This is a genomic window from Paenibacillus plantarum, assembly GCF_013141695.1.
GTDB classification, from domain to species: Bacteria; Bacillota; Bacilli; order Paenibacillales; family NBRC-103111; genus Paenibacillus_E; species Paenibacillus_E plantarum.
The window spans coordinates 1-57,671 of sequence record NZ_WHNY01000091.1; the positions used below are offsets into that span (position 1 = coordinate 1).

Annotated in this window: 35 protein-coding genes (1 of these 35 running past the window's edge); 9 read left to right on the plus strand and 26 right to left on the minus strand. The window is 45.0% G+C overall.

Annotated features, from left to right (window positions below):
• Position 1: 1 nt before the first annotated feature.
• The 6 genes from GC096_RS35875 to GC096_RS35900 all read right to left on the minus strand — a co-directional run bounded on the left by GC096_RS35875 (position 2) and on the right by GC096_RS35900 (position 10,897).
• Positions 2-5,002: a polysaccharide lyase family 8 super-sandwich domain-containing protein gene (locus GC096_RS35875; RefSeq protein ID WP_171637642.1), complete on the minus strand. Its 5,001-nt coding sequence runs from the start codon at positions 5,000-5,002 to the stop codon at positions 2-4.
• A 97-nt stretch (positions 5,003-5,099) separates the two neighbouring features.
• Positions 5,100-6,230, minus strand: coding sequence for a glycoside hydrolase family 88 protein (locus GC096_RS35880; protein ID WP_171637645.1), 1,131 nt, complete (start codon positions 6,228-6,230; stop codon positions 5,100-5,102).
• A gap of 48 nt (positions 6,231-6,278) precedes the next feature.
• On the minus strand, positions 6,279-7,691 hold the full coding sequence (locus GC096_RS35885; RefSeq protein WP_171637647.1) for a sulfatase family protein: 1,413 nt from the start codon (positions 7,689-7,691) through the stop codon (positions 6,279-6,281).
• A gap of 7 nt (positions 7,692-7,698) precedes the next feature.
• Entirely contained in the window at positions 7,699-8,577 is an 879-nt protein-coding gene (locus GC096_RS35890) for a carbohydrate ABC transporter permease (RefSeq protein WP_171637649.1), read from the minus strand.
• A gap of 36 nt (positions 8,578-8,613) precedes the next feature.
• The gene (locus GC096_RS35895; RefSeq protein ID WP_171637651.1) at positions 8,614-9,504 is read right to left on the minus strand and encodes a carbohydrate ABC transporter permease; all 891 of its coding nucleotides are present in this window, start codon (positions 9,502-9,504) and stop codon (positions 8,614-8,616) included.
• Positions 9,505-9,577: 73 nt separating this feature from the next.
• On the minus strand, positions 9,578-10,897 hold the full coding sequence (locus GC096_RS35900) for an ABC transporter substrate-binding protein (protein WP_246303227.1): 1,320 nt from the start codon (positions 10,895-10,897) through the stop codon (positions 9,578-9,580).
• A gap of 128 nt (positions 10,898-11,025) precedes the next feature.
• Here GC096_RS35900 and GC096_RS35905 point away from each other — a divergent pair, with 128 nt between their 5' ends.
• Entirely contained in the window at positions 11,026-12,501 is a 1,476-nt protein-coding gene (locus GC096_RS35905) for a sensor histidine kinase (RefSeq protein WP_171637653.1), read from the plus strand.
• 36 nt (positions 12,502-12,537) lie between these two features.
• Positions 12,538-13,224 (plus strand): response regulator transcription factor, encoded by a 687-nt coding sequence (locus GC096_RS35910; RefSeq protein ID WP_171637655.1) that lies wholly within the window; start codon positions 12,538-12,540, stop codon positions 13,222-13,224.
• 407 nt (positions 13,225-13,631) lie between these two features.
• Here the strand turns inward: GC096_RS35910 and GC096_RS35915 are convergent, their stop codons facing one another.
• Together GC096_RS35915 and GC096_RS35920 are read right to left on the minus strand one after the other, a co-directional pair.
• Complete coding sequence (locus GC096_RS35915) at positions 13,632-14,795, minus strand: serine hydrolase domain-containing protein (protein ID WP_171637656.1); 1,164 nt, start codon at positions 14,793-14,795, stop codon at positions 13,632-13,634.
• 833 nt (positions 14,796-15,628) lie between these two features.
• A complete protein-coding gene (locus tag GC096_RS35920) occupies positions 15,629-16,453 on the minus strand; it encodes a phytanoyl-CoA dioxygenase family protein (protein ID WP_171637658.1) in 825 nt (274 codons plus the stop codon).
• A gap of 129 nt (positions 16,454-16,582) precedes the next feature.
• On the opposite strand from GC096_RS35920, the gene GC096_RS35925 reads away from it, so the two are divergent.
• Positions 16,583-17,407 carry an AraC family transcriptional regulator gene (locus GC096_RS35925; protein ID WP_171637660.1) on the plus strand — a complete coding sequence of 275 codons (825 nt, stop codon included), beginning with the start codon at positions 16,583-16,585 and terminating at the stop codon, positions 17,405-17,407.
• Between the two features lie 14 nt (positions 17,408-17,421).
• On the opposite strand, the gene GC096_RS35930 is transcribed toward GC096_RS35925, so the two are convergent.
• The 9 genes from GC096_RS35930 to GC096_RS35970 all read right to left on the minus strand — a co-directional run bounded on the left by GC096_RS35930 (position 17,422) and on the right by GC096_RS35970 (position 32,131).
• Positions 17,422-19,083 (minus strand): helix-turn-helix domain-containing protein, encoded by a 1,662-nt coding sequence (locus GC096_RS35930; RefSeq protein WP_246303237.1) that lies wholly within the window; start codon positions 19,081-19,083, stop codon positions 17,422-17,424.
• Between the two features lie 48 nt (positions 19,084-19,131).
• Positions 19,132-20,028, minus strand: coding sequence for a carbohydrate ABC transporter permease (locus GC096_RS35935; protein ID WP_246303229.1), 897 nt, complete (start codon positions 20,026-20,028; stop codon positions 19,132-19,134).
• Position 20,029: 1 nt separating this feature from the next.
• Positions 20,030-20,911 (minus strand): carbohydrate ABC transporter permease, encoded by an 882-nt coding sequence (locus GC096_RS35940; RefSeq protein WP_171637664.1) that lies wholly within the window; start codon positions 20,909-20,911, stop codon positions 20,030-20,032.
• A gap of 68 nt (positions 20,912-20,979) precedes the next feature.
• The gene (locus tag GC096_RS35945; RefSeq protein WP_171637672.1) at positions 20,980-22,296 is read right to left on the minus strand and encodes an ABC transporter substrate-binding protein; all 1,317 of its coding nucleotides are present in this window, start codon (positions 22,294-22,296) and stop codon (positions 20,980-20,982) included.
• Positions 22,297-22,423: 127 nt separating this feature from the next.
• Positions 22,424-24,217: a sensor histidine kinase gene (locus GC096_RS35950; RefSeq protein WP_171637674.1), complete on the minus strand. Its 1,794-nt coding sequence runs from the start codon at positions 24,215-24,217 to the stop codon at positions 22,424-22,426.
• Positions 24,218-24,435: 218 nt separating this feature from the next.
• Positions 24,436-28,464 carry an endo-1,4-beta-xylanase gene (locus tag GC096_RS35955; RefSeq protein ID WP_171637676.1) on the minus strand — a complete coding sequence of 1,343 codons (4,029 nt, stop codon included), beginning with the start codon at positions 28,462-28,464 and terminating at the stop codon, positions 24,436-24,438.
• A 40-nt stretch (positions 28,465-28,504) separates the two neighbouring features.
• On the minus strand, positions 28,505-29,416 hold the full coding sequence (locus GC096_RS35960) for a carbohydrate ABC transporter permease (protein ID WP_171637678.1): 912 nt from the start codon (positions 29,414-29,416) through the stop codon (positions 28,505-28,507).
• Positions 29,417-29,430: 14 nt separating this feature from the next.
• Positions 29,431-30,231: an ABC transporter permease gene (locus GC096_RS35965; protein ID WP_246303231.1), complete on the minus strand. Its 801-nt coding sequence runs from the start codon at positions 30,229-30,231 to the stop codon at positions 29,431-29,433.
• Positions 30,232-30,460: 229 nt separating this feature from the next.
• Positions 30,461-32,131, minus strand: coding sequence for an extracellular solute-binding protein (locus GC096_RS35970; RefSeq protein WP_171637682.1), 1,671 nt, complete (start codon positions 32,129-32,131; stop codon positions 30,461-30,463).
• A 202-nt stretch (positions 32,132-32,333) separates the two neighbouring features.
• Between GC096_RS35970 and GC096_RS35975 the strand changes: the two genes are divergently transcribed.
• From GC096_RS35975 to GC096_RS35995, 5 genes are all read left to right on the plus strand, one after another.
• Positions 32,334-34,124 (plus strand): sensor histidine kinase, encoded by a 1,791-nt coding sequence (locus GC096_RS35975; protein WP_171637684.1) that lies wholly within the window; start codon positions 32,334-32,336, stop codon positions 34,122-34,124.
• 15 nt (positions 34,125-34,139) lie between these two features.
• Entirely contained in the window at positions 34,140-35,702 is a 1,563-nt protein-coding gene (locus GC096_RS35980; protein WP_171637685.1) for a response regulator transcription factor, read from the plus strand.
• Between the two features lie 241 nt (positions 35,703-35,943).
• The gene (katG, locus tag GC096_RS35985; RefSeq protein WP_171637686.1) at positions 35,944-38,136 is read left to right on the plus strand and encodes a catalase/peroxidase HPI; all 2,193 of its coding nucleotides are present in this window, start codon (positions 35,944-35,946) and stop codon (positions 38,134-38,136) included.
• A gap of 290 nt (positions 38,137-38,426) precedes the next feature.
• Positions 38,427-43,460 carry an S-layer homology domain-containing protein gene (locus tag GC096_RS35990; protein WP_171637688.1) on the plus strand — a complete coding sequence of 1,678 codons (5,034 nt, stop codon included), beginning with the start codon at positions 38,427-38,429 and terminating at the stop codon, positions 43,458-43,460.
• 98 nt (positions 43,461-43,558) lie between these two features.
• Entirely contained in the window at positions 43,559-44,644 is a 1,086-nt protein-coding gene (locus tag GC096_RS35995; RefSeq protein WP_171637690.1) for a HupE/UreJ family protein, read from the plus strand.
• Positions 44,645-44,716: 72 nt separating this feature from the next.
• On the opposite strand, the gene GC096_RS36000 is transcribed toward GC096_RS35995, so the two are convergent.
• The 9 genes from GC096_RS36000 to pbfA form a co-directional block, all read right to left on the minus strand.
• Positions 44,717-45,622 (minus strand): TIGR03943 family putative permease subunit, encoded by a 906-nt coding sequence (locus GC096_RS36000; RefSeq protein ID WP_171637692.1) that lies wholly within the window; start codon positions 45,620-45,622, stop codon positions 44,717-44,719.
• A gap of 20 nt (positions 45,623-45,642) precedes the next feature.
• Entirely contained in the window at positions 45,643-46,581 is a 939-nt protein-coding gene (locus GC096_RS36005) for a permease (protein ID WP_171637694.1), read from the minus strand.
• A gap of 1,924 nt (positions 46,582-48,505) precedes the next feature.
• Positions 48,506-49,291 (minus strand): DeoR/GlpR family DNA-binding transcription regulator, encoded by a 786-nt coding sequence (locus tag GC096_RS36010; RefSeq protein ID WP_171637696.1) that lies wholly within the window; start codon positions 49,289-49,291, stop codon positions 48,506-48,508.
• Between the two features lie 51 nt (positions 49,292-49,342).
• Complete coding sequence (locus GC096_RS36015) at positions 49,343-51,043, minus strand: putative 2-aminoethylphosphonate ABC transporter permease subunit (protein ID WP_246303239.1); 1,701 nt, start codon at positions 51,041-51,043, stop codon at positions 49,343-49,345.
• Between the two features lie 20 nt (positions 51,044-51,063).
• Positions 51,064-52,086, minus strand: a complete 1,023-nt coding sequence (locus GC096_RS36020) for an ATP-binding cassette domain-containing protein (protein WP_171637707.1) — start codon at positions 52,084-52,086, stop codon at positions 51,064-51,066.
• A 220-nt stretch (positions 52,087-52,306) separates the two neighbouring features.
• Positions 52,307-53,416, minus strand: a complete 1,110-nt coding sequence (locus tag GC096_RS36025; protein ID WP_171637709.1) for a putative 2-aminoethylphosphonate ABC transporter substrate-binding protein — start codon at positions 53,414-53,416, stop codon at positions 52,307-52,309.
• A gap of 134 nt (positions 53,417-53,550) precedes the next feature.
• A complete protein-coding gene (gene phnW / locus GC096_RS36030; protein ID WP_171637759.1) occupies positions 53,551-54,690 on the minus strand; it encodes a 2-aminoethylphosphonate--pyruvate transaminase in 1,140 nt (379 codons plus the stop codon).
• Positions 54,691-54,692: 2 nt separating this feature from the next.
• On the minus strand, positions 54,693-55,490 hold the full coding sequence (phnX, locus tag GC096_RS36035) for a phosphonoacetaldehyde hydrolase (RefSeq protein WP_171637711.1): 798 nt from the start codon (positions 55,488-55,490) through the stop codon (positions 54,693-54,695).
• A 12-nt stretch (positions 55,491-55,502) separates the two neighbouring features.
• Positions 55,503-56,876, minus strand: coding sequence for a (R)-1-hydroxy-2-aminoethylphosphonate ammonia-lyase (gene pbfA / locus GC096_RS36040; RefSeq protein ID WP_171637713.1), 1,374 nt, complete (start codon positions 56,874-56,876; stop codon positions 55,503-55,505).
• Between the two features lie 436 nt (positions 56,877-57,312).
• Here pbfA and GC096_RS36045 point away from each other — a divergent pair, with 436 nt between their 5' ends.
• Positions 57,313-57,671: the start of an HAD family hydrolase gene (locus GC096_RS36045; protein ID WP_171637715.1), read on the plus strand. 460 nt of this gene lie beyond the right edge of the window; the window shows 359 of its 819 coding nt (coding positions 1-359); its start codon is at positions 57,313-57,315; its stop codon lies off the right edge, out of view.

Consider the following 57,671-nt stretch of genomic DNA (forward strand, 5'->3'; position numbering starts at 1 on the left):
TTTATTTCTTCCCAAGAAACTTGTATAACGCTTCAGCCGTTTCCATACGTAAAGCTGTGGATGTAGGAGAGAAGCGCTCATTCGAGATGCCTGAAAGAATGCTCAGCTCGATCGCCTTATTCACATCTTCTAATGCCCATGCGGAAATTTCGCCTTGATCTGTATAGTCATCAAGTTTACGATTGATTGACGTATAGTTGCCATTCCTATACTCATAAGCTCTGACTAATAAGATCGCCATCTGCTCACGAGTCATCTCCGCATTCGGATCGAATGTTTGTTCAGTGACTCCCGAGACCAAACCGGCTCGACTTGCTGCAACAACATCTTGGGCATACCAGGCATCTGACTGCACATCTTCGAATTCCGAAGTCATTGTTGCCTGCGTCTTTAAATGCAAAGCACGAACCAATAAGGCAGTAAATTGTGCTCTCGTCGTTTTCCCATTGGGGTTAAATTCACCCAACGTTACGCCTTCAATGATATGTTTCGCTGACAATACCTGCACAGCTCGTGAAGCCCAATGTGATTCAGGCAGATCATCAAACTTCTTATCATACGCCAGTACAGCGTAAATGCCCGGCTGGTCCGGCGTGAAAGTAGCTGATATAGAGGATAGATCAATTGTACCACCTACATATTCCCATTTCCCGCTCGATTTATCATACCTATACACACCAAGCAGCGCTGGATCCTTACCTATAGGATCAAAAGGCAAAACAATGTCTACTCCGGATTGGAGCTCATTCGCTGACCACGTTTCACCATCCACAGACCGGATGCGTAGTGCAAATTCAATCGCTTGACTTGCTAGATTTATACGAACGGCAGGATCTGCTGCACCTGCCTGCAAAATGGAAGGCTCTAAGATGGGCCGCGCCGTAATATCTAGAATTGTTTGACTACCATCGCCATTTACTCTCTCCTTGAGCGCTTTAACTACTTCAGGCTGAACTGTAATCTGAGCTGTGACGCCATGAACTTGTAGAGGAACATTCGGAATCTGCTTCGTTGGTACGGAGACTGTATCCTTGTCACGTCCCATTTCTACAGTAGCTTTATCATCTTTCACAATGACGTTAACTGGTTTTTCCGTTTGTTCTGGCCCCGTTGGTTTAGAATCTGTTGATTCAGGCTCTGTTGGCTCCGGATCCGTTGTGCCAGATCCCGTTTCTTCTTCAGGTTCAGGTACCACTTGCAAGGAGATATGCTGAGATTTCCCCATCGTATCCAGTACATTTACTTTGAATTTCAAAGTAGGGCTTAGCGTTTGAATCTCGATGCGATTATCCTTGCTAATCACGTGCTGAGCAGGCTTATCTAACTCAATTTCAATGAATCCATTATTCTCCAGCGTTGGATCAGCAACTGAAATCTCATATACACCAGTAATTTTGTTTCCATGCATCATGACGGATGCTTGGCTATTTGACGTTAAACCGTCAACGGAAGTGACTTTATCCTTCCAGAAATTGAAGCCAGTCATGCCCAGCTTGTTTTCACGGACCGCTTGAACGTCCTGTGAATTAGCCAGAACCGTGTAATCCGGAGACGAAGCATACGCTGAGGTTTCGCTCTTGCTCGCATTAGGCAGGATAGCATATTGATAGCTATCATTCGTTGGATTCGATTCATGATCAAACCACATGGTCAAATAATTATTTTTTAACAGTTCCGTAGGTACCGTTGCTTCTGGCGGATTACTCAGGCTGGTATCGGAATAACGGCCTTCTTGTTCCGCACGCATCAGTTTAAGTGATTGTGTACCCGGGAAGACGTAGCCAATATCGGCACCAGCCACATTTCCTTGCAAATGAACCCATTCGGGATGCTCAAGCGTTTCTTCCCCAAAGAATCCATTCTTTAGCTCCCCATTCACATAAAGTTCATTCGTATTATTTCCTATAAGCTTGCGCTGTTCTACGATCGACTCTACGCGCTTATTATCTGTACTTGTAATATCCGAACCTAAGGCAATAATTTCGTTGTCAAAAGTAAACCACGACTTATTCGCTTTCAGCTGTGTGCCATTCTGAATTAAATTCATGCCCGTTACACCATATTTACCTAATACCGCGCCACCCGCCCAAGCGTTCGCAGGAGATGATTCCCCATCGCCATATTGGTACTGGTCTGACGTTCTAGGTCTAACAACGACGGTTGTACCTGGTAAACGATACCAATTAAGCGTTGCCCAATAATTATCCGTGTATTGCGATAAATCATTGTTGTACAGATAGGTCATGCCATCACCGGTATACCAGCCTTTCGCATTTTCACCATTCGTTAATTCGTAAGTTGCGATTCGCTTCGAACTCTTACTTACGCCAAATAGATAGCCATCCCCTACTTGTATGCTGCGAGCCATCGCGTTCATTTCAAAATGTTCTGGGAGTTCAGCTATAGGTTGAATAGCCGGGTTTTCCATCCATTCTTTAATCGTATCCGCCAAATCAAAAGGAAGTTGACTGTATGTCAGCCCTCTAGCCAAAAGAAACTGGAAGTGAAATTTAATGAAGCTTTTTAAATAGGCCGCCCTGTCTTCTGAAGCCGTTTGCGCGATACGGGACATACCGATCAAAATATTTTGGCCTGATCCATAGGCATCTAAGCCTTTCCTAACGATTGCACGTCCACGTGTCATATCCAAGATCTGACCTTTGTACATAACTGGAGCATATCCTTCTTGAATCCAGCGATAAACATGCTCTACCTCAGGAACGACAGGCTGCCAAGTGCTCCCATTCAATAACAGCAACAAATTGCCCATCCCATTAATAAGCACTTCACCATAACTACCTGTATAAGCGATTTTGCTATGCTGAATAAATGAACCATCCTCATAGAAGCCATCGCCCGTTGTCACATAATCAAAAAGAGGCGTCAATCCATCACGCGCATGAATAAGTCGATCATAGTTTTTCTCAACAAGACCCAATCTCGTTTCAATCAACATAATATCTGAACGATTGGCCCCAACCTGTGTAAATGTAGGTAAACTTACATCTCCAATGTAATGATCAATGCTTGCTGTATTTCTGGCAATTTGCTCTGGTGTCAAATCGTTATACATGAGGATGAGAATATCCGCTAAGCGAGTTGGTGTACCGATATCCCAGTTCCACCAATTCCCAAACTCCACCCCTGTGTTCGTGTATAGATGATCTAACATCCAATCCATAGCTTGAAGAATATCTGTCTTTAACGCAGGGTTGTTCGTGAGCTGTGTTCCCTTCGTTGCATATGACTGTGCCATCGCTTTCAATCGTGTATAGTGATCGAGTACGAACGTTGAATCCGAAGCGGAAGGCACTAAATCTGACCATAGTGTCGTACTGGCACCATTCAATTGCAGGCTATCCCAATACAATTGTGCTTTCGCTGCATTGTCATTAATTCTGCTTTTGATCTCACTATTAGTAACGTCTAGAGAGTCTTTCCCAGTTATCGTTTCCTTCCAGCGAATTCTAAGCTTATCGTATTCTTGCGGATCCTTCAGCACGGGAGCCTTAACTTCAATCGTAGCCGATGCTTGCTTACCATTGGACGAAGTTGCTGTGAGGGTTGCCGTGCCTACTTTCAATGCCCTTGCAAGTCCATTCTCATCAACACGAATAATACTTGAATTAGTAGATTGCCATGTCAGCAGCTTATCGGTTGCGTTAGCTGGCACAACGACAGCTTCCAACTGCAAGGTATCATAGTTGGTCATTTGTAATGGCGCATTCGTAAAACTTACACTTGTAAGGGGAATAAAAGGTGTTACGGTTACCGATGTATGGCTTGTAAGCGCATTGTTTAATTCCGATGTAGCTGTAATCGTTGCATGGCCTTCACCAATTCCGGTTACGATTCCATTCGTATCTACGGTTGCAATATTCGTATCAGATGATTGCCAAATCAGCTTTTTATTCGTCGCGTTATCAGGTTGGAAAGTAACCTGTAGCGGAAGGCTTTTCCCTTCAACCAAGGAAGCTTGGTTAGGTAAGGAAATGTTGGTCAATAGGACTGGTTTGGTGACGGTTATCGGAATCGTTTTCGTGAATGCGCCTCCATAAGTGCTTACCGTAACGGTCGTGTTGCCCTCCTTTACTGCGCTAACCAAGCCATAAGTGACGGTAGCAACGGTTGGATCGTCCACATGCCATAAGAAACGTTGATCAGATGCATCTGCGGGTAGGGTAGTTGCCGTGATGGCGGAGCTGGTTGTCTCTGCTAATTCAAGTGCATCAAGCGAGGTTGTTAGACCTGACACGGGTACATAATCCGAGAGTTTTAAATCGTCCACATACCACTCACCGAGAACTCCACTTTTAAAATATTGATACAAATAGATATGTCTGATATTCAACCATGCCGCTGGAAGGGAGGCTTCACCTAGAAGTTGATCATTAGCAAAGTAACTAATTTTTCTGGAAGCGTTATCAATAAATAGTTTCAAACGGTACCACGTATTGGCTTCATAGTTGGCCAACGCTAGATTATTCGCATCCCTTATTTTCCCTGTGTTATCAAACGAAATGACAGAGACATTCGTCGTTGCCGAGGCAGGAACGGGCGCATTTAAACTTCTGAATTGAATATCCCTGCGATGCTGGGTACTATTCATATAGACGGAAGCTTCGAACACAAGATTACCCGAAATCCCGGTATTTCCTGCTACGGATCCGCCTAAGTTGTTTCTTCCCGTATTGATGTTTGTTGCATTGGAAACCATCTTGAGACTGTAATCCGTACGTAATGGAGCTTGTGTCATCATGACATAATCTGTATTAGCAGCAGAATTATAAGTCCCCCAGGCGCCTCCAATCGTGCCATTGTACGTTGTTCCATTGTATATCTTCGTGTCTTTCGCAGTTGTACTTTCATCATAATTCACACTAACATGCACGGTAGCAGCAGCCATAGACCTTGGCAACCCACCGCCCCCTGGGAACCCAATTGAGAAACATATCGCAACAACCATGACACTAGCTAACCATTTCTTGAATGATAGAACCATACATGACCTCCAGGATCGATGAATTTAGTAACTCTTTGATCAAAAAAGAAGAACGTACATTATATAAACTGTGCGCCCTTCTAGTTGTCTTCGCCTATTACTTCGTCTTCCGTTCGTACCAGTAACCTGGGATTCCGCGTTCCATACGCATCAAGGCTTCCAAATAGTAATAATCGCCCCAAATCATATAGTCGTCCAAGCCGTTATTACCTCTTACATGATAGGAACCGTGCTTCAGCAAGCCTTCCGCTTCTTCGCCAATGGTTGCATACTGGTTCACAAGGGAATTCATGGTTTGATTCAGTCCCTGCTGGATCCAGCTGCGATCCGCATCTTCTTCCGGAATAAGGTCTAGCAGTTCCAGCATTCCGCAAGCCGTGATGGCCGATGCCGAGCTGTCGCGACTCGTATTCGCCTCAATCGGCACGTTGAAATCCCAATAAGCAACATGATCTTCTGGTAAATGTTCAAGGAAATATGTTAACAACCGTTTAGCCGTTTGCAAGAAAGCAGGATCTTTCGTATATCGGTACGAAAGTGCGAATCCGTAGATCCCCCACGCCTGACCGCGCGTCCAAGTCGAGCCATCCGTATAGCCTTGATGGGTGCCTCCACCCAGTGGATCTCCGGTTTCCTTATTAAAATAAAACGTATGATACGAAGAATCATCGCCCCGTACCAGATATCTTCTGGACAGCTCCGCCTGTTTGTAGGCGATTTCGGCATATTTCGGTTGCCCCGTCACTTCGGATGCCCAGTATAGCAACGGCAAATTCAGTAAGCAATCAATAATGATGCGTCCGCCATTTTTCTCATCGTTTTCCGAACCCCATGCTTGCAAAAATCCTCCTTGCTCACGCCATCTACCTAACAAATGATCCGCCGCTTGCAGAGCCAGATCACGAGCACTCTCGTCCTTCTCCACGATCCATCCAGCTAATGCCGATAGTCCGTACAAGAAGCCGATATCGTGATGCTCTAAGCATATTTTCGCTTCCAGCCGCTGTTTAAAATCTGCAATATGCTGCTTCGCTTGATCTTGGAAGAATGTATCTTGACTGTACTCATAGCTCAGCCAAGTAAGACCTGTATGAAACCCTTCAATCCAATCTTCATTCGCAGACCAGGCATACCGCTTTTCATTGGTAATATGCGGAAAAGTGCCTGGATGCTGCTCCAAGTTCCGGCGAATTTTGCCGATTGCATCTTCAATTGCTTCACGCCACATCCCTGTCATCCTCTCTGTTTGTCCGTTTCCTCTTCGTTATGTCAACCCTCATGTCAGTTCAAACTTATCATTCGTACGATCTAACCAGCTTCGCAGTTCTTCCTCTAGTGACATCAGAAGCTCCGTCTGTGGCCGCTCGCTAAATACAACAGGATTGAGTTGATAAGGGTCCATTTCATGTTCATAAAATAAACGCTGCACTTCTGCGCCAGGGGCATACCCTTTATGCACGACATAGGTGTACTTGTTTGTGCGGATTCCCCGCCAGCCAAATCTCCGATTGTCTAGGCCCGCGGAAGCGAAGAGTTCAATCGCATCCTTCCTTCCGGGGAAGGCACAGATGAAGGCAGAAGAAATGTCAGAATGGCTCGTTCCAAGCAGATCACCGGACAGATCGAGTCCTTCAACTGACGCAGGCACCGGTACCCCAGCAAGACCGAGTAACGTAGGCATAATATCCACACTGTTAAAAAGCATATCCGTGCTGCCCTGCCCAATCGTGCCTCTCCAGCTCATCAAACAAGGGATCGCAATGGATTCCTCATGCCAGGAATGCTTGGCCATCAGGCCGTGCGAGCCCATAAGTTCACCATGATCCGACGAGAGCACGATCAGCGTGTTCTCGGCAAGTCCAAGATCTTGAATTTCCCTGTAAATTCGGCCGAACTGCTCATCCATCCCAGACACTGCTGCGAAGTAGTCACGTGTATACCGCATTAAGGCCTCATCGCCGCTCTCAAAAGGCTCGCCTGTATGCGCTGCAAGCTGCTGTGAGCTCACATTCGGACGCAAGCTCAATTCCCGTCCACGATAGAGCTCCTTGTAGCGTTCAGGTACAAGCTCAAATGGACTATGCGGCGGATTCCATGAGACAAATAATGCAAACGGCTCTACGTTTTTTCCCATGCCTTTGGCCCGAATAAAATCCAGCGCCACATCGGTCTCATGCTCCAATGACCATTGGTCGACTTGAATCATCTCCGGCGTGTCTTTCCAATAATGTGGCTTCAAATGATGATCATACGCACCGTATGAATACCAGAAATCAAAGCCGTGTCGTTTGGGACCTGGCGGTGTATACGCATCCCACTCACGCGCACCAGATTCAGGCTCTGGACACCCATTCTGCTCAGGTAAATCCAAATGCCATTTACCGATATAACCCGTTTGATACCCCGCAGCCTTCAGCGCATCTCCGACACCTACCTCATCGGGACTCAGCATGACGTCCGCACCGATTTTACAGTTCGTATAGACACCCGTCGATTGCGGATACTTGCCAGTCATGAGCGCTGCCCTGTGCGGCGAGCATAATGGCGTACAAGAGAGCGCATGGTTAAATACCAGACTCTCCTGTGCGAACTTGTCGATATTCGGTGTGATTACCGGATCTTCGCCAGTAAAACCAACCGCTTGCTTTCGCCATTGATCTGCAAAAATATAAATGATATTAGGCTTCATGTAGGGCTCACCCTTTAACCGCGCCTGCGGAAATCCCTTCGACGAAATGGTCTTGGGCCAAAAAGTAAATCAGAATGGTTGGAATAATGGCGCAAACCGCTGCTGCCATCAAGGGCCCATACTCTGTCGCATGCTCCGATTGGAAATGCTGCATGCCGAGCTGGAGCGTAAATAAGCTATCTGAATTCAAGTAGATTAAAGGACCGAGGAAATCGTTCCACGCATGCATGAACGTAAAAATCGTTAAGCTGGCAATCGCCGGTCGAATCAAGGGTAGAATGACCCGCGAATAAATGCCGAACTCGCTTAGTCCGTCAATTCTGGCCGCTTCTGAGAGTTCCTCCGGAATAGCCATGAAGAACTGTCTGAACAAGAACACACCGAATGGACTAAAAGCTCCTAATAGAATCAACGCCCAATGCGAATCAATGAGTCCGATTTTCTTCATTAACATGAATTGAGGAATCATCATGACCTGATATGGCACCATCATCGTGGCCACATATAAGAAGAACAATTTATCCCGTTCAGGAAATTTCACTTTAGCAAACGCATACGCGGCTGTGGAACATGTGATAATTTGCAGCAACGTGGTAAGCACGGCTATTTTGATCGTATTCAAGTAATAAGTAAAGAAAGGAAGTTCCGTCCATACCTTGCTATAATTCGACCAGTAAAAGTGGCTCGGTATCCACTGAATCGGGAAGCTGAATATTTCTGCCTCCGACTTCACGGATGCGGAAAGCATCCAAAGGAAAGGAACAACCATGGACAAGGCAACAGCGATAACAACGAGATATAACACTGTTTTTCTCACTACTGCGCCAAGCTGTGGACGCTTCGACAGCCTCATGGTTAACTGACTTGATTCTAATTGCATACTCATGCTGGCTTCTCCTTTCTCTCTAAAGCAATCCGCTCGTTAGGAATAGTTCACCCAACGTTTTTGTCCTCTAAATTGAATCAACGTAATAATGAGAATAATCGTGAATAACACGTAAGCCATCGCCGAGGCATAGCCGTATTCAAAGCGTTGGAAGGCCGTGTAGTAAATGTCGTAAACCAGCATGTGCGTTGAACGACCTGGTCCTCCTTTGGTCAAGACGAACACAAGATCGAACACTTTGAATGAATTGATAATGCCCATAATCACCGTGAAGAAAATAACAGGCGACAGCATCGGCACGGTAATTTTGCGGAATTGTGCAACTTTGCCCGCACCATCGATTTCAGCTGCTTCATACAGATCCTTAGGAATTCCCTGCAAGCCTGCCAAGTAAAGTACCATGTAGTAACCGATGGAATGCCAGATACTTACGATAATCACGGAGACAAGTGCCCATTGTGTTGAAGCCAGCCACATAGGCGGATTATCGATCCCAATGCTTCTGAGTATCCCGTTAATAGGACCCATGGTCGGGTTATAAAGCAGCTGCCACACGACGGCTACAGCAATCGTTGCTGTAATGTGCGGCAGGAAAATCGCCGTTCGGAATATTTTAACGCCTCTCAATCCTTTATTGAGGGCGACTGCTGCCAAAATTGCAAGGAACAATGTCACCGGTACAGATACAGCTGTCATGATTAAACTATTGAACAGTGAGATACGAAACGTTTCGTCACGCCATAAATGCGTATAATTCGATATGCCAGCCCATTTAATTTCCCCAAACCCATTCCATTCGGTAAAACTCATAAGGAAGGAAGCACACACCGGCAAGCAAATGAAAATTAAAAATCCAAGTATATTGGGAAGCAAAAATGTATACCCTGTCAACCGATTACGTCGTAATGCTTTGCTTTTAACTTTCATAGTACTTCACCCCTATTGAAGCAATCGAGCTCCACCTTCATTTGGCGAAGCCCGACTGTTTCTGTTCTATGACTTATTTCTTGCCTGCTTTGTAATCCTTGGCATACTTATCTGCCCATTCAGAAGCAACACGCTGACCGATCTTTTGAATAGCTTGATCAACGGTTTGAGCGCCCGTTAATGCCATTTCACCCTCTTGCTTGTAGACGTTACCCACCAAGATGTTTTTCACACCAGGAAGCAGCGGATATTCCGGATATTCCTTCTGTTCAACGAAGTAATGGATGTTTTTAGGCTTCAAGCTGCCGTCGCCAATATAGGTCTTGCGAATTTCATCATTGATAAAGCCTGTTAGGAAGCCTTTTGCTGCAAATTGCTTTGCACCCTTTACTCCGGTCATGAATTGAACCACTTTAAACGCTTCTTCTTTGTGCTTAGAGTTTTTATTCACCATCAAGGATACTGGCGTGGCCAAGCTTGTATTGGCAGCAACGCCATCCGGATGCGGAACCGGAACAACGTCCCAATCAAAGCTGATTTTCTTCTCAGCTTCTGCTTGTCTGAGCTGCGCCACATGCCAATCGCCGATCAGATTCATTGCTACATTGCCCTTCTGGAATGCGGAATTATAATGAGCAGATGTTGTAATTTGCTCTGCCCAGCTCATGATGGAGCCGTCTTTTTCCATATCCATCCGGAATTGAAGACCTTTCTTGAACGCCGATAAGTCTTTATCGATGATCGAAGCACCCGTTTGAACGCCTTGCATGTACCACGTTTGTGCCCATGGATGTAAAAATGCGCCATAAATTTTGTTAGCGCCCTCACCTTTCGTCATTTTCTTCGCCAATTCACGGAATTCATTCCATGTCATATCTGCTTTCGGATAGGCGACGCCTGCTTGGTCGAATAACGTTTTGTTATAGAACAACATCCAGTTGGATTTACGGTAAGGAAGTCCGAATACCTTATCGTTTACTTTTAACGAATCGTAGAGCGGACCATAGCCAGAAACGTCAATACCTGCTTTCTTTACATAATCGTCTAACGGTTCTAAAATTCCTGTGTCCAAGAAAACATCCATGTTACCGCCGAACACATCGATATCCTCCCCGGTGGAGAGCTGCATGCGAAGCTTTTCGTAATACTGCGCTTGTGGAATCGTTTCGAATTGCACTTGAATATTCGGATTCTCTTTGCTAAAGTCGGCATAAGCCGTTTTAAACGTTTCCAAATCATCCGTAAGTACAGTTGCTTTCAAATTGACTTGTGCCGCTTTGGCATCTGGGGAAGTTGTATTTTTATCTCCCGCCGTTGTCCCTGCGGAGCCGCATCCTGCCAACAATCCCATCAACAATGTGCCAGTCACACCAAGCTTCAAACTTTTTTTCATTGGACACTCACCCTTTTTTTGATATGATTTGTTTGCGTTTTCTTAATTTGAATTATACGTAGATGCCAAGGAGTCTGACAGGTGAATGTTTTATTCCCCCCTTTGGCTGCTGAGAAGGAAGTGATCCGATGCTATTCGTTACCTTAGTCCTGCTTATTTTCACCATTTTATTCACATACAAAAAGCTGAACCATGCGTCAACCCGCTTCATGTACGGCATTATTATCGGTTGGGTACTTTCATTCGTATCGTTCACGTTATACCTTAGTAAATTTAATTACTACTTCAATGTCATTCACAGTTTCTTTGATTTCAGCCCTGGCACATGGAATTACTTGGTTCTGACCAAATTTAACCCCAATTGGCTCATTCGCATGCTGAACGTCGGCGTAGGACTGTTCTACTGCTCGCTGCTTGGCTTTGCCATCGCCTTCACCCGCAGTCTTAGCCTTTCAAAGCAGCGGTTCGTTTATGGCGGCATCTCTCTCTTTTTTATCATCGAGACGGCTTATTATGATCCCGCTTTTCACATTGTACTCAGCCATTGGATCAACAGCCTGCTGGTCTTGAACACGATCGAAAATGTCTTAATGAGCCTTCGTTACCTCATACTTTTTGTTGCTTTTGGTGTGCTCATCAACTATTATTTGAATTATCCGAAAATTAGGTTTATCAAAAACTTAACATTGTATCATGTTCTACTCTTTATTCCGCTCGTTGTGATCCATTTATTTATTTTCTCATGGGCCCCGAAAGTATTGGTCAAGGAAACGTATTTGAAAGGATATTTCAACTATCTGCAGCCACCCCTTGGCTATCAGTCGATCTTACTACCTGTATTTCCTTTTGCCATTTATTTAACACTAATCTTGATGATTTACCTGGTGTACAAATTTAACTCGATTGAGAATTACCGCAAAAACCGCGATATTCAAATCAATAAAAGCATCGACACGGCTACGCTCGGAACGCGTGCTTTTACACATGCCCTCAAAAATCATCTGATCGGCATACAGTCCGAAGCAACCTATCTGAAAGAACGCCATCAGGCGGACAGCGAATCCGTATATAGTCTTGACTTGATTTTACAATCGTCGCAGTCGGCACTCACCAGTATTAACGAAGCCGCAGATAAGTTGAAAAATATGAACCTGAATCTCCAGCCGATGTCCATCGATCTTCCGGTTGGGCAGGCTATTGCTCGGTTAAGCGAACAAGCTATTGGTTGCCAAATCGACTATGTGCCTGACACATTGCCCGCTACTAGCTATATTGACTCCAGCCATTTGACTGAAGCTATCTATAATCTGCTCCTCAATGCCAGCGAATCCCTGCAGTTCCGGGATGATGGCCGCATTGTAGTCGAACGGAGTCAGCAGAACGGCTGGGCGCTTATCCGGATTGCCGATAATGGCCCTGGCGTTCCCGAGGAGCATTTGGAGGCGATTTTTGATCCTTTTTTTACTACGAAAGCATCGGTAAACAACTGGGGGATCGGCTTGTCCTACTGTCATAAAATCATCCTTGGCCACGATGGCAAGATTGTCGTAGAAAGCAAGAAAGACGTTGGAACGACCTTTACGGTGTTCCTGCCGATTATCTAAAGAATTAGACAGCTGACGAAAGGGGAGGACTGCACAATGACACAACAACCTATCCGTATTCTCATCGCCGATGACATGGAAGCCCACCTCAGAAGGCTGGAAAGGACATTCGCCAAACATGCTGATTTTGCCTGTGTGGCGCGTGCTTCATCGGGACATGATGCCGTCATTCAAGCAGCACTGCATCAACCAGATGTGATTCTCATGGATATCGAGATGGAATCCCAGTTTGCAGGTATTCAAGCGGCGAAATTAATTAACGAAAAATACCCTCGGATGAAAATTATCGTACTCACCGTTCACAAGGATGAGAACTTTATTTTCGCGGCCTTCCAGACGGGCATCACCGACTATTTGCTCAAAAATGCTGCTGATGTCGAGATCATGGAAGCCGTGCGCTCCGCCTTCGTGAATGCTTCGCCTATCCGCCCGATGATCGCCGAGAAGATACGCGAAGAATTTGTTCGTGTGAAGCGAGTTGAGAGCTCCCTGCTGAATGTTATTCATATCATTTCGGAGCTTACACCCAGTGAATTGCAGGTGCTAAGGCTGTTATGCGAAGGCAAGAAGCGAAAGCAAATTGCCGAAGAACGCTGCGTCGAGTATGAAACGATCAAGAAGCAGATCAATTCCATTCTGAAGAAATTCCAAATGCCCGATTCGACGATGGTTATCCAAACGATTAACGATTTGCGCATTTTCGAGGTCATGAAGAAGCTTTAGGGGTACCCGCGCGCCTACTGAAGCGTGATATCTCTTCAAATCTCCGGACCTTGCCGAAGATACGGAACGTGGTTCCCTTTCACAGCACTTTAGTCCTCGCAAGCGCGAATCGAGTAAGATGGGACGGCTAGTCCCTTACCGCGCTTACCCATCCAGCACAATGTTGGGTAACAACTTACTTGATGGGCCGACTTATGGCGTTCCTTCCAAAGTTGGCTTAACCAAACCCTCCTTTATTACACCTGACTGTAAATTCTTGCGTTTGAGTAGCAGCAATTTCTTGTCATGTACCTTATGGAAATTTCCATCATAAGTCGGTCGTTCTCCCGATATTAGGTTTTAATCTAAAAAAGAACCCAGCCAATGAGGCTGGGTCCACAGTTTAAATGATTACTAGAAACTTCGCCTTAGCCCAATGCCCCATAAATTGCTGCGCGCAATCGGGGATGTATGTAGGGCTCCAGGCTCGGAATCATCTGCTGCATGTACACGACTGACAGTTCTTCCTTCGGATCAATCAACAAGTACGACCCAGCAAGGCCCGCCCAGCCGAATTCACCAATGGATCCGTTGATGCCACCGGCTGCAGGATCGTTCATGACACGGACGCCTAAACCATACCCGTACCCCCGCAACTGCTGCCAGTTATAATCCTTAAGCTGCTGCGGACTTAAATGATTAGTCGCCATCAATTGAATCGTCTTCGGACTAAGAATCCGCACCCCTTCAAGCTCCCCGCCTTTCGCAAGCAGCTGAGCAAACCGGCTGTAATCTCCAATCGTCGAAAGCAGGCCAGCTCCGCCGCTTTCATTACGGCATCCGGCTTGATAACGTGAGTCCATCCTTGTCGTCGGCGTAAGCGTGCCGTCTTCTGCACGATCGTAGATGGCGCAGAGACGATCCCGCTTGTCCTCCGATATTCGGAATAATGTGTCTGTCATCCCTAGCGGATCAAAAATTTCCTTCTGCAGAAACTCTCCGAGTGTTTGTCCAGACAGAACTTCGATCAATGCGGCTAAGACATCGTGGCTCGAACCATACTTCCAGCGTGTGCCAGGATCGAAATCCAGCGGAACGGACGCCAATGCTTTGGACAAAGACCGCATATCCTCTGTCGCATTCTCGTTCTCCATGATGATGCGGGTTTTCCGTTCGGTTTCCGTACCGTCTCCACCGTAGGTAAGTCCTGAGGTCATCGTGAATAGATCCTTGATTAGGATCGGACCCGCCGCAGGAGAGATAGACTTGGTGCCATATTCGTTATCACGGTGCACCTGCTCATTTTTGAACTCTGTCAGGTATTCCTCCAATGGATCGTTAAGCAGATAAAGCCCTTTCTCATACAGCATCAGTGCCGCTACGCAAGTGATGACCTTCGTCATCGAATAGATCCGGTAGATCGAGTCTGGCGTAATCGCTTTCTTATTCTCCAAATCCGCATAACCTAAGGTTTCGTTGTAGATGACTTCTCCTCGCTGCACAACGGTACAGGCGCAGCCCACCGGTCCCTTTTCCATAATACTTTTAAGAAGTGGCGTCAATCGTTCTTCAAGTCGTTTACTTGTGTTCATTTTTGCTATTCCCTCCTAGGAACGTTTTTCCACCAAAATCAACTTACTTCGACCACAACAAAATCTCCTCAGCTGTTAATGCTTTATTACCATCGCTATATACTTTCGATAATTGCCATATTTTTTATTCTAGCTTTTTTTGGTTATGACTACAATTCTAAGTTGAGGCTAGTGTATTAGATAGTTGTACTAACTGGAAAAAATACAGCTATTTACGAGAAATTTCCTCATAAATTCGATTTAACTGGAAAATATGTAGGTAAAACTACCTCTTTTGTTCATATCGGGTGAAATGGTTACGATTAACTGCAGGTTTTCCATCTATTGTGCTTTTACTCGGAAAATCCCATTATTTAACTGGAGAAAATCCATCTATTCATCTGGCGCACAGGGGAATTACGAAATTTTCATCCAATTAAATCATAATTCAGCCCTCCATACTTCTACTTCTACTTCTACTTCTACTTCTACTTCTACTTCTACTTCTCCTAATCTCATTCACTACATTTCCTTTTCCAACTTCTACAACTACGCCCTCTTCTCTTCCCCACTCTCCTTACTACCAGCATGTCATACATACTCACACACAATTACAGAAGGGTTAAGCTTCGCTTCCCCAAACCCATGACGGTATTCGCCCTGGCACATCAAAAAAAAAGAAAGGTCCGCCTCATGGGAGGAACCCTTCTATTTCACACGCATGTCTCACGCAACCGATTAGCCATCCATAGACACGTCGTCCACAAATCACTCACTGGCTCATTCGGAAAGGGATTGTCGGCATATAGCCTGGCGGACCAAACTAATGTGGACTTGAGGGCGCTGCAATCCCCTTATTTGGAATGGCCCTTCGGTTTCTTACCGCTCCATCTTTCGTCTACCTTCTCGTTCATCGACTGATACCTCGCATCTACACTGATCCGGTATTGATTCGTCGTATTTTCGAGAGAACAGTGCATCAAGAACATACCGAAAATGAGCACATCCCCTGCCTGAAATTCCGTTGTTGCCCATTTACCACCAAATTTCTCCGTTATGAACAACGGATCATCCGTATAGTGATTAACCCCGTCACGATCAGAATCCTTGGAGCCATAGGACGCCTTCAATTTCTCGAAACGATGCGAGCCGAGGCAAATGGCTAGCCCGCCCATCTCATAAGATACGTCTCCCAGCGGGGACCATACCGTATAGACATTCTGGGTTCCTCTCCCCATATAAACAATATCATAGTGCGCCCCTGTAAAATCACCTTTCCCAACGGCTCGCAGCCACTTATAGTGATAGGTTAACGATTTGTCCCCAAGAAACTCATCAAAGAAGCGCATAATATGGTCGCCATTCAAGACGTTCAAGAGAGCAGGCAAATCTTCATTCGTGCCCCCCATGAAAATGGTTTTGCTGCCATCGGCCATCACGCCCTCTTCAAGCTGTGTGTCGCGATCTAGTTTCCCCATCTGAGCCATCTTCTCCAAGATACTCTTACGAGCCTCCAACACTTTGTCCCGATCATGGAATCCGCGAATGAGTAAGTACCCGTCCTCCTCCATTCGCTCACGCAAAGCTCTTATATCATGAAAAATATCATTGGAACTTCTTAGTTCAGTTAAATGCTCTCCATGCAATTCTAATTCGCGGCTGCCTACCTTCACTAACATGTGGATCCACGCTCCTCGTCATTTCTTACTTATAGTCTAAGTATAGGAGGAAAAGATGGTTTGAACCATGGATTTACGTTATTATTTCATGTATAATCGTACAACATCAATCAAATGGAGGTCACGACCATGACTTTTATCAACATCCCCTACGAGTTAGAAAAGAACGACGTTCCTACACCCGTACTTCACTCCATCTGGAAGGTTCATGCCGATAATAGCTATGAAGTATTTCAACGAGAGGGCTTTCAGTTCCCCGGTTTATTTATCACCTATGATGGAAATGGCAGCATACGAATAGCCAATCAGACGTATGAGCTGGAGAAAAACACCTTTTTCTTCGTGGAGAGCGGCATTCCTTCCATGTACAAATGTGTGAATAATGATTGGAAGTTTTATTTTATAGATTTCAGCCAACTGAATATGACCCGAAATCTAAAACTTCCGATAAGGGAAGTTATCTCTACCGGCAAAATGGCAGAAGCCATACAATTATGCGAACGGATGATTGACAGTTTAATTGTTCAACCTCTTGGCCACGCGTATGCTTCCAACATCCTCTTGCAAGAAATTATGTTGCTGTTTACGAGAGAACATTCCGTGGTTGGACTTTCCTATCATACGGAGCTCAATAAGATCCTCATCTACATTCATCGGAATTTGGACAAACAAATTCGAATTGAAGACCTGCTCCAACTTAGCGGATGGTCACGGACGACCTTTTTCACCCGCTTCCGTACGCTGACAGGCCTGTCGCCTACCGATTATCTACTAAAACTAAAGCTAGCGTCTGCGAGAGTTGCTCTCGAAACCACTAGCTTATCGTTGAAAGAAATTGCAGCCAAGCTGCAATTTTATGATGAGTTTCACTTTTCCAAGCTATTTAAGAAAGCATTCGGACAATCTCCCAGCACGTACCGTAAGCTGAGAACAATGCGTACTGAAAACTCATGATGCTTCACAGTCCACTACCCGTTCATCAAACTCTCCCGATACAGCTTCGGGCTGTATCCCGTCGTTTTCTTGAACATTCTGCTGAAATGCTCGACATTCAAATACCCGACCGTTTCAGCAATATCCGTAATTTTACTGCCCTTCTTTTTCATTAACCGTTTCGATTCCTCAATGCGTAAATTGGTTAAGTAGTGGATAAAATTACAACCGACCTCTTTGGTAAATTGCTTGCTTAAATAGCCTTCGCTAACCCCAACCATTTCGCTGATCAACGTGAGATTAACGTCCTCCGTATAATGGAGATCCAGAAATTGCTTGGCTAGTGTGACAACACTGCTATAATTAACCTCTATTGTCATGCCGTGAATGTGTTGGAATAACTGACTGCACAGGCGCTGCAACCAGGTTTTCGTTTCATCTAATGTCTCCAAACTCTTCATATATTCAAAAGGATGCTGGAGTTCTTCGTCGAGGTCATCCCAACGAATCCCTTTGCGATACAGCAGCCCGCCAAGCTCCCAAAGCAAATCCTCAAACGTGGTGTGGACATCTTGCGGTCTCCATCCCCATGTTTGCCCAAGCAGCAGCTCCATCTGCTCAAATTCCTTCGACCATAACTGAGCATTACTTTGCTCTAGCAGCTGTGCAATGCCTGCTCCTGTTGATTTCAACGTAACCTGCAACTTACGGGCATGTTCAATTCCGCTCTCCGTACCGTACTTCCCCAGCTCCATACAGCTTTCAGGATAGAACATTTTATTAAATCCGGCAAAATAACTCATGGAGGCCAAATGGGCTGCTTGCTGATACAACCGGTACCATGCCTTTATGCCGTTTGCTAGATCGCTAATCCCGATCGACACGGACACATTGACATATTGATGGAGTCGCGTTTGAATCATCGAGAAGGCAGCCTGCACTTTTTCTCGAATTATACTTTCACTTCGAAATGCTGCGAACGAACAGAATAGTACATATTCGGACTGGCTTTTCCCATATAAGACATGCTTCATTGACGTGGCGTCCAGAACAGTTTGCACAGACTGCATGATAAACCGCTGCGTCAGACCATCTTTTAAGCTTCTCCCCGTCCTTTCCCCCTCAGATGAGCCTTGCGAAATGGTAATCACGGCAACCAACTGATTCGATTCTTCGAGCCACTCTGTGATACCAGCCCCTGCAGCAGCATAGGCTGATTCATCTTGCTGTGGATTGATGGATATGAGCTGCCGAATGGTTTCACTCTTCCGATCGATCTCTTCATCCATACGTTCAACAATAGACGTTGGCGTCTCCTGCGTTCGAAGCTCATTGAGTGCCTTCAAAACAACAGGAACTAGATGTTCCTCATCCATATCCGACTTTACGATGAAATCAATGGCGCCAAGCACGAAGGCTTCTCTGACATAACTATACTCGCTGTAGGCGCTCAGCATGATGGCGACAGGTCTTCGCTTTTGTACAATTGCCGGATGCGCTCGCAGCAGCTCAATGCCGCCCAGTCTGGGCATCTCAATATCAAGCAGCATCAGATCGATATCGCCATGCTCCTCCAGAATAGCCAGAGCTTCCATACCATCGCCCGCTTCAATAACCACCTGGATGCCCATGCTATCCCAATCGATCATATGTTGAAGCGCTAGACGAACAAGCGGTTCATCGTCGACAATCATCATTTTAAACAACCTGTCCATCCCCCATCTGTGAAGTTGATTCCTTCGTCTTTATCCTTTCACCGCGCCATCCATAAGTCCTTTAAAAATATACCGCTGAAAAACGATATAGAAGATGGCACTCGGCAATAAAACGATAATAATACCTGCACAGAGCATGGACAAGTCTGAGCTGCGTGTACTCACGAATGAAGTTAAGGAAGTAGCCAGCGTCGCCAGTTTCTTGTCAGGCATATATAACTGCTGAACGAAGATATCATTCATGATCGTTACACTTTTTAGAATCGCCAGTGTTGCCGTTGCAGGCAGCAGCAGCGGGAAAATGATCGAGCGGAAGATTCGAACATAAGAAGCACCATCCAGCATAGCACTCTCATCAAGCTGTACCGAAATCTTTTCGAGAAATTGCATGTAAATGTAAATCTGCATAATATCCGTACCAATATAAATAAGAAGCGGTGCCCCGAGCGTATTATAAACGCCGAGTGTATGCAAGAGCTGAAAGCGGGCAATTTCTGTCGTGTAAGCCGGAATAATCATCGCCATCATAAAAAGGAGGAGAATCCACTTTTTCATGCGGAATTGAAAACGATTGAGTACAAACGCGGTCATCGTCCCGAGCAGCATATTGCCAAGCATACTCAACACGACAAGCAGGAACGAGTTACCAAGCCCGCGAATCATGTTGCCTTCTTTCAAAGCACTCACGTAATTGTCGATATGAAGAAAGCTCTTCGGAAGCGAAAACGGCGACGTTTCGGCAAGCTCCAAATTCGTTTTAAATGAACCAAATACAACGAGTAAAATGGGTACGAAAATCAGGATAGCCATAAGCGTAAAAAGCATATAGTACACGATATTAGCAACTACACGCTGTTTGCTCATCGATCCTGTACGGCTTGGCAGCGGCTGCTTTCTCATTGGTTCAAACGATAGTGCACGTTCCATGCTAAGCCTCACTCCTGTCTTTCACGATCCATGCTTGCAACGATGAGAAAATAATTATCATAAGTAAGAGAATAACTGCCATCGCTGAGGCTAGACCGTAATTGTTGTAAGTAAATGCCGTTTGGAGTGAAAAGAGTCCAAATGTGCTGCTTGCACTGCCTGGACCGCCGTTCGTCATAACAAGCGGAATATCATACTGCAGAAGGGCTCCAGATACATTCATGAACAAAATAATTTCGATCACGCGTCGGATGCCTGGGAGCGTTACATACCTCTGCTGCTGCCAAAAATTAGCCCCATCAATTTCTGCCGCTTCATACAGATCTTTCGGAATCGATTGCAGTCCTGCTAGAAACAACACGATATGCACGCCGCTGTAACGCCATAAAGAAACAACGACCAATGAATAATTCACGATCTTCGCATCGCTTAGCCAGCTTTGAATCCATGATTCAAGCCCCATCGCTTTCAAAAGCTCATTCAATGGACCATTGATCGGATTATAAATATAGCTGAACATATAAGCTACCGCGATACCATTGATAATGTAAGGCATTAACACCGAGAAACGGAAAAACGCGCTCCCACGCAGTGCTCTTGTTAAGAGAACAGCCATGATGATTTCAAGCGGGATGGCAATGGCATGTAAAATAAAATACGTGACATTGTTTCGAATGGCATGCCAAGCTTCAGGGAAATCAAACAGCATTTGCTTATAATTGTTCAAGCCAATGTACTTAAAACTTGGGCTATACCCATCCCAACTCGTGAAGCTGTAGCGAAACAACTGCAAAGTCGGATAGATCAGAAACAAAAGCAAAAGCGCAACAGGTACGAATAGAAACGAAACGATGACGACTTTCTGCTGCATGCGATAATTCATATAATCACTCCTGTATACAAGAGAGGGCACTATTCCAATCGCTCAGATAGTACCCTCTATGTAATTACCTATTTGTTCGATTCAACCGCTTTCTTCCACTTGTTGTTCAATTCTTTTTCCAAGGTGTCAATCGGTTTACCAGAGTATATTTCTTGTGCAGCTTTTTTGAAATCAAATTGTGCCGCACCGCTCACTTTGGCAAAGCCTTCATCCGTTGCTGAGTAGATAAATGGTTTAAACGGATACTTTTCTGTCCATTTGTTAAAGAAAGGAAGGTCCGTACTCACACCATTGATCGTCGAGAACTGTTGCGCCGTATTAATGAAGGATTGGTACACATCTTTACTGAACATCCAGTCGAAGAATGCTTTCGCCTCTTCTACATTTTTACTGTTTTTGTTAATCCCGATATTCATATCGGATACGGTCATGGATGTTAGTGGCTCGCTTTCTGTGCTGCGGAAAGGAAGAGGGAATACGCCAAGATCTTCATCCGTTTTTACTTTTGTCGCGTAGTCTCCGTAATACCATTGACCTGCTGCGATCATTGCTGCTTTTTTAGATTCAAATAACTGTGTGGATTGATCAAAGGATATGGATAGGGCATCAGGTCCTGCCAACTTCTTCGTGGACATTTCTTTGATGATCTTCCCAGCTTTATCAAATGTACTGCCCTCACCGAACGGCTCCGGCGTCTTGGCCAAATTCGCTAAGTAGTTCTCATCCCCAGACAGAATGTGAGGGCCGAACTCCATGAATGGATAGAACGTCCAGTCTTCCTTGCCGCCAATTGCGATAGGTGTATATTTACCATTCGTTTTAATTTTCTCCATCGTGGACAAGAACTCAGGCATCGTTTTCGGCACGTCCAAGTTCAACTCTTTGAAGATACTTGGGTGGAAGTAGACAAATTCCGAGAAAGAAACAAGCGGTGCACCTAATATTTTCCCATCAATTTTCGCTGGAAACTTATTATTCTTCGCCCCTGCTAAGTCATCGAGTGGAAGAAGGGATTGTTTGTAAATTTGCATATGCGCAGGTTTGAGGTAGAACAGATCTGGCAAATCATTGGCAGCTAATCGTACCTTCAAGTATTGACCGCCATTATCCGGCACCATCTCAATATCTACGGTCACGTTCGGCTTCAACTTCGTGTATTCCTTCACTTTATCTGTCCAGAACTTCAGGTCGCCTTTGGCATCCCACATCGCAAGCTTCAACTTAACGGGATCCGCTGGTTTTGGCGTCGCTGCCGCCGCTTTGCTTTCGGCTGGTTTGACTGAAGCAGCTGCGGGTGCTGCCGTATCCTTGGAGCATCCTGTTAATGCACTCAGCATAACAAGTCCGCCCACTAGCATCGTGCTTACTAATTTACTTTTCCCCATTCTTGAAACCCCTCCAATGAATGTTGCGTTATTTCGGTTAGTTGTTTAACCTGTCTTTATCATACACGGGATGAAAACGCATCCAAATGATCTTTTCGGCTATGAAGTTGATCTTTTATGAACTGCATTATGCTTCCAACTTAAGCGGACGCTCTTCTTCCTGATCACGATGAATAATCGGAATTTTCATCGACACCTTCGTTCCTTTGGGCTCATTCACAGTCAAAATAATGCCGTAATCCTCGCCATGGTGCAGCTGAATCCGGTGATGGACATTCGCAACGCCCATGCCTGAAAACGTATGTGGACTGCGCCTTGTACGGAACGCCTCGAGCTGCTCATCTGTCATCCCCTCGCCATTATCGGAGATCACAATGTGCAGGCTTCCTTCATGAATAGAGGCTTGGATCACGATTTTACCACTCGTTTCTTTGCCAGCCATACCGTGTACGATGCTATTTTCCAGAATCGGTTGAATGAGCAGCTTGAGTAAATACTTCGATTCTGCCCGTGGATCGATATGCCATTCAACTTCAAATTTGTTACCGTAACGAATTTCCATGATGTAGAGGTAATGCTTTAAATTTGCGATTTCATCGGAAAAACGGATAAGCACGCCACCTCGGTTAAAAGAAGAGGATACCAGACGCATCAGAGCATTGGTCATGTTACGGATGTTGTCCGCCTTGCTGATCAGCGCCATTAACTTGATGGCATTCAATGTATTTATTAGAAAGTGCGGATTAATTTGCGACTGCAAGGCAGCAAACTCTGCTTTGCGCTTCGCTTGCTCTTGTTCCTCTCGCTGCCGTAGAAGCAGCTTAATTTGATCAAGCATATGATTAAACGTTCTGCCCAGCGCTGCCATTTCGGCAATTTTAGAAGTCCCAATCTTGGCGTTCAGCTCCCCTGACATCACAAGGGACATTTTACGGACTAATACGTGAATAGGCCTAGTTAAACTATGAACTAAATAAAAGGAAATCAACAGAAATACAACGATAACCGCGATGGTTGCGAATAGAACAAACTTAAAAATACGTTCATAATTGGCCGTTACCTTACTGTAAGGTATCTCTTGAATCGCTTTCCAACCTGTATCTCCAACGCTTGCATAAGTTACTAACATCTGACGATCACTAACCTGATCGATAAAATGTCCTTCTCGCGCTCCTCTGATTTGTTCCAGCTTTGCCGACGTTAAGCTCGCTTGGTCCCAATTGTAGCTGGCTGTGACCACTTGGCCTTCCTTGCTGACAATGACATAGGTGGAATCGTCGTTGGGCTGCTGTCGCAAGATTTTATCAAACGCTTCCTCATTCAGTGAAAAATAAATCATTTCGACGTTACTTAGCGTATGGTAGTCACTGGGGGCAATAGCCGCTGCTACAGCTAAAGGTACAGTCACACCATATAAGAGGGTTTGCTGAAGACTAAGAAATTGAACATTATCTTTTTGCTGTAGTAATTTCCGATACCATGCCTCTGAACGCAGCTCCCGCTCGTCCTTGGTCAAGTTCTGCTTAAATGAATACACACCGCCATCTTTATAGAAAAAGTGGATCGCCAGTACCTGGCTGGACATCGAGTAGGTGTATCTGCTTAGCGCAAGTGTCAACTCGTTAATATACTTGAACCGATCACTCTCATCTGATTGAGATAAAGCGGTTGCAGTTGATAAAACATCTCGATCCACACCGACTGCAGCAGCAGCGTATTCAATTTTACTGATCTCCTGCTGGGCTGAATAGGTGACCGCATGGAGGGTTTGCAGGGTTCGCTCCGTTGTTTGCTGCAGTAAATCACGTTTGTATACTTGGAGAATCATGGTACTGATTGTCACAATCGGAAAGACAACCATGACGACTAACAAGATATGGAGAGTCACTGAAAACGACCATGGTTTAGCAAATAGCTTCAACACTTTCACCCCGTAATTTCAAATAGGAAATAGGACTTCGTAGACATAAATTCGGTCTAAATAGAGCGATGTCCTTTAATTGTATCTAAGTCGTTTTAGAACAACAACGGCTTCTGCTCGGTTTGCTAGTGCCAATGGTGCAAAGTTTTCAAGTTTACAAATAAAAAAAAGGACAAGCCGATTCATTCGACTGTCCTCACTGTAGTATAACGCCTCGCTTACACTAATCTTCTTGCCACAAAAGTTAGATCGTAAATATCAATAACGCCATTCCTATCGATATCGGCTTTGCTTACTTCAGTCCAGTTGGCACTTGTTGAAGTTGTGCCAAAATGATAAGACACAAATCCTAAATCAGCGACGCTAATTTTGCCATCAGGAAGTCCGCCTATTCCAGCGATATCTCCTGTGCTAGCCGTAATCAGCTTACTTGTGAACAAAGCGACTGCCTGATTAAGTTGCACCACGGCCTGATCCAATTCTTCTTGTGTAACATCCGGCTTGACCAAAGCAGCTTCGGCAACTTCAATCACCACTTGCAACGCTGCCTTCGCTCCTGTGATATATTGGCCGTTGGCATAACCCTCCAGCGCTCCAGCATACATAGCCTGAGCTTGCTGCACACCAGCCTGCAGCACCGTCTTATCCAGTATGGCTGCAACGATGACCGTTTTCTCTAAAGGTAAAGTCAGCTGCTCGTTCCCGATTCCGTCCGCTACTAGAACTGGGCCGATCCCAAATTTCGAACCGCTCGTCGTGGTCTTCGTTGTGAAGGTAAAACGCAGTACAGGCACATCGCCATTTAAAGCGTGACTAGCGTCGGTTGTCGCCAAGACGAATCTCTCGGTGCCTCCAGGACTGCTCGACGTCTGGTTCAAGATAAGGGTGTTTGCTGCGAGTGGCTGCGCGTCGATCAACTCAAACACCTGACTATCATAAGTCAGTGTAACATCCTGTGCTGAGACATTGCGTGCTCCCTTTAATCCATAGTCAAGCGTATATGTTTCGCCAATCTTCACCTGCTCGTCACCCGTCAGAGCAACTTCTGTCCCAGCAGGGACTGCACCGTCAACTAATCGGATAACGCCGAAGCCCGAAGTGTCCACCCAACCTGAATCCGTTAAGTTGTTCCACATAGCCACACTATTTCTTGTTCCGATGCCTGGATCATCATTAACTTGAACGTCAAATCCCATAACATGACCTGGCACAGGGGTAATCTTATTCCAGCGGATTGCAGCTTCCACCCGATAACCAAGGACATGATTGTCTGCTCCATATACCGTCTTGGTAACCGATTGCAGCTGATCCCTTAGGAATGTCCCTCGAGAGCTGATTTGATTCAAATAATTGAAGCGAATTTGTGCATCATCGTTCTCATACAAACTACTTTTATGATTATTCTCATCAATAAATATTTCGACGGAATCCTGTAAATGGGTTTGGGCATTCGTTGCGCTTAATAACGGGTCATCCACCTCAACCAATACATATAAATACTGGTCATCCCACTGGGTACGGAATTTCCCTTTTGCCCCTTGCACTGTTGAAGTTGCTGAGTACCTTTCGGTCGTATGGATACTGCTCTCGTCCCAGCTTGCGTCTATCTCTCCGTCAATGATAGGTGTACCTTTTCTTGCTTCAGCGTATAAGGAAGCAGGGGTAAATTTCAACAAACCCACATTAGCCATCGTGACAGCTTGCTGACCAGACGTGTCATTCCAATGAATCGTTTCTGCGCCATTCGTTACACTAACATCAAATCCTATGTTTTTACCTACAGCAGATAGGGTACTATCTAACGGCAAACGGAAAATGCCCTTATAACCGCCTGCTTCCTCCTGCGTATAGCTGCTATCACTACTTTGAGTCTGCAGCCTGCTAAACGTATAGGCATGATCATCCTGATCATAAACCGCTGTTCTGCGGTTGTTACCATCCACAAACAACTTTACTGCGTCCAAGGCGTCTACCGTGTGATCAACCACTTCTACTTTGACATACAAGGCGTTGTCATGCCATAGCGTCTTGAAAGAAGCGCTTGTATACGTGCTCCCTGTAACCGTAACTGGCGTCATATAATCCCATACAGGATTCTCGAGTCCGGCAGCATCGATCGTCAAGGCCCCGCTCTGTTCAGCATGTATCGTTTGAATGAGTACTGGAAGCTTACTTGGGTCTACCAACGCCCAATATGCAGACTTAGCCTTTAAAGATTCATCAAAAAGTAGAGGAAGATCCTTTCTACCACCCGGTGTGCTGTCTAGCCAAGTGCGATCATCCGCCAATCCCCAAAACGTAACGCCTGTAATATTCGCTTTATACTTATTGAAAACTTCGAACATGTCTTTAAATTGATAAGCTTGCTGAACTAACAGTGCGTCCACAATTTGCTTATCGGCAATGGCATCATACTTTTCAGTGGCATTTTTGTAGATGGACATGTCCATCTCCGTAATCTGAATCTCTATGCCAAGTGCTGCTAACTTCGCCATCGTACGATCTACTGTATCTTTATCCGGAATATAAATCGTATTGTGCGTTTGTACGCCGATTCCATGAATAGGTACTCCCTTTGCAAGCAGGTTCTGAATCATGCTAATGGTGAAGTCCAGCTTGGCAGATGATTCGAATATACCGAATTCATTGTAGAAAAGCTTCGCATCCGGGTCTGCTTCATGCGCATATTGGAACGCTTTCTCAATAAACTGCGGCCCCGCTATACTATACCAATTGGTTCTGCGGAATCCATCCGGTTGACTGGCATCGATCGCTTCGTTGACAACATCCCAGGCATAAATCTTGCCTTTGTACCGCTCAACAATCGTTTTGATATGGTTCTCCAATCGCGCATACAGCAATTCTTTTGTCGCAGGTTGACCTAATGCATCCACGAACATCCAATTGCCGACGCCTTGATGCCAGACCAATGTATGCCCACGTACTTTCATCCCGTTCGCTTGTGCGAAATTCACATAGACATCGGCCGTATCAAAAGTGAATTCACCTTCCCTAGGCTGGAGATAAGATGGCTTCATGGAGTTCTCAGCGGTTATGCTGTTGAAATGCTTCTTGATTAAATCACTGTGCACATCGCCATTGAGATAATCGGGCGGCAAAGCAACCCCTATGGGGAAATCAGCGGCAAAAACATCCTTCAACGAGGGGATATTGGTTTCGACAACCTTCGGAGGAATAACCTTCTCCACCACGCTGACATCATCTAAGTAGAAATCAGTTCCCGTGCTTGCCGTCTCGAAATACAGATCGAGCGACGATAAAGTACCTGTATACTCTAACGTAAATGCGCCTGAGATCTGCTTCCATGCCTGCCCATTTGCATTCACGTTAGCTACACCCTGATAAGAGGTTACGCCACCAATCACCTTCTGGAGACTTAGATTCACCTTTTCCTCTTTATCTTCCGGAAGTCTTACCCAGGCGGATACGATGTAGGTCTTCCCTTTTACAAGCTTACTTAGCATCGGCTGCATGACGCCCTTCCAGTTCGCACTGCGTCCTGACACCAGCAGACTTTTCGTTCCATTATACACAGGCTGTGGCGCATAGACAGCTTGGAGAACAACGCCGCTGCCCCGAATTTGCCAAGGGCTGATTCCAAGCTCCATACCCGGATTACTGATCAGTTCATTGGGTTTCTCCAAAAGAACTGCATCATCCACATAGATATCGAAGGCATCTGTAGCGGATTCCAAATACAGAGTCAAGTTCGTAATCGCTCCCGAAATTTCCTCCGTTACTTTATAAGTTGCTTGAATTTGGGTCCATTGTCCGGCTACCAAATTTTTGGCGGAGCCCACTCCTTTAAACACGCTGGGCTTCGTTCCTCCATCGATACTCTTATCCAGCGTAAGCCGGATCTCCTTCCCGGCACCCGCAGTATCCACCTTGACCCATACACTGATGTCGTATTCACTGCCTACCTTCATCTTGCCATAAACCGCCTGCTGCACACCGCGAAATGCAGCGGTACGGACAACCTTCATGCTGTATGCACCCGTATGAGCATCACTATTGACCGTAAGTGTTGAGTTCCCACGCGCTGTCCAGCCATTCACTGTTCCTGTCTCGAAGTCAGGATTCGCAAACAGGTTAGACGCAATCTGCCCGGAAGGCACCGTTGAATCTATCGCAGCCATTCCAGTCAAAGGATGTAGAAGCGACAAAACCATCATGAATGTAAGAAACAAGATGAGCTGAAGACCTTTCATTTTTCCTGAAAACATTATTATCCCTCCTTTATTCCTAGTCAAAAGATTGAGAAATCTATCCTTTCACACCGCCAAGCGTTAAGCCTTTGACGAAATAGCGTTGTAAGAAAGGATACACGAGAATGATTGGCAAACTGGATACGACGGTCATCGTTGCTCGGATAGATCCTGGTGTAACCGCATGTTCGGTTTGCCCAGCCGATGCATCCTGTAAAGCTTGCTCCATGGTTCCCGTCACTTGTTGATTCGCTGATTGTAAAATCTTCATGAGCTCATATTGAAGCGTGCTTAAATTCGGATTATTAGATGCGTACAGGAACGTATCGAACCATGCGTTCCATTGCGAAACAGCAATGAATAGCGCGATTGTAGCAAGTACAGGCATACACAATGGAAATATGATTTGTATAAAGATGCGAAAGTCACCAGCCCCGTCTATCTTGGCAGATTCATTCAAACTCTCCGGCAAGGAATGAATATACGTCCTGATTACCAACAGATTAAAGGCTGTTACGATACCAGGAAGCACATAAACCGCAAAGTTATTGACCAATCCAACATCCCGGATTAGAAAGTAAGTGGGAATGAGTCCGCCATCAATATACATGGTGAATACGTAAGCCATCGTAATGAAACTTCGCAACACATAATCCTTCCGACTGATTGTGTACGCCACCATCGCCGTTAGAAACACACCTGAAACAACGGCAATCACTGTACGGAGGAGAGAAATCATACCCGCATGCCAAATATGGGAATCTCGAATCAAATCCTGATAATTAAATAAAGTAAACTTTCTGGGCAACAAATAAATGCCACCCTTCATACTGTCCGTTGCATCATTAAGTGAAAGCGCTATTACATTGAGAAAAGGGTATAACGTAAATACTAACAATAAGCTCAATAGAATCGTATTGATGATGTCAAACAGATTACTGCCTGTTAATAGCTGTTTTGTACGGTACATGCCCAGTCCCCACCTTATATAATTCTTTCTTCACCCATTTTACCCGCAATGTAGTTGGCCATTAATAGCATGGCGATACTGACGACACTGTTGAATATGCCTGCTGCTGCTGCAAAGGAATAGCGTGATAGGCGTATGCCGTACTCCAATACAAAAATATCGAAGACCATCGATTTATCCTTAACCAAACTGTTTCCTAGCAAGTACTGCTGTTCAAAACCGGCCTGCATGACGTGACCAATACTCATGATGAGCAAAATCACGATCGTTGGTTTTATACCTGGAAGGGTGATATGACGGATCTTTTGCAACCGGTTGGCTCCATCGATATCCGCCGACTCATAGAGATGTGGCTCAATAGCGGAGATTGCCGCCAGATAGATGATGGCGTTCCACCCTACATTTTTCCACACATTCGCGATCCCGATAATCCACCAAAACAGGTCCGGTTTCCCCAGCCACATTTGAGAAGAATCGATGACTCCCAGCTTTAGCAACAGAATATTAACGATTCCATTGTCAGAGGAGAGCATAACCATAATGATATTGGCAGCAACTACCCATGAGATAAAATAAGGCAAATAGGAGATTGTCTGTACCGTTCTCTTAAACCAAGTCACTCTCACTTCATTTAATAAAATCGCCAACCCGATCGCCGTAATGAAGCTAAACGTAATATTGATGGCGCTCATGGCAAGCGTATTGCGAAGAACATGGTAGAACAACTCATCTGTAAAAATACGTTTAAATTGCTCAAGTCCAACCCACTTTTGATGTAAAAAGCTTTTGCCTGGCACATACTCTTGAAAAGCCATCGACCATCCCCATAAGGGCATATACTTAAAAATGAATAGATGGATCAAAAGCGGGACAGACATAAGCACCAAGACTCTTTGCTGCCATAGTCGCTGAGTAAATGTTTTTTGCAGTATGATGAACCTCTCCTATCCGCTTGTTCATTACTTTCTCTTTCTCTGTGAAAATCTCTCATCTGGCATGAAGGTGAGGAGAACTCTCCTGGAGTCCCCCCTCACAGCCAAATGTTTACCAATTCTTCATGCGGAAATCAACCGATTTCTGAAGTTCATCGATATACGATTTCGTATCCAAAGCCTTAAACTTTCCTGTATACTCTTCCCATACTTTGTTGTAGTCAGCTGGACTTGACAGAACTAGCTTCGGAATGTAGGAGGTCAATAAATCATCGATCTTCTGCTTGGTTAGCTCCGCTTTTCCGCCCTTTTCCAAAACGATATCAAAAAGTGGGAAATACTTGCGTACTTCTGGTTTTGCAAATAAATCATTGTAAGATGAAATGCCGTATGCCTTAATAATTTCCTTATCGATGTCATTATAAGTAGCTGTAAGAAGTTCTGCCTGATTATCGGCGCGTGCCGCATTTCCGTCTGCCCAGTATCCGACCGAAATTGGAAGTCCAAGGAAGTAATCCCCGCCCCACTGCTTTTTGTACTCCGGATTCTTAAAGTTTGCGATCATCTCAGGAGTTCTATAGAATCGGCCCTTCTCGTTAACTTTATAATCAACGTCCTTCACGCCCCAAGAAATCAAATTCTGCGTATCTTGTTTCGCTAGGTAATCCAAATACTTGATAATGGCAACAGGATCTTTGGCATCCTTAGAAATACCCATACCTGCTGATGTTGACATACCGAGTGGCGGCGTATACTGCTCTTTGATGCTGCTATCGTAGACAAGTGGCAATGGTACGAAAGAACGCTCTGGTTTCTCCTTGTCCAGAATATCAATGGCTTTGCCGATCTGGAAACGCTGGTCGTGTAAACCAAGTACTCTACCAGAAGTAAGCTTCGCAATATATTGGTCGTAGTTCATGATGAACATCTCTTGATCCAACAATTTTTTGGCGTTGATCTCATTCAATTTCTGATAGTAACGCTTGGACATGTCTTTATCTTGGAAAGTATCTACCTTGAAGCCGCCATCCACCTTGTTGGCAATCCCAGCTCCGTCATTGGGATAGCCGGCGAGAAAAAACGACGGATTAACCAAGTCATGTTTACGCGAGCCTTCCATAATCCCTTCAAAGCCAATCGTTTTGCCGCCTTCAATTTCCGGATACTTCTTGGCATACTTTTCGATCACATCAAAATATTCATCAAGCGTCTTGATCTTCGGGTAGTTAAACTCCTTCAATACGGCTTTCTGAATCCAAAAGCCAGTCTGTGGAGTTCCCAGCAACGGGGCTTTATCTCCCTCTTCGTATGGCACCCATCCTGGGAGAAAATAGACCTTGCCATCCGGCTGCTTCAGCTTATTCCAGCGTGCATTGTATAGCTTCTTAAGGTTCGGAGCGTATTTGTCCACCAACTCATCGAGTGGAATGTAGGCGCTGGCGCTAAGCAGCTTGGATGTAGATGGACCTCCGTCCATGAGATCCGGGTAATGACCGGAAGCAATCATGACACCAATTTTGGTATCCAAATCACCCACTAGATATTCCCGCTTTAGCTTGACATTGGTCTCTTTGTCAATCATGTCACCTACGCGAGTAGACCCTGGATAATCAGGTAGCGAACGATTAATAAACACACTAAATTCTTTTGGTTCCGCTTTCGTATTGCCCCCTGAATCCGTACTGCTTGTGCTTGGTTTCGATTCCCCGCTGCTGCATGCTGCAGCAGTCAGGGCTAATGCAGCGACTAGCGTTACAGAAGCCGCTTTTTTGAAAACCTTCATTAGGACTCACTCCTCGTGGTTTTATCGTGCAGGTCATTAACCTAAACCTATTATAAGTAGGAATATCTTACCATTCCTATATGACAGAATATAGAATTCGTTCGAAATAATATAGCATTTCATTTGTAAGCCCGTAGAGACCTTCCCTTGGCATGGTTCCCTCTTTATAATGAAGGAATCAACACCTGATGGAGGATTACCGATGCCCGCATTCTTTGGCTTTGCCAGATTAAATAACATGAAAATCCATAAGAAACTGCTGCTCATCTACATTTTCTGTGTATTCCTGCCCATCACTCTGAGTAACTATCTCTTCTATGCCAAAATAACCCAAAGTGTGAAAAAAGAAGAACAACGAAATATCGAGCTTTCGCTCGAGCGTTTAGATAACCAACTGACCCGCTCCTTCAAAGAGGCCGCAGCGTTAAGCAACAATATTTATTTTTCTCGGAGTTTCTACGAGGGTTTGGATACAACCTATCAAGACAATCTAGACTATACCCTGAATTATGGCAGCTACTTTCGTACCCCCCTTATGGGAGTGACTCCCTATTTCCAATATCATTTCACCATTAGTTTCTATACGGATAATCCAACGGTTCTGAATGCTGGAAGCGTTCTCAGAATTACGCCAACGATACTTAACAGCACGTGGTACTCACAAGCCTTCAACACAAACAACCGTCATGGCGATATGTTCTATTTTGGGCAAGAGGTGACTAGCGATGGAGAACGACTGTTCAGCGTCATCCGGAAGTTGAACTACTATACGTCCTATTCCCAGTATCAAAAAATATTAAAAGTTGATATTCGCTACAATGTCCTAGCAGACATTTTCAAAAGTGAGGGTACCTTGGGCAAGTTTTCCCTCGTTGACGACAATAACCGAGTGATCTATTCAAGTCTGCCAGAGCAGCAATACTTAGCCCCCTTTAATCCAGCTTCTGTTCCAGATAAACAATTTACAATGACCAAGCAACTCACTTCGTTCGATTCCATGACAGGGTATCGAATTATCGGGGTTTACGAGGAATCCGTCTTCCACAAGGCGCTAGAGCAGCCCAAGAAATACGTCTTGCTCATTGAGTTAGCTACGCTGTTGTTTGCAACCATCCTCATTATTCTGATTTCCAGATCCTTATATTTCCGAACGCGTTTGCTCTCCCGCCATATGGATAAGGTCAATAACCAGCATTTCACGTTAATTGAGTATCCACATGTCGGAAAAGATGAGATCGGTCTCTTGTTTCACAGCTTTAACCGCATGATCCGAAAGGTCAAACAGCTGATTAACGATGTCTATGAGGCGGAACTTCGGCAGAAGAACTTTGAACTGGAAAGTAGACAAGCGGAGCTAACAGCCCTGCAAAGTCAGGTTAATCCCCACTACTTATTCAACGTGCTGGAAACCATTCGGATGAAATCCGTTATTAAAGGGGAATTGGAAACCGCGGATATTTTAAGCTACATGTCGAAGTCCTACAGAAGGTTTCTCACTTCTAACCGAGAATGGGTTACCGTAGAGGAAGAATTGAGCATGATACAGGAATTTCTATCCATACAAAAATATCGGTTTGAAGATGAAATCGACTATTCGCTGGAAGTTGAGAAAAACACACTGCCTTTATACATTCCCTCCATGGTCTTCCAGCCCTTTGTGGAGAATGCGTTTAAGCACGGGATACAGGGATTAGATGAGAAAGGGCTCGTATCGATACGCGTGTATGAGGAAAAGAACTATCTGGTCTTCTATATTGAAGACAATGGGATCGGAATCAAACCAGAGAGGTTGAATCAACTACTGGAAGACGTAAGAGCCAAAGAACCTCAACTTAACCGAATCGGTATGCAAAATGTATTTCGCCGGATTACCTTCTTCTTTAAAGATCAATTTGAATTTAATATCAACAGCAGCGAACATGAATTTACGGCTATTGAGTTGAAAATCCCCCTCTGCCGGAAGCATCCAACCGATGGCTTTGATGACAAATAAAGGAGCTGTACGATCATGCTGAAAGTTCTCCTCGTCGACGATGAACCCGTTATTCGTGCGGGCTTAGCCCAACTTATCCAGTGGGAGAAATACGGTTTTACCATTGTCTCCAAAGCCAAAAACGGTGAACAGGCTCTGCAGCTCATGCAGGAGGAAGCGCCAGATGTCATCATTACCGACATTCGCATGCCAAAGATGGATGGCCTCCAATTGATTCAAGCTGTGAGGGAAGAGCGGAACCTGCAAATACCGGTCATCATTTTGACAGGCTTTAATGAGTTTGACTATGCCCGTCAAGCTATCCGCTATCAAGTTCGTGATTATTTACTGAAGCCTGTGGACAAAGAAGAGCTGATTGCTGCACTGACTCGTATTCGTGACACCCTAAGGATCGATCATGCTTTACCGGTTGACAGTCAATCTGGGAACGCTATCAAATTATTGCTTCGCAGCACCACAAGTCATGACATCAAAATAAAGCTTTGCCAATCCTTACATACTCACTATCCTGTTTTACTTATGGTCATCATGCTGCAGAATCACACGCAAACCACATTCACCCAGATCTATCATTTTCTACAGCCAGTGTGGGAAGCCTTCCGCTTGTCCGAATCTTTTGTACGCTTTTACATTGATGCAGATGGGTATATCGCGGTTCTGATCCGACCTGAGTCTGCTCATCTCAGTAAAACAGAGGAAAAACAGCTTGCCTATGCCTTGCTGCATGCGATTCACAACACCTTGGATCAGGAAGCATTTCTTTCCGTTGGTCATCTTGCACACTCACCCGAGCAGCTCGCCGATGCTTTTCAAGCAGCTTGCGCCGCTTCTGTTTATTCCTTGTACGTTGATCGTCCAACGGTTCTTGCGTATGAAGACATCAAGCTCCTTCCACCTTTCAAAAGCCAATATGAATATCTCGCTTCCTTTCAACAACTGAAAGAATCAATTGAAAACAATAACCCCCAAGAAATGAAAATTGTCGTCACAGATATTTTTGATTTCTTCGTGGAACAATTTATTTCACCCGATACGATTAAAGTACATTTATATCGTTTTTTGCTGGAGATCGAGAAATATGTGGCCGAAATGAACGGCGACATCCAGCCGATTATCAAAGCCGCCAATCACATTGATCTCACCTGCACAACCACGCCGATCCGTATTCAAAGGGAGACGTTCCTGGGCACCTGCCAGCAGATTGGCACGGAAATAGCCTTCCTACGGATACAACAGAATTTCGGGATCATTGATCAGATCGAGCAATATGTAAACAGTCATTTCCACGAAAATATGACTTTAAAGGATGTTGCCGCCAAATTCTATATGAATCATGCCTATTTAGGACAACTTTTCCGTAGAAAGAAAGAAATTCACTTCAATGAATATCTCCATCAAGTTCGCATCGAGGAGGCTAAGCGCTTGCTTCGCCTCACTGATTTGAAAATTGCTGAGGTTGCCAAAAAAGTTGGCTACAACGACCCCGCTTATTTTAGTGGCAAGTTCGAAAAACATGTAGGATTTACCCCTACTGCGTATAAATTAGGATTGCAGCCACAAATAAATCCTCCTAAGTAGGATGATTGAGATTGTAGGTTAACATTATCAAGCGTTTAAAAAAGGCGCCGCGGCCGAATAGTTTAAGAATAAGGAATTCATTTTCTATTAGAGCAATATAATTAAGTAAGACAACCATTATTAATACATACATGGCTTTGGTTTGTACAAAAAAATCGTTGATTTTTGCCCAAAGTTCATTGTATATTAATTATAATAATTATTATTAAGAAATTACTTTAATTTGATTGGAGAGGTAGAAATGAACCCAATGGATACTGCTAACTCAGGAAAATGCCCGTTCCCTCATGGAAATGGAAGCGCTACTAGTCACAAATCTAGTGGTACGACGAATAAAAACTGGTGGCCTAATCAGTTGAATTTGAACATTCTCCATCAACATGACCGCAAATCGAACCCTCTTGGCGACGATTTTGACTATGCCGAAGAATTCGGAAAATTAGACTACCCTGCGCTAAAACAAGATCTTCGTGATCTTATGACGAACAGCCAAGATTGGTGGCCAGCCGACTTCGGACATTATGGTCCCTTCTTTATTCGAATGGCTTGGCACTCCGCAGGGACATATCGTACAGGTGATGGGCGCGGGGGTGCTGGAACCGGCAATCAGCGTTTTGCTCCACTGAACAGCTGGCCTGATAACGGCAACCTAGATAAAGCGCGTCGACTCCTGTGGCCGATTAAGCAAAAGTATGGCAACAAAATCTCATGGGCGGATTTATTCATTCTAACCGGCAATGTCGCTATTGAATCGATGGGCGGCAAAACATTTGGCTTCGGCGGTGGCCGTGCGGACGTATGGCACCCAGAAGAAGACATCTACTGGGGTGTAGAAACCGAATGGCTGGGAGATAAGCGTTATACAGGCGATCGCGAGCTTGAGAATCCACTTGCTGCCGTTCAGATGGGACTTATCTATGTGAATCCAGAAGGTCCGAACGGCAAGCCAGATCCGCTTGCCAGTGCGCGCGACATCCGCGATACATTTAAACGAATGGGCATGAACGATGAAGAAACCGTTGCCCTCGTAGCTGGCGGACACACATTTGGCAAAGCCCACGGTGCAGGAGATGCGGCGCATGTTGGTGCAGAGCCAGAAGCAGCTGCTATCGAAGCACTTGGCTTAGGTTGGATCAGCACACACGGCTCCGGTAAAGGCCGCGATACCATCACAAGTGGTATTGAAGGTGCTTGGACAGCGAATCCGACACAGTGGGACAATGGTTTCTTTGAACTTCTGTTCGGATATGAATGGACACTGACGAAGAGCCCTGCAGGCGCACATCAGTGGACGCCCATCAATCCCGCTGAAGAGCATCTCGCGCCAGACGCGGAAGATGCCTCTATTCGTGTGAAGACCATCATGACTACTGCGGATATGGCCTTGCGTGTGGATCCAGCATATGAAGCCATTTCTCGTCGGTATTATGAGAATCCGAAAGAATTTGCAGATGCGTTTGCTCGTGCATGGTTTAAACTCACGCACCGGGATATGGGGCCTCTTGCTAGATATCTAGGACCGGAAGTTCCAGAAGAAGTTCTGATCTGGCAAGATGCTGTGCCGGCTGTTGCCTACACATTAACAGACGCAGACGTTGCAGATATCAAAACAAAGATCCTAGCTTCTGGCCTCTCAATCAGTGAGCTCGTAACGACAGCTTGGGCTTCAGCCAGCACATTCCGTGGTACGGACATGCGTGGCGGCGCCAACGGTGCTCGCATTCGGCTTGCCCCACAGAATGAATGGGAAGTGAATCAACCCAATCAACTGACCAGAGTTCTTACCATTCTTGAAGGCATTCAAGAAGACCTGGATGTCGAAGTGAGCCTCGCTGATTTGATCGTACTTGGCGGCAGCGCCGCGGTGGAAAAAGCTGCACGTGATGCAGGCTTTCAAGTAACGGTTCCCTTTACGCCTGGACGCGGTGATGCAACCGAAGAACAAACCGATGCAGAAAGTTTCGCTGTGCTAGAACCAATCGCTGATGGTTTCCGCAACTATCAGAAGAAGCAGTATCGTGTAAGCTCAGCAGAACTTCTCGTCGATAAGGCACATCTGCTTAACCTGACTGCACCAGAAATGACAGCCCTTGTTGGCGGCATGCGTGTGCTAGGAACGAACTTCGGCGGCAACAAACATGGCGTATTCACCGACCGTGTAGGTACACTAACGAACGATTTCTTTGTTAACTTGCTCGATATGGGCGTACAGTGGAATCCTGCAGGCGATGATGTATTTGAAGGACGCGATCGCAAGACAGGCAAAATCGTTCGTTCCGCAACGACAGTTGACCTCGTCTTCGGTTCAAACTCCGTTCTACGCGCCATTGCAGAAGTTTATGCGCAAGATGATAATAAAGAAAAGTTCGTGCGCGACTTCATAGCTAGCTGGGTCAAGGTCATGAATGCTGATCGTTACGACTTGAAATCATAACTTCATCTTATCCAAGTAAAGCAAAGAGCCGTATATCTCGTGATATACGGTTCTTTGCTTTACTTGTATCCCCTAGTAATTTACAAAATCAATATGTGGCATTAACATTGCACAAACAAAAAAACAATAAAGTAAAGTTAAACACAAACAAATATATTGAAATAAATGTGTTTTTGGTTTGTTTTAATAATTTTAGGAGGAATGCCTATCTAGTAACTCTGTCAGCGATCATCTGTCTGAACGTTAGAAGTTACCAAACCATACTGAAATTACCTAAAGGAGGAATCATCTTGTTGAAAACTAAGAAATTCGTCTCTGCATTCATGGCATGCACGATCGCTTGTTCTGTTGTCTATTCCGCAGGAGCAGGCTTTGTACCGGTCGCTTTCGCCACAGCTTCGATTGATACACCAACTGCTTCCTTGCCTGCTGGCCGATATGAGGAATCCGTTAGTGTTACGTTAAACTCCGCTATTTCGGGAGCAAACATTTATTACACACTAGACGGCACTAAGCCTGATGAAACATCCCTTACGTATGATGGGTTACCTATCGTCCTCACGGACTCGACAAACCTCTCTGTTATTGCCTTGAAAGACGGCATTTGGAGCAAACCTGCTACATACGGCTATATCATCAAGACATCCGAGAAACCACTGTTGAAATTCGCTGCTATGTCGGACATTCATATTGGTCCTGGTACCGATGAGGAGAATGCCAAGGTTCGAGCACGATATGCCAGTAATTTTGATGTCATGTCATCCATCTTCCCTAACCCGGATGCCATTCTTATCGCAGGTGATTTAATTAATGACAACGGCGATGGCAAAGGTCCGCATCATACGTTTGTTCGCGACGTATTCCAGGAACAAATGGCACGAAAAGGCTGGACGAACATGCCCGTGCAGATTGCCATCGGTAACCATGACGCAAGCGTTGCAGAAGTTAAAAATTATTATCCAGCGGATTGGTTTACGACGCAGTCGAACGGCTATTACGAGAAAACAATTGGGGACTACTCGTTTTTCTTTTTGAACGGGAACAACTATAACAGCGACACGACACAAAGAAACTGGCTGAAGGGGCGGCTTGCAGCGCTAACGGCTGATCCTGCGAATATAAACAAACCGATCTTCATTACTTTGCACCATCCTATTTCTAGTACAATTATGGATGGTCAACAAGGATCTAATACGAACCTTAATACAGATTTGCTGAATTATCCGCAAGTCATCGTCATGTCTGGTCACTCTCATTTGGATATCAATGATGATCGTTCTATTTATCAAAAAGATTATACCTCTGTCAATCTCGGTTCCATGTCCTATATTGAAACCGATCACGGCTATTCCGCCGTTACAGATGAAGGTTTGATTGAGGGTCGCTTCGAATTTCCTAACAGTCAATCTCAATTCATTGAAGTCTACAAGGATCGCGTAGAGATTGAACGCGTGGAGTACAACGGCGATCCAGGTTCCATCTATGTTGGAGGCGTTTGGCAAGGAGCAGGCGGTCCAGTTCCGTACAAGAGCGCAGGCGCATTAGCAGGCAAGAAATGGGTCATTCAATTAAAAGGCAATACGAATGCTGAGATTAAAAGTAATTTTACGTACACAACGAGCAATCGGAACAAAACAGCACCGCAATTCCCCACAAACCCCGATGTTACGGTAGTAGTCGGAACGAATAACGTACCGGTACTCTCGTTCAGGCAAGCTAAGGACGACCAATCCATGCACCATTACGAGATCAAAGCACTGAACATGAGAACAGGCGCAGCTGTAAAATCTTACAATGTTTTGTCCGACTTTTACTTTTCGCCGATTCCGAACAAAATGAATGTTCCAATGCCCGGACTAGCTCCGGCAACGTCCTATGTCCTTACCATAACAGGCGTAGATGCTTATGGAAACAAAAGTTCACCTTTGCAGACTTTATTTAGAACCGATGGCACAGCACCAGAATTGACACCTATCGATCCAGCTACCATGTGGAATCAACTCGTGTCGGACATGAAATTCGACAACAATCTGAATGACGATGCCCTTGGCGTAACAGGTATGTCAACCAAGGCCGGCAGCGTCACCTACGTCGATGGCAAATCCGGTAAAGCTGCCAGCATAGCGGCCGGCAATGCGAATTATATCGATTTGGGCAATAGGTCTGACTTGAAATTTGGGAATGGAAACTTTACAGTATCGTTCTGGCATACTGGCAATTTGGCAGCAGATCAGACGGTCATAGCCAACAAAAACTGGAATTCAGGCCTTAATCTAGGTTGGTATATCGGCCCTGCAACTTCGAATAACATGACGCTTAATATGGCTGACGGAACCAAACGAGTTGATTATTCGGCGGCAAGCGTAGGAACCGAATGGCATCTCTTCACACTAACAGTCGACAGGGCAAACAAGATCGCCTCAACCTATGTGGACGGCGTCTTTAAGAAATCTGGCGATTTGACCTTACTGGGCACTTCCAGTTTGGATACGGCATTTAATATCATCATCGGAGCAGACGGGAATAAAGGCAATGGTGGAGCAACCGTTACGATAGACGATTTAAAGATTTGGAAGCGCGCACTCAATGCTACAGAAGCCAAAGCGCTATCCGACTCCTATCTGACGACTACGTTATACACCTATGATCAGTTGATAACAAAGATCCAGGAAACCCAACAATTCGCTACGTATGCAGCCACTACAACAGGAATTACGCTCCCGGCTCAAACGAAAACGGAGTTGGAGGCACAACTTGCGGCCGCAATGGTATTGACGGCAAGCAGCGATGCAGCGTTGATCGATCAAGCTTATCTCGATTTGATGTGGACATTGCAAGTCGCGAAGGACAGCGTTATGTATACGTTCATTCCGAAAACGGCGTTCACAATCAACGCCTTCAGCTCTTATGCCGACAACGAAAACGCGTATGCTAGCAACATTCTGGATGGTCAAGAAACGACGATTTGGCATTCCAAATACCAAGCTCCTGCTGCACCTTTTCCGCATACGGTCATTATCGATATGGATAGCACATACAAGCTTAATGGCATTCAGCGAAAGAGCCGTCTCAGTCAAACCGCATTGGAATTCCCTAAAACGTTCGAATTATACGCATCGGATAACCTGGCAGACTTGAACGATCCCGCATACTTGGGCGTTCCTGCCAATAAAGCTTCCGGTACTTTTGGAAAAACGTGGACAGGCACACTTTATAAAGATTATGTCTCACTTGATAAGCCCGTTCAAGGCCGTTATGTAAAATTCGTGGTTACCGAAACCTATAATTCATCTTCAACATTTACCAGCATGAGCGAAATCGATTTTACTGGCGATAAAATCTCAAGCGGTAACGCAAAATTAACGGATCTTAAAGTAAACGGCATTACGGTAAGCCATTTTGCTCCCGATCAAACTAACTATTCCATGAGTGTCCCCAATAATGTGTCCGTAGCGACCGTGACCTACGCAACTTACGAGCCTCAGGCAATGGTCGTGGTTACCGGCGGAAGCAGCTTGCAGATCGGCGATAACGTAGTGACCATAAATGTCACAACACCGAATGGGCACACCCATGCGTATGTTATTCAGATTCATCGAGCTGATGTTCCACTTCCATCGGACGCCTCCTTACTTGATCTGCGTGTGAACGGATCGACGGTGAGTGGATTTGCATCAGACAAGCTAGACTATTCGTTCTCGGTACCGTATGACACAACGGTTACGACTGTAACCTATACGGCCGCCGATCCTGCCGCAACCGTATTAGCCGAAGGTGCCGGAAATTGGGTAGTCGGTGAAAACCAGCAAACAGTTACAGTAACGGTTACCGCTCAAAACAGCTCCCAGCAGGTATATACCATCGTAATTACAAGACAGCCTGAAGTTCTCTCGTCAAACGCAAACCTAATCGATCTGCGTGTCAATGGGGCAACTGTGAGTGGATTCGCATCAGACCAACTAGACTACAAGGTTTATGTCTCGAATAGTACAACAGTGGCAACCGTGACCTACTCCACTGAACATCCGCTCGCCAAGGTCATGATTTCCGGTGGAAATCCCCTAAGCGTTGGTGATAATCCTCTCTCCGTGCTTGTCACGGCACAGGATGGCACGTCTAAGACATATAGGATAACAGTTAATCGTGCATCAGACGAGCCAGGATCTGAGACAACAACACCACCTGTAGAACCGCCGGTTAACCCAGTTAAACCAGAGCTGCCGAAAGACGCAGTTACAATCAAAGAAGAAGACTTAAAATCCAGTTCTTCATCCGTTTCTGTGGAATTAACGCAAGGCATTACTAGCGTTGTTATTCCAATTGAGCAAGTACAGCAGCTAAACGGACGCCCTTTAACTGTCCATGCAGAAAACGTATCTCTTGTCGTTCCGAGCGATTTATTGAAATCCCTAAATAGCTTGTTGCCATCTAATGACGACTCTGCTGTTATTACGGTGAAACTTGAACCGATTTCAACAACGCAAGCGGAGCAAACGTTACAACAAGCGAATCGCAATGTAAACAGCATTTACTCATTGGGTGGACAGATATTCGATCTGTCGATCACCGTAACTGACGAGGCCGGCAAACCATACAAGGTGAGCGAGCTTCCAAAATCGGTTACGGTTACGTTCCCGATACCTGCAGGAATGGATCCTAAGCTAGCAGGCATTTACAGAATCCTGGAAGACGGAAGTTTCTCCTTCATAGGCGGAAAGCTGGTTAGCGGAAATAGCGCTATCGAGGTTGGACTCGATCATCTTAGCCAATACGCTGTGATTTCCCTAGAGAAAACGTATGATGATGTGACGAAGCAGCACTGGGCATACTCGACTATTCGAGAGCTGTCCGCTCAACATATCGTGAATGGGGCGACTGACTCAAGTTTTGAGCCAACTAGCAACGTTACCCGAGCTGAGTTTGCAGCCCTGTTAGTCCGAGTACTTGGTCTAACTTCAAGCGGGACTGCTTCATTCAGTGACGTGGCTGGAAATGCCTGGTACCTCAAAGATGTGTCCGCAGCTTATCAAGCGGGTATTATCACAGGCAATTCCCAGCAAATGTTCGAGCCTACTCGCAGCATTACCAGGGAAGAGATGGCCATAATGCTTGTTCGTGCTTATGAGCATCGGACGGGACAAAAGACAGATCAAGGATCTGCTCAAACCTTGGATGCTTCAAAGATCAGCGATTGGGCCTTGCCTTATGTGAATAAAGCGCTGAATGCGAAGCTCTTAACAGGGCGTCAAGAAGGGTTGTTCGTTCCTTCTGAGCACACCACCCGTGCGGAAGCCGCTCAAGCGGTATACAACCTGCTGAATTAATTCAAAGGTCAAGTATTAGCCTTACATTCAAAAGAAGATCGCTAACCTCTTAGCCAGGTGTGGCGATCTTCTTTGTATCAGCAAAGGAGCACAACATTATGATTCAACGGACACCAGTCAAATTTGTACTCTTCTCGTTATTATTGGCCTGGATGCTTATTCAGCCGGAGGCGGCAATGGCACACAACTCTTCCTTTGGTTATTCGAATGTAACACTCACCGCAACTGGGATGCGCTATGAGCTGTTACTACTTCCAGATGAGATACAGCCAATTCTCTCATTGGACCATGATCAAGATGGTACAGTTACCATAGAAGAAGCAAATCAAAAAGAATCCGAATTGCTTGCGTTCGTGGCGAGATGGATGTCTGTCAAAGCGGAAAATAGCGAATTGCCGCCAAAGTTTGCATCTATGGAGATGACGGAACGAGGCGTTGGGCTTCAAATGATTAAGTTGAACCTTAATTATGAATTTGGGAAGACCGTCAACGAAGTCGTTATCAAATATGATATCTTGGTTACAACCGCAAGTCCGGAACATCGCAACTTTGCCAACATTATCTCCATTGACGGCTCAACGAAAGAGTTTGTCTTTGACAAAGATCATCAAATCTTAAAACTGGGTATGAATCCGAGTCGTGGTTGGATATTTGATGTTTGGGCTTACATCTCGTTCGGCATGGAGCACTTGTTTACAGGATATGATCATCTGTTATTTCTTTTAGGACTGGTTATCGTACGCCTGAAATGGCGTGAGTACTTGAAAATTGTCACTGCCTTCACAGTCGGTCATAGTATTACACTAGCTTTGGCAGCGACAGGAATGGTTTCGATTCCCGGATCCATCATTGAACCTTTAATTGCATTAAGCATTGTCTTTGTGGCCGCCGAAAATCTGTTGCGTAAACAGCATAAGTGGCGCTGGCTGATAACTGCATTTTTCGGTCTTATTCATGGTTTCGGATTCGCTGGCGTACTTGAAGGTCGTTTCACAGGGCATATTGCCTTACCTTTGTTTTCCTTCAATCTAGGGATTGAAATCGGACAGTTGATTGTACTTGCTGTACTTCTGCCGATTATTCATACGATTGGGCTAACCCGTTGGAGAACCCAGACGCTTTATGCCCTTTCGGGCATGATCGGTTTGTTCGGGATTTATTGGTTCATCGAGCGTGTGGTATAGCGTCTGATACAAACAAAGAAGCTCGCCAGCCACCTGAACAATCAGGTAAGTGTGGCGAGCTTCTTTATTGCTTTAATTCCCAAAATATGGATTGCCATACACATAAGGAGAGGTTGGCGAATTCTGCGTCTCCATCGATTTGGCTACAATGGTTAGTACGTTTTTACCATCGATCTTACGTTGTTCAAGTGTCCCAAGAACGACTGCAAACCTATCATTTTTCCATTGCTCCGGGTTATCTGCTTCTACCAGAATAGCCATCGGCACAGAATCTGCAACACAGCACCGCATAGCGAATCTTCCCAAGGCAAATTGCTTGTCGTTCATGATGTCGAGGCGGTAAACATACCCTTGAATTTGAACCTTTTTGCCAATAAATTCGTTCTGATACAAATCCAGTGATGTCAATGATTCAATGTATAGATCCTCCGAAATCGTTATGACAGGCTCCTTGTACATATTCGAGGCCAACTTGGCATACGGCAGTGTGTAATCATTAGATTGAAAAACGGGGTCGGTCTCATCTTGCATCGTAAGATTCGTTACTGCCGGTGTACCTACATCGCCGCCCTTGGATAGGATCAGTGAGCTTGAAGGCGATAAATTGAGTCCTTTTTTTTCAGCCATTTGACTTCCTAGTACGGCCGTAGGAAAAGTAAAGGCCAGAACTAGCGGAATGAGCAAAGCACCGTACGCAACAACTATACTTGGTTTCCATTGATGATGGCTGTGTGAGGAGCATGAACATTCCATTGCTGTAATTCTTCTTTTAGAAATAACATCATTAACTGCTAAATAAAGCTGATGCATGGCTAATACATACATGCCGACGGCAAGGCATTTCACCCACAGTTCCATTCTTGGAGCCACATAATAGACCAGTGTATCCGATCGAAATGCATGTACAATAAAGAATACAAATGCCAGCAAAACAATGGCGCGAATCAAACGATGAGAAAACGTGGACCATCGCGTCATACTTTACCCATCCTCCCTTCTTATAAGTATGTAGCTAACTTATCGAATGCGATCGACCCTATTAGAACGACAACAGCTGTAATGCCCATCACGGTGAATACCGTTTTCGCACGGAATACTTTTAACAGCATCAATGTGCTTTTAATATCCAACATGGCGCCAAACACGAGAAAAGCCAGAAGCGCACCTAAGCTAAAATCAGGACTGAACGTAACGGCCACAAACGAATCTGCCGTTGAACAAATTGAAAGTATATAGGAAAGCCCCATCATAAACACATGCGGAGCCCAGTCCCCGTCACTTAAGGCAAGAAGCCATTTCCTGCTTACAACGGTTTGCAATAAGGCCGTAATGGTAGCACCTAATACTAAAAACTTGCCTACATCAAACATTTCAATAGCAGCATGCTCAAGCGTTTCATGAAACTTGTTTGTCCATGCAGGTTTCGGCGCTTTGGAAGAAGTGAGTTTATTCCTAACTCCTTGACTTCCTCTAGCCTCATGAACATGACTGATATGTACCGGATTGCGAAGCGCAGAATCCCCTAATCTCCAAGCTGCCCAAAGCCCAATGATGGACGCTATGACAAATGCCAACAACAAACGGAAGATGGGCATTTCCGGGTGCGACCGAAACGCGACAAAGGTTGAGGTAAACACAACCGGATTAATGATCGGCCCTGCCAACATAAAGACTAAACCGATATAAGGCGGCATTCCTTTGCGAATTAACCGGTGCACAACAGGAATAATGCCGCATTCACATAGCGGGAAAATGATTCCCAACAAACAACCAAAAAGGATTCCAGGAATTGTTTTTTTGGGAATCCATCGCTGTAACGTCTGATCACTGACCAACGTTTGCAATAAAGCAGAAATGATGACACCTAGCAAAATAAAAGGAAAGGACTCCAGTAAAATTCCAATTACCATGGCGCGAAAATCGCTTAGAAAACCCATCGCGTCTCTCCCCTCAAAAACAAATTAATACCAATTGATTACAATTAATAATCATTGATTACCGTGTATTTCCCCTTAAGTTTATATGTTGAATGTTAAGTATGCATCAACGCGTTGTTAAGTAATTATGAATGATAGAGCCTTCACCTCCGAACAAAATAAACCTGAGGCTCTGCCTCAGGTCCTTAGTAATTACCCAATCTGATGTGTATAGGGAGGGTTGTCCATGTTTCAAGGTAAACAGGCGAGCCTATTCTTCCCAAACCTAAAGAGTATCGCGAAAAGATGATGGTTGAATTATCTAACGGACATGACAGCCTCTAATAGCTAAAAATGAGGCCGTTTTGATTTTTAATGGACACCAGAGGCGTTATTGACTGTTTTGTGAGCCAACATGCGTGGCAAGGGACTAAATAACCGCCGTGGCGTCCGTTAGCATTTGGACTCCCTGCTTTTCTTATTAAATAACGGCCCTCCTGTCCGTAACTCAGAATAAATGAAAGCTAACCTTGCATCACAACTGGTTCCCCCCTCATATGCTCTTATCCCAACAGCAACGGTTAACATAGGTGAAGTCTTCCTGCTACCCATTTTTTAGAAAGGGGGGCGGCTTTCACAACACCCCTAACGTGATTCTCGTAAACCCCAAACATATAAATTCTTATCTTTTAAGAAAAGGCGCCATGCGCCGCCATTTTGATATTTGTACGCTAGCGTGCGATGACCGACCGGGATACGTTCCTTGCGCACAATATTTGTGCGCTAGCGTGCGATGACCGACAAGGATAATTCTCTTACGCACAATATTTGTGCGCTAGCGTGCGATGACCGACAAGGATACGTTCCTTGCGCATAATATTTGTGCGCTAGCGTGCGATGACCGACAGGGATACTTCTCTTGCGCACAATATTTGTGCGCTAGCGTGCGATGACCGACAGGGATACTTCTCTTGCGCACAATATTTGTGCGCTAGCGTGCGATGACTGACAGGGATACGTTCCTTGCGCACAATATTTGTGCGCTAGCGTGCGATGACTGACAGGGATACTTCTCTTGCGCACAATATTTGTGCGCTAGCGTGCGATGACCGACGGGATACTTCTCTTGCGCACAATATTTGTGCGCTAGCGTGCGACGACCGACGGGATACTTCTCTTGCGCACAATATTTGAGCGCTAACGTGCGATGACCGACCGGGATACTTCTCTTGCGCACAATATTTGTGCGCTAGCGTGCGATGACAGACAGGGATACTTCTCTTGCGCACAATATTTGTGCGCTAACGTGCGATGACCGACAGGGATACGTTCCTTGCGCACAATATTTGTGCGCTAGCGTGCGATGACCGACAGGGATACTTCTCTTGCGCACAATATTTGTGCGCTAGCGTGCGATGACCGACAGGGATACTTTCCTTGCGCACAATATTTGTGCGCTAGCGTGCGATGAGCGACCGGGATACTTTCCTTGCGCATGTACTCGAGAAGTACGTCCCTTTGGTATACGGCAGCCACGTTGGCGCTCCGCTCTCGTGCAGGGATGCGGTCAGCCGTGCCGTGGACCCACCACTAGAGTAACTGTAGTTTGTACAGCTAATTTCACGTCTAATTCGCGTTTCCTTGATTTAGATGGAAATTATCCATCTAATTTCAAGATTTCAAGAGAATACGGAGGAAATCCGATGATTTAACTACATGAATTCCATTTAATGGATATATGAGGAATTATTTATGACAATTAACTGTGTATTTTCCATTTAGAAGGGTGGGAAAGCCGAAATCAGATAAAGTGAAGTGAAATTATACCTGAAATAAGGGGAACGCTTCGCTTACCTTACACCCAAAACATTAAGTTCTTATCCGTGAACAAATACCCCTCGATAAAACTTTATCGAGAGGTATTGGATACAAGCCCAGGCAACAATTACGTAGCCGCGACCCATGTCACGTCTTTTTTCAATAAATACTCTTCCCATTCCTTCGGTGCTGGGACGTCGCTGACGATAATATCAACATCTTTCAAATCCGCTATTTTATAAAATTGGACAAGCCCGAATTTGGAATGGTCTGTGACGATGATCGTGTGCTTGGACCGTTCCATCATTTTTTTGGCTAATTGACCACGTTCTTCATCAAAGCCTGTAATGCCTTTGTTCATCATGATGCCATCAATCGAGATGAAGGCTTTATCTGCATAGAAATTCTCTAACATTTTTTCGGCTAATGATCCTGATACACGGGATTGTACGGAGCTCACTTTACCGCCGATAAAGAAAATATCGCCTGAGAATAACTCTTTATTTTTATAATCAATAAGAAGATAGAGCGCAGGGACAGAATTGGTCAGTACGGTAATATTTTTCTTATTCAATAAATAATCAATCATAGGAAGCGCCGTTGTGCCATCATCGATGAAAATAACATCATTATCCTCAACTAACGTGGCTGCCGCTCTACCGATTTTCCGTTTCTCTTCTGCGTACAGCACTTCGCGCTTTAATTGAGAAGGTTCTTCACGTGAAAGGTTGATTTTCACCGCACCGCCATATACCCGCTTTAGCTTGTTCTCTTCCTCCAGCTCCTCCAAATATCGACGAATCGACTCCGAAGACACACCAAGACTCTCGACCAATTCATTTGTCTTTACTTTACCTTCCAGATTCAGTTGGTTGAGGATAAAATCTTTCCGCTCTTCACCTATCAATGACATGTCATGCAACCCCCCAATTTAATTTCTGCATTTTAGTGTAATTATATGGTTTTACTTGTGAGTTTGCCAAGCTGCCGTTCTTCTCTTCACTTTCTTAAGCAAAATCTCATACGCAAAGCGGATAATGATATTCGTCATCACAATTAGCATAGACATCGCAGCTGCTGCCGCAACATCACCCGCATCTTCCATGCTCACTAACGCTACCGCGGCCAAATTCATATCAGCAGAACGTAGGAACACAACGGCTGAAACGGTCACCATCGAGTTTACGAAGAAGTACATGGCAATTTCCACAATAGCTGGTAAGCACATCGGTACCGTAACCTTCAGGAACGTTTTGTAAAAGGGGACCCGCATCGATTCGGAAACGAGTTCGAATTCTTTATCCAGCTTCTTGAGCGCTGTCGTTGCCGTAATGAACGGGACGCCGTAGAAATGAGTGATATTAGCCATCACGATAATCGCAATTGTTCCATATAGCCAATTCAGCGGATTGGCGGGGTCATTGAAAAAGAAGATATAAGCTAAACCAATAACCATACCAGGGAGCGCCAAAGGCAGAACAGACAAGAAATAGCCCACTTGACGCAAACCTTTCAAATACCTTGTTTTCTCAATCAAATAAGCAAAAACGAACGTAACAATGGTACCCACAATCGCTGTAAGAAACGATACCTTCAAGCTATTCCAGAAGGGGTCCAGACCTGAGCCTGCAACGGTTGAAAAATCATAATGCTTCAGACTGAAGCTGATATTGTAAGGCCACACCTTAATCAGTGAAGCAAATAAAATCGTACACAGCGGGATCAGGATGGCAATCGTCATCATCCAACAAAACACACGATACGACCGGTCACGCCATTTCCCCTCCGGAATTTGATAAGGTGTTGATTTGGAAGAGGTCATTGAGCGTTGCTTTCGATCCACGAATCGATCAACTGCAAATGCGATAAATGCCGGAATTGTTAGTAGAATACCTACCGTTGCCCCCATTGACAAGTTCTGTTGACCGATAACCTGCTTGTAAATATCAGTAGCCAGTACGTTAAATTTGCCGCCAATCGCTTGCGGTGCGCCGAAATCGGTAAAGCATGCTGTGAAACAAACGAAAATGGCACTGATCAATCCGTATTTAACGGAAGGCAAAGTGACGGTCATAAAGGATTTCAGTTTACTCGCACCAAGCGTCTCCGCTGCCTCATATAACCGCTGATCCGTGATCGATAACGCCGTGATAAAAATGAGAAAGGCTTGAGGAAATAAGTAAATCACTTCCGAGATTACGATCCCTATAGGTCCGTAGATCGGTATTCGCATCTCTGGCAGCAAGCCGAAGAAACCAGTACTTACAAGACCTTGATTTCCGAACAAGTAAGTCAAAGCAATCCCATGCATCATGGTTGGTTCAAAAAGCGGTAACAACGCTATGTAGTGAAGAAAGCTTTTGCCGCGTATAGCAGTCCGGCTGATCCCATACGCATACAGGAATGCGAGACCGACAGCGATGGTTGTAGATAAAACCGATACCCAAATCGTATTCACTAATGATTGTGCCAAAGCTGGCGTAGAGAAATAGGTAATGAAATTCTTGATACCTATGAATTCCGCTTCTTTATTGAGAAATGCTTTGCTAAACAATAAGAGAAGTGGGATTAGCGTACTTATGGAAAGGGTAATAACGAGCACAACGATCAGTAGGTTTTGTAACGTAAACAGCTCGCTCCAGTTGCGACGATGTGTGGGTTTCATGATGACAGCTTGCTTCTGCATTACAGACTCACCACAGCTTCCTTGCCAAAATTAATCAGTTTCTCCTGAGGAAACTCGATCGTTACCTTAACATGTCTCTTCAGCTTTAACTGCTGTGCGACATGTGCAGATACGTCAACTGTCAACAGCTGTCCCTCTTCTGCACCACTAAAGTCTACAACTGGTTGTAAGAGTAATCGATAAAAAGCACCTCTAAACTCAATATGCTTCACGATTGCCGGAATACCCTGCATCGAACCATAAGCAGCGATACGAATATGCTCCGGCCTTACAGCCATATTCATCTGGTCTTCACCCAGAAAGTTAATCGAACCGATAAAATCAGCGACGAACGGTGAGCTCGGTTCGTCATATACTTGTTCTGGCGACCCGATTTGCATCACTTCTGCATTCTTCATAACGACGATGCGATCCGCCATCGTGAGGGCTTCTTCCTGATCGTGGGTCACCATAACCGTCGTAATCCCAAGCTTATCTTGCAGTTCGCATATTTGCTCACGAAGCTTCACACGCACCTTCGCATCCAAAGCAGATAAGGGCTCATCCAGAAGCAGGAAGTCTGGCGATAGCACAATCGCACGCGCGAGAGCAATCCGCTGTTGCTGCCCCCCTGACAGCTGGGAGGGATAGCGATCGTGAATGTGAGTCAAATCTACGAGGGACAGCACTTCTCTGACCTTCTCGTCGATTTCTTTCTTCGAGAAACGCCTTCCTTGCAGTCCATAAGCGACATTCTGATAAGCCGTCAGATTTGGAAACAGCGCATAGGATTGAAACACCATGCCGAAGTTTCTTTTTGCAGGAGGAAGCGTCGTAATATCTTTCCCCCCAACGGTGATACGGCCGTGTGTAGGTTTCTCGAGACCTGCGATAATACGCAGGAGTGTTGTCTTACCGCAGCCGCTAGGGCCGAGCAGGCAAATGAATTCATTCTTTTGAATATCAATATTAATCTCCTTCAACGCCGTGAAAGAGCCGAAAGTTTTATGGATACTTTGTATGGATAGGTAAGCTTGTGACATCATTGCCCTCCTCATTTCTGGTTAGTTTAAGTATACTTTGCTAGTGTCAACGCTTTGTTAAAGGATTGTACATATTGTGTAATTTGTTGGTTTATCTTGGTTTTCAACTCATTTCACACCTTAAAACCAATTAAAGCCTTAACATAAGCCCCTCCATATAAAAATAAAACAGCTGGCTGCAAAGCTTGATTCGCAGTCAGCCGTTTTATTCATTTAAACACTATTTTTTAGGCTCACTCTTAGCATTAAATCGCTTATCCCATTCAGCCAGAACACTATCACGGTTTTTCGCCGCATCATTCAAATCATTTTTAATCAATTGTTTCACTGGATCAACGGAATAACCTTCAGGAATTTTGGTGGAATCGGTTTTGATCGCCAGAATGGCGTAGTTTTTGTTGTATTCTTTCATCACGTCATCTGTAATTGCCCAATCAAGGAAATCTTTAGCTACTTGCTTAATCGTTTTCTTTTTCATCAGTGCATTCGCTTCTACATCCCAACCGGAACCTTCTTTCGGGAATACGACTTCAACAGGGGATCCGGCTTTCTTCTCTTGAATACCACGGTACCCGAATGAGATACCGATTGGATATTCGCCTGTACCTGCCGATTTAGCGGGTTTGGAACCTGAGAGTGAGTACATCGCAATATTCTCATTCAGCTTATTTAAGTAATCCCACGCCTGATCTTTGCCTTTCAGTTGCAGCAAACCGGATATCGTCAGGAAGCCAGTGCCTGAAGCGGAAGGATTCGGCATCGTGATGAGGCCTTTGTATTCTGGTTTAATTAAATCTTCGTACGATTGTGGAATCGCAAGCTTGCGTTTTTCCATTTCCACTTTATTTACGATAAAAGCCGTTTCCCATGCATCAATACCTACCCAGTGCGTTACTGCATTTTTATCTTTGAAGTCGGGAAGGATCCGGTCCACACCTTTGGGTGAGTAAGGCTCCAACATCGTGTTCTGATCAAGCACTAACAAGCTTGTTGCTGCAAGTCCCCATACGACATCTGCTTGTGGACTATCCTTCTCTGCGAGTAGTTTGGCTGTTACAATACCAGTGGAATCACGAACAATATTGATTTTCACATCCGGATATTTAGCTTTAAAGGTTGTCAGGTAAGTTTTGATTTGATCATCTTCTAGAGCTGTATACACCGTTAAATCCTTGCTTGTTGTGTCAATTGCACTTGCAGCGTTTGCACTAGACGCTGGACTTGCCGAAGCACCTGTAGTCGTTGTGCTGCTTGTCGTTTTGCCACCACATGCTGTTAAAAGGAATACAACGCTCATTACAGCTGCTACACTTACTAATGATTTTTTCATCGATTCAAGTTCCTCTCCCTTTGGCTTTCTATTAACCGGATGTGTTCATCCTGATACCTTAACTATAAAGCAGCTTTGTAAAATCAGTGTTAAATACACATTAAGATATTGTTTTTAATTTTATTTAGTTGTTTTTATGTTGTTTTCCAAAATAATTGATTTTCTACACCTTGAAGCAGACGGTGAATATCTTCTAAATGAACGTCCCCGATATTACCAATTCGGAATGTAGGGGCTGCTGTTATTTTGCCTGGATAGATAACGAAACCCTCTTCCTTCATACGCGCATAAAACTCATCAAAAGAAAACACAGTAGAATCCGGGAACAAAAATGACGTAATGATTGGCGATTGCCATTCTTTTGGCAGCAATGTTTGGAAGCCAAGCTTTTGCATACCTTCTACCAACGTTTGCTGATTACGTGTGAATCGTTCGAATCTGGCCATGACGCCGCCTTCTTCTTCTAGCTCTTGCATTGCTTGATCAAAAGCTCGCACCGTATGTGTCGGAGATGTATAGCGCCATTTGCCATTGCCATGCTCCATCGTTTCCCATTGGTCATATAGGTCCAGTGAAAGCGAACGCGCAAGGCCTTTGCAGGTAAAGAGCGCTTCTTTTTTTGCAATAATAAATCCGAACCCTGGCACCCCTTGAATGCATTTGTTTGCGCTGCTGATTAGAAAATCGATGTCAAGATCGGCTACATCAACTGGCACGCCACCGAAACTGCTCATTGCATCGACAATGACGGTTTTACCGTATTTTTTGGAAACTTTCGCTACATCTTCAATCGGATTGATCATACCTGTGGTCGTTTCGACATGAACGACCGCTACATGCGTAATCGAAGCATCTACTTTTAAAACCTCTTCCAGTTGCTTTACATTGACTGGCTTTGTCTCGCCAGCATCCAGAACAATCGCATAAATCCCTAGTACTTCAGCCATTTGTGCAATGCGTTTGCCATATGCGCCATTCGTAAGGACAAGCAATTTGCCAGTTGGCGGGATGACGGATCCAATAACGGATTCCACACAGAACGTACCGCTGCCTTGCATAAGTACTGTGGTGTAAGCCGACGGATCGGTAGTCGCCATTTGCACCAGACGGCTGCGAATCGATTGGACAAGTTGGTTATATTCTTGATCCCACGTACACCAGTCACGCAGCATCGCTGCCTTTACTTTTTTACTCGTGGATAACGGGCCAGGGGTTAATAGTAGGTATGGATTATCTGGAAGCTGATTCACATTGACATTTAGGTTTTGTTTCATATTCATGGACGCTCTCCTCTTTCTATACGTTGATTGATTTGATCAATAATCATATCCAATTCACCGATCGATTCGATGATATAATGTGCACCATTTGCAAGGAATTTGGATTTCACTAGCTCCATCCGCTCAAGAAGAACGTCAGGCTCACAACAGCCCACTTCCTCTTCGCTCATGCCGAGTTCACTGCTGCCTTTCACGACACCAACTGTCCATACACCGGCATTTACGCCTTCCTGAACATCGCTCGTGGTATCTCCGACTTTTAACAAGTTGTGCATCGGATACACATTCAAAGCCATCGCGTTCTGGTAGATCATCCACGGGTAAGGTCGTCCCGCAGGCACCTCGTTCGGTGTGACCAAATGATCAGGTGCATAACCAAGCTTCGCGGCCTCCTTCGTCACAATCGCCATCATCTCGGCTGTGTAGCCTGTAGTAGAACCAAGACGAATGCCGCGCTCACGAAGCCGCTTGGTGAGATCGATGGCACCCGGAATCGGCTCTGCATATTGATGGACGATGGAGAGCAGCATGGGCTCGAAATCGGCATACAGCTCATCGATATCCTTCTCTTGTGGAAGCCTTCCATAGCGCTCCTGCCATAGGCCGATTACACGCTCTGTTTGTAAAATTGCGCGAATATGATCGCGTTTCAATAGGCCCATCGGCGCTCTAGCCTCTTCGATGGTTATGGCGATTTCTCGCCTGCGGAATACCTCCATAAACACATTCAACGGTGCGAAACACCCGTAATCGACCATCGTTCCTGCCCAGTCAAAAATAACAGCTTGTATCATGTATATGCCTCCCTATTGGATCGATTTTGAGTTTTCAACTTTTGCCAAGCTTGCTTCTAACATATCGAAGGCTTCATGCAACTGCTCCGCTGTGATAATCAACGGTGGCGATAACGTAAGCACATTGCCTTTGGATACTTTGAAATTAAGTCCTTGCTCCAAGCAGTCATACATGACTTGCTCAGCTTGACGAACGGCAGGTTCCTTCGTCACTCTGTCTGTCACTAACTCCACCGCAATCAGTAAGCCGATTTGCCGAATATCACCAATAAGCGAATAGGTCTCCATCATCGCTTGCAAGCGCAGCTTCGCGAGGTTCGCCATCTCATTCGCATGTGCCAGCAAGTTATTCTCCTCGATGACTCGGATGGCTGCTAAACCTGCTGCCGCTCCAACGGGCGACTTTTCGTGCGTATAATGACCAATCGACATTTCCTGCGCTTTGTTCAATTCTTCCTTCACAAGCAAAGCAGCCATCGGGAACACACCGCCGCCCAAACCTTTTCCAAGAACCATCATATCGGGCTCAATGCCGTAATGTTGATAGGCAAACATGGTTCCCGTACGCCCAAGTCCTGTCGCTGTTTCATCTACAATGAGTAAGGCTCCGTACTTATCACAGAGCTCACGAAGTCTGCGATAATAGGAGATCGGCGGAATTTGCACATCCGTATTACGAATCGTCTCCACAACGACCGCCCCGATCTCGCCATCCTGCTCCAGCACATATTCGATAGGCTTCAAACAAAGGGAATGCCCCTCATCTTGACAACCAAACACACAGCGATAGGAGTTAAAAGGAATCACATGCTCCGCGCCAGGAAGTAAAGGTCCAAGCCCTCTGCGGAATGCTCCCTCACCACCAACAGATATAGCATCGAGGGAAGCACCGTGAAAAGCGCCCCACATGGAAAGCGTCTTGTACTTCCCAGTGACAGCCCGCGCCAGCTTCAGAGCCATCCCAATCGCCGACGTCGCCCCCGGTGCAAAAAGCACACGGCTCAAAGATCCATTCGTTAATTCAACTAATTTATTGGCCAGATCAATAGCAGGAATATTGGTGTATCTTCTGGTGCAGAAAGAGAGTTGATCCAACTGCTGTTTGACGGCTGCAATAACTTCCGGATGGCCGAAGCCAAGCTGATGCACATTGTTGCCATGGAAATCCATGATTCTTCTTCCCTGAGCATCCTCTACGTAAATCCCTTCACAAGCAGATAAGACGTTTAGGCAAGGTGAAGACAATGTTTGGTGTAAAAAGACATCCTCATCCTCTTGAAGAATGGATCGCACTGCATCATCCACCTGATCGCCCCACCAAGCTTGGCGAGCATCCGTCAAATTGATATCGCCCTCGGTCTTCATATAGGCTTTATTCTCGTACATCGTAGTCACCTCAGGTTGGATTTGGTTGTTCTTGTTTCTTATGATACAGGGCATTTGTCATCTGAAGGTTAAATACATGTAAAATTTATGTTTTTGTGTTGTTTTATTTTGTTTTAGTTTGTTTTCGAAATAAAAAAAGGCTCCTATTGGATTTCTCCAATAATGAGCCTTCTTTTCGCTATGATATGTCAGAGGAGGCACCTGGTTTATCCGCCAGAGGCAAAACTTTGACTTGGCCATCTCGAAGCCATGTTAGTAATCACGTTTACCGCAATATTAAGATTTGTTTAATTTTGTTGTTTCTTGTTGTATATTGTTTATTTAATCTAAAAATCAATTGATAAAGCACCATTAATAAGGTAATATCAAATTTAATCTCACTAGTAAGTTGTTTGTTGTTGCAGTAAAGTTCCGAAACAAGGAGGATTTCACATCTATGTATAAGAAACAAGCTCTAATTTTCGACTTAGATAACACCTTATTATGGGATGAGAGGAGCATTAACGAGGCGTTTCAAGCAACATGTCAACAAGCGGCGCGTCATTTCGCCGTAGATGCTGGGAAACTTGAACATGCCGTCCGTGAATCGGCAAGTCAGCTATTTAAAACCTTGGAATTATATGATTGGTTACATATGATTGAGGTGACCGATCTAGAAGCATTATGGGGAGAATTTCATCAAAACGAACATCCGAATTTCCGCAGAATGCAAGAGTTATCCCCCCAATACAGACGTGACGTATGGAGTCAAGGACTGAAAGTGCTGGGAGTCGATAATCCATCAATAGCTAGCCA

Coding starts and splice junctions, on each gene's coding strand:
- GC096_RS35875 (WP_171637642.1), bottom strand. CDS start 5,002: ATGGTTCTATCATTCAAGAAATGGTTAGCTAGTGTCATGGTTGTTGCG.
- GC096_RS35880 (WP_171637645.1), bottom strand. CDS start 6,230: ATGTGGCGTGAAGCAATTGAAGATGCAATCGGCAAAATTCGCCGGAAC.
- GC096_RS35885 (WP_171637647.1), bottom strand. CDS start 7,691: ATGAAGCCTAATATCATTTATATTTTTGCAGATCAATGGCGAAAGCAA.
- GC096_RS35890 (WP_171637649.1), bottom strand. CDS start 8,577: ATGAGTATGCAATTAGAATCAAGTCAGTTAACCATGAGGCTGTCGAAG.
- GC096_RS35895 (WP_171637651.1), bottom strand. CDS start 9,504: ATGAAAGTTAAAAGCAAAGCATTACGACGTAATCGGTTGACAGGGTAT.
- GC096_RS35900 (WP_246303227.1), bottom strand. CDS start 10,897: ATGAAAAAAAGTTTGAAGCTTGGTGTGACTGGCACATTGTTGATGGGA.
- GC096_RS35905 (WP_171637653.1), top strand. CDS start 11,026: ATGCTATTCGTTACCTTAGTCCTGCTTATTTTCACCATTTTATTCACA.
- GC096_RS35910 (WP_171637655.1), top strand. CDS start 12,538: ATGACACAACAACCTATCCGTATTCTCATCGCCGATGACATGGAAGCC.
- GC096_RS35915 (WP_171637656.1), bottom strand. CDS start 14,795: ATGAACACAAGTAAACGACTTGAAGAACGATTGACGCCACTTCTTAAA.
- GC096_RS35920 (WP_171637658.1), bottom strand. CDS start 16,453: ATGTTAGTGAAGGTAGGCAGCCGCGAATTAGAATTGCATGGAGAGCAT.
- GC096_RS35925 (WP_171637660.1), top strand. CDS start 16,583: ATGACTTTTATCAACATCCCCTACGAGTTAGAAAAGAACGACGTTCCT.
- GC096_RS35930 (WP_246303237.1), bottom strand. CDS start 19,083: ATGATGATTGTCGACGATGAACCGCTTGTTCGTCTAGCGCTTCAACAT.
- GC096_RS35935 (WP_246303229.1), bottom strand. CDS start 20,028: ATGGAACGTGCACTATCGTTTGAACCAATGAGAAAGCAGCCGCTGCCA.
- GC096_RS35940 (WP_171637664.1), bottom strand. CDS start 20,911: ATGAATTATCGCATGCAGCAGAAAGTCGTCATCGTTTCGTTTCTATTC.
- GC096_RS35945 (WP_171637672.1), bottom strand. CDS start 22,296: ATGGGGAAAAGTAAATTAGTAAGCACGATGCTAGTGGGCGGACTTGTT.
- GC096_RS35955 (WP_171637676.1), bottom strand. CDS start 28,464: ATGTTTTCAGGAAAAATGAAAGGTCTTCAGCTCATCTTGTTTCTTACA.
- GC096_RS35960 (WP_171637678.1), bottom strand. CDS start 29,416: ATGTACCGTACAAAACAGCTATTAACAGGCAGTAATCTGTTTGACATC.
- GC096_RS35965 (WP_246303231.1), bottom strand. CDS start 30,231: ATGGCTTTTCAAGAGTATGTGCCAGGCAAAAGCTTTTTACATCAAAAG.
- GC096_RS35970 (WP_171637682.1), bottom strand. CDS start 32,131: ATGAAGGTTTTCAAAAAAGCGGCTTCTGTAACGCTAGTCGCTGCATTA.
- GC096_RS35975 (WP_171637684.1), top strand. CDS start 32,334: ATGCCCGCATTCTTTGGCTTTGCCAGATTAAATAACATGAAAATCCAT.
- GC096_RS35980 (WP_171637685.1), top strand. CDS start 34,140: ATGCTGAAAGTTCTCCTCGTCGACGATGAACCCGTTATTCGTGCGGGC.
- katG (WP_171637686.1), top strand. CDS start 35,944: ATGAACCCAATGGATACTGCTAACTCAGGAAAATGCCCGTTCCCTCAT.
- GC096_RS35995 (WP_171637690.1), top strand. CDS start 43,559: ATGATTCAACGGACACCAGTCAAATTTGTACTCTTCTCGTTATTATTG.
- GC096_RS36000 (WP_171637692.1), bottom strand. CDS start 45,622: ATGACGCGATGGTCCACGTTTTCTCATCGTTTGATTCGCGCCATTGTT.
- GC096_RS36005 (WP_171637694.1), bottom strand. CDS start 46,581: ATGGGTTTTCTAAGCGATTTTCGCGCCATGGTAATTGGAATTTTACTG.
- GC096_RS36010 (WP_171637696.1), bottom strand. CDS start 49,291: ATGTCATTGATAGGTGAAGAGCGGAAAGATTTTATCCTCAACCAACTG.
- GC096_RS36015 (WP_246303239.1), bottom strand. CDS start 51,043: ATGAAACCCACACATCGTCGCAACTGGAGCGAGCTGTTTACGTTACAA.
- GC096_RS36020 (WP_171637707.1), bottom strand. CDS start 52,086: ATGTCACAAGCTTACCTATCCATACAAAGTATCCATAAAACTTTCGGC.
- GC096_RS36025 (WP_171637709.1), bottom strand. CDS start 53,416: ATGAAAAAATCATTAGTAAGTGTAGCAGCTGTAATGAGCGTTGTATTC.
- phnW (WP_171637759.1), bottom strand. CDS start 54,690: ATGAAACAAAACCTAAATGTCAATGTGAATCAGCTTCCAGATAATCCA.
- phnX (WP_171637711.1), bottom strand. CDS start 55,490: ATGATACAAGCTGTTATTTTTGACTGGGCAGGAACGATGGTCGATTAC.
- pbfA (WP_171637713.1), bottom strand. CDS start 56,876: ATGTACGAGAATAAAGCCTATATGAAGACCGAGGGCGATATCAATTTG.